General features: G+C 38.2%; 51 protein-coding genes and 1 other RNA gene (2 of these 52 running past the window's edge). 30 read left to right on the forward strand and 22 right to left on the reverse strand.

Annotation, left to right across the window (positions count from 1 at the left end):
- Together uvrA and ML462_RS08740 are read left to right on the forward strand one after the other, a co-directional pair.
- Nucleotides 1-5, forward strand: the 3' portion of a protein-coding gene (uvrA, locus tag ML462_RS08735; RefSeq protein ID WP_240713423.1) for an excinuclease ABC subunit UvrA. Its footprint begins 2,785 nt before the window's first position; 5 of the gene's 2,790 nt are visible here — the last part of the coding sequence; its start codon lies off the left edge, out of view; the stop codon is at nt 3-5.
- Nucleotides 6-143: 138 nt separating this feature from the next.
- Complete coding sequence (locus ML462_RS08740; protein ID WP_240713424.1) at nt 144-1,418, forward strand: dentin matrix protein 1 family protein; 1,275 nt, start codon at nt 144-146, stop codon at nt 1,416-1,418.
- Nucleotides 1,419-1,497: 79 nt separating this feature from the next.
- Here ML462_RS08740 and ML462_RS08745 read toward each other — a convergent pair whose 3' ends face one another.
- The 4 genes from ML462_RS08745 to ML462_RS08760 all read right to left on the reverse strand — a co-directional run bounded on the left by ML462_RS08745 (nt 1,498) and on the right by ML462_RS08760 (nt 7,031).
- Nucleotides 1,498-2,955 carry an MATE family efflux transporter gene (locus ML462_RS08745; RefSeq protein ID WP_240713425.1) on the reverse strand — a complete coding sequence of 486 codons (1,458 nt, stop codon included), beginning with the start codon at nt 2,953-2,955 and terminating at the stop codon, nt 1,498-1,500.
- Nucleotides 2,955-4,238: a glycosyltransferase family 4 protein gene (locus tag ML462_RS08750; protein ID WP_240713426.1), complete on the reverse strand. Its 1,284-nt coding sequence runs from the start codon at nt 4,236-4,238 to the stop codon at nt 2,955-2,957. The genes ML462_RS08745 and ML462_RS08750 overlap by 1 nt, the downstream gene beginning before the upstream one ends.
- Nucleotides 4,239-4,257: 19 nt before the next feature.
- Nucleotides 4,258-6,672 (reverse strand): YfhO family protein, encoded by a 2,415-nt coding sequence (locus ML462_RS08755; protein ID WP_240713427.1) that lies wholly within the window; start codon nt 6,670-6,672, stop codon nt 4,258-4,260.
- 77 nt (nt 6,673-6,749) lie between these two features.
- Nucleotides 6,750-7,031 carry a DUF4834 family protein gene (locus ML462_RS08760; protein ID WP_240713428.1) on the reverse strand — a complete coding sequence of 94 codons (282 nt, stop codon included), beginning with the start codon at nt 7,029-7,031 and terminating at the stop codon, nt 6,750-6,752.
- An 82-nt stretch (nt 7,032-7,113) separates the two neighbouring features.
- On the opposite strand from ML462_RS08760, the gene ML462_RS08765 reads away from it, so the two are divergent.
- Entirely contained in the window at nt 7,114-8,118 is a 1,005-nt protein-coding gene (locus ML462_RS08765) for a transporter (protein ID WP_240713429.1), read from the forward strand.
- Between the two features lie 72 nt (nt 8,119-8,190).
- On the opposite strand, the gene capB is transcribed toward ML462_RS08765, so the two are convergent.
- From capB to ML462_RS08780, 3 genes are all read right to left on the reverse strand, one after another.
- Nucleotides 8,191-9,453: a cysteate-C-fatty acyltransferase gene (capB, locus tag ML462_RS08770; RefSeq protein WP_240713430.1), complete on the reverse strand. Its 1,263-nt coding sequence runs from the start codon at nt 9,451-9,453 to the stop codon at nt 8,191-8,193.
- 140 nt (nt 9,454-9,593) lie between these two features.
- On the reverse strand, nt 9,594-10,634 hold the full coding sequence (gene capA / locus ML462_RS08775; protein ID WP_240713431.1) for a cysteate synthase: 1,041 nt from the start codon (nt 10,632-10,634) through the stop codon (nt 9,594-9,596).
- Nucleotides 10,635-10,710: 76 nt separating this feature from the next.
- Entirely contained in the window at nt 10,711-12,837 is a 2,127-nt protein-coding gene (locus tag ML462_RS08780; protein WP_240713432.1) for a S9 family peptidase, read from the reverse strand.
- A 62-nt stretch (nt 12,838-12,899) separates the two neighbouring features.
- Here ML462_RS08780 and ML462_RS08785 point away from each other — a divergent pair, with 62 nt between their 5' ends.
- Nucleotides 12,900-13,226 carry a YbaB/EbfC family nucleoid-associated protein gene (locus tag ML462_RS08785; protein ID WP_240713433.1) on the forward strand — a complete coding sequence of 109 codons (327 nt, stop codon included), beginning with the start codon at nt 12,900-12,902 and terminating at the stop codon, nt 13,224-13,226.
- Between the two features lie 70 nt (nt 13,227-13,296).
- On the opposite strand, the gene ML462_RS08790 is transcribed toward ML462_RS08785, so the two are convergent.
- Entirely contained in the window at nt 13,297-13,815 is a 519-nt protein-coding gene (locus ML462_RS08790) for a redoxin domain-containing protein (RefSeq protein ID WP_341481578.1), read from the reverse strand.
- 72 nt (nt 13,816-13,887) lie between these two features.
- Nucleotides 13,888-14,919, reverse strand: a complete 1,032-nt coding sequence (locus ML462_RS08795; protein ID WP_240713434.1) for a threonine aldolase family protein — start codon at nt 14,917-14,919, stop codon at nt 13,888-13,890.
- 201 nt (nt 14,920-15,120) lie between these two features.
- Here ML462_RS08795 and ML462_RS08800 point away from each other — a divergent pair, with 201 nt between their 5' ends.
- From ML462_RS08800 to ML462_RS08810, 3 genes are read left to right on the forward strand one after another with little or no spacing between them, the layout of a single operon-like run.
- Nucleotides 15,121-16,593, forward strand: coding sequence for a circularly permuted type 2 ATP-grasp protein (locus ML462_RS08800; RefSeq protein WP_240713435.1), 1,473 nt, complete (start codon nt 15,121-15,123; stop codon nt 16,591-16,593).
- A 3-nt stretch (nt 16,594-16,596) separates the two neighbouring features.
- A complete protein-coding gene (locus ML462_RS08805; RefSeq protein WP_240713436.1) occupies nt 16,597-17,541 on the forward strand; it encodes an alpha-E domain-containing protein in 945 nt (314 codons plus the stop codon).
- A 41-nt stretch (nt 17,542-17,582) separates the two neighbouring features.
- Nucleotides 17,583-18,440 (forward strand): transglutaminase-like domain-containing protein, encoded by an 858-nt coding sequence (locus ML462_RS08810; protein WP_240713437.1) that lies wholly within the window; start codon nt 17,583-17,585, stop codon nt 18,438-18,440.
- Here ML462_RS08810 and ML462_RS08815 read toward each other — a convergent pair whose 3' ends face one another.
- Nucleotides 18,441-20,813, reverse strand: coding sequence for a zinc-dependent metalloprotease (locus ML462_RS08815; protein ID WP_341481579.1), 2,373 nt, complete (start codon nt 20,811-20,813; stop codon nt 18,441-18,443).
- 116 nt (nt 20,814-20,929) lie between these two features.
- Between ML462_RS08815 and prfB the strand changes: the two genes are divergently transcribed.
- The 4 genes from prfB (at nt 20,930) to ML462_RS08835 (ending at nt 25,477) form a co-directional block, all read left to right on the forward strand.
- A protein-coding gene (prfB, locus tag ML462_RS08820) for a peptide chain release factor 2 (RefSeq protein WP_240713439.1) occupies nt 20,930-22,028 on the forward strand; the annotation gives its coding sequence in 2 pieces (ribosomal slippage) (nt 20,930-20,992 and nt 20,994-22,028; 1,098 coding nt in all).
- A 70-nt stretch (nt 22,029-22,098) separates the two neighbouring features.
- A complete protein-coding gene (arsC, locus tag ML462_RS08825; protein WP_240713440.1) occupies nt 22,099-22,440 on the forward strand; it encodes an arsenate reductase (glutaredoxin) in 342 nt (113 codons plus the stop codon).
- A 12-nt stretch (nt 22,441-22,452) separates the two neighbouring features.
- Complete coding sequence (locus tag ML462_RS08830; protein ID WP_240713441.1) at nt 22,453-22,821, forward strand: hypothetical protein; 369 nt, start codon at nt 22,453-22,455, stop codon at nt 22,819-22,821.
- A 115-nt stretch (nt 22,822-22,936) separates the two neighbouring features.
- Nucleotides 22,937-25,477 carry a TonB-dependent receptor gene (locus tag ML462_RS08835; protein WP_240713442.1) on the forward strand — a complete coding sequence of 847 codons (2,541 nt, stop codon included), beginning with the start codon at nt 22,937-22,939 and terminating at the stop codon, nt 25,475-25,477.
- Between the two features lie 55 nt (nt 25,478-25,532).
- On the opposite strand, the gene ML462_RS08840 is transcribed toward ML462_RS08835, so the two are convergent.
- Together ML462_RS08840 and ML462_RS08845 are read right to left on the reverse strand one after the other, a co-directional pair.
- A complete protein-coding gene (locus ML462_RS08840) occupies nt 25,533-25,709 on the reverse strand; it encodes a hypothetical protein (RefSeq protein WP_240713443.1) in 177 nt (58 codons plus the stop codon).
- Nucleotides 25,710-25,836: 127 nt separating this feature from the next.
- Nucleotides 25,837-26,349, reverse strand: coding sequence for a hypothetical protein (locus tag ML462_RS08845; protein WP_240713444.1), 513 nt, complete (start codon nt 26,347-26,349; stop codon nt 25,837-25,839).
- 287 nt (nt 26,350-26,636) lie between these two features.
- On the opposite strand from ML462_RS08845, the gene fumC reads away from it, so the two are divergent.
- On the forward strand, nt 26,637-28,034 hold the full coding sequence (gene fumC / locus ML462_RS08850; protein ID WP_240713445.1) for a class II fumarate hydratase: 1,398 nt from the start codon (nt 26,637-26,639) through the stop codon (nt 28,032-28,034).
- A gap of 65 nt (nt 28,035-28,099) precedes the next feature.
- Here the strand turns inward: fumC and ML462_RS08855 are convergent, their stop codons facing one another.
- Together ML462_RS08855 and ML462_RS08860 are read right to left on the reverse strand one after the other, a co-directional pair.
- Nucleotides 28,100-29,518 (reverse strand): serine hydrolase domain-containing protein, encoded by a 1,419-nt coding sequence (locus ML462_RS08855; protein WP_240713446.1) that lies wholly within the window; start codon nt 29,516-29,518, stop codon nt 28,100-28,102.
- A gap of 53 nt (nt 29,519-29,571) precedes the next feature.
- Nucleotides 29,572-32,736 carry a cytochrome c biogenesis protein CcsA gene (locus ML462_RS08860; RefSeq protein WP_240713447.1) on the reverse strand — a complete coding sequence of 1,055 codons (3,165 nt, stop codon included), beginning with the start codon at nt 32,734-32,736 and terminating at the stop codon, nt 29,572-29,574.
- 128 nt (nt 32,737-32,864) lie between these two features.
- Here ML462_RS08860 and ML462_RS08865 point away from each other — a divergent pair, with 128 nt between their 5' ends.
- The 9 genes from ML462_RS08865 to ML462_RS08905 all read left to right on the forward strand — a co-directional run bounded on the left by ML462_RS08865 (nt 32,865) and on the right by ML462_RS08905 (nt 42,429).
- Nucleotides 32,865-33,626, forward strand: a complete 762-nt coding sequence (locus ML462_RS08865; protein ID WP_240713448.1) for a Rossmann-like and DUF2520 domain-containing protein — start codon at nt 32,865-32,867, stop codon at nt 33,624-33,626.
- Nucleotides 33,610-34,125, forward strand: a complete 516-nt coding sequence (locus ML462_RS08870; protein ID WP_240713449.1) for a KdsC family phosphatase — start codon at nt 33,610-33,612, stop codon at nt 34,123-34,125. Before ML462_RS08865 ends, ML462_RS08870 begins: the two co-directional genes overlap by 17 nt.
- A gap of 7 nt (nt 34,126-34,132) precedes the next feature.
- Complete coding sequence (locus ML462_RS08875) at nt 34,133-35,047, forward strand: geranylgeranylglycerol-phosphate geranylgeranyltransferase (protein ID WP_240713450.1); 915 nt, start codon at nt 34,133-34,135, stop codon at nt 35,045-35,047.
- 3 nt (nt 35,048-35,050) lie between these two features.
- Nucleotides 35,051-35,638 (forward strand): Maf-like protein, encoded by a 588-nt coding sequence (locus tag ML462_RS08880; RefSeq protein WP_240713451.1) that lies wholly within the window; start codon nt 35,051-35,053, stop codon nt 35,636-35,638.
- Between the two features lie 22 nt (nt 35,639-35,660).
- Nucleotides 35,661-36,548 carry a septum formation inhibitor Maf gene (locus tag ML462_RS08885; RefSeq protein ID WP_240713452.1) on the forward strand — a complete coding sequence of 296 codons (888 nt, stop codon included), beginning with the start codon at nt 35,661-35,663 and terminating at the stop codon, nt 36,546-36,548.
- Entirely contained in the window at nt 36,548-37,087 is a 540-nt protein-coding gene (locus ML462_RS08890) for a mechanosensitive ion channel domain-containing protein (RefSeq protein ID WP_240713453.1), read from the forward strand. The genes ML462_RS08885 and ML462_RS08890 overlap by 1 nt, the downstream gene beginning before the upstream one ends.
- Nucleotides 37,088-37,159: 72 nt before the next feature.
- Nucleotides 37,160-39,649 (forward strand): PIG-L family deacetylase, encoded by a 2,490-nt coding sequence (locus ML462_RS08895; RefSeq protein ID WP_240713454.1) that lies wholly within the window; start codon nt 37,160-37,162, stop codon nt 39,647-39,649.
- 108 nt (nt 39,650-39,757) lie between these two features.
- On the forward strand, nt 39,758-41,461 hold the full coding sequence (locus tag ML462_RS08900) for a sodium:solute symporter family protein (protein WP_240713455.1): 1,704 nt from the start codon (nt 39,758-39,760) through the stop codon (nt 41,459-41,461).
- Complete coding sequence (locus tag ML462_RS08905; protein WP_240713456.1) at nt 41,458-42,429, forward strand: Gfo/Idh/MocA family protein; 972 nt, start codon at nt 41,458-41,460, stop codon at nt 42,427-42,429. The genes ML462_RS08900 and ML462_RS08905 overlap by 4 nt, the downstream gene beginning before the upstream one ends.
- A 128-nt stretch (nt 42,430-42,557) precedes the next feature.
- Here ML462_RS08905 and ML462_RS08910 read toward each other — a convergent pair whose 3' ends face one another.
- A complete protein-coding gene (locus ML462_RS08910) occupies nt 42,558-43,406 on the reverse strand; it encodes a DUF2911 domain-containing protein (protein WP_240713457.1) in 849 nt (282 codons plus the stop codon).
- A gap of 155 nt (nt 43,407-43,561) precedes the next feature.
- On the opposite strand from ML462_RS08910, the gene ML462_RS08915 reads away from it, so the two are divergent.
- From ML462_RS08915 to ML462_RS08925, 3 genes are read left to right on the forward strand one after another with little or no spacing between them, the layout of a single operon-like run.
- Nucleotides 43,562-44,074, forward strand: a complete 513-nt coding sequence (locus ML462_RS08915; RefSeq protein WP_240713458.1) for an SRPBCC family protein — start codon at nt 43,562-43,564, stop codon at nt 44,072-44,074.
- Nucleotides 44,075-44,079: 5 nt separating this feature from the next.
- Nucleotides 44,080-44,778: an SDR family NAD(P)-dependent oxidoreductase gene (locus ML462_RS08920; RefSeq protein ID WP_240713459.1), complete on the forward strand. Its 699-nt coding sequence runs from the start codon at nt 44,080-44,082 to the stop codon at nt 44,776-44,778.
- Entirely contained in the window at nt 44,778-46,088 is a 1,311-nt protein-coding gene (locus ML462_RS08925; RefSeq protein WP_240713460.1) for a cryptochrome/photolyase family protein, read from the forward strand. The genes ML462_RS08920 and ML462_RS08925 overlap by 1 nt, the downstream gene beginning before the upstream one ends.
- Here the strand turns inward: ML462_RS08925 and kdsB are convergent.
- The gene (gene kdsB, locus ML462_RS08930; RefSeq protein WP_240713461.1) at nt 46,081-46,827 is read right to left on the reverse strand and encodes a 3-deoxy-manno-octulosonate cytidylyltransferase; all 747 of its coding nucleotides are present in this window, start codon (nt 46,825-46,827) and stop codon (nt 46,081-46,083) included. The two genes, ML462_RS08925 and kdsB, sit on opposite strands and share 8 nt — an antisense overlap.
- Before the next feature lie 23 nt (nt 46,828-46,850).
- Nucleotides 46,851-48,287 carry an ATP-dependent DNA helicase gene (locus ML462_RS08935; RefSeq protein WP_240713545.1) on the reverse strand — a complete coding sequence of 479 codons (1,437 nt, stop codon included), beginning with the start codon at nt 48,285-48,287 and terminating at the stop codon, nt 46,851-46,853.
- 124 nt (nt 48,288-48,411) lie between these two features.
- On the opposite strand from ML462_RS08935, the gene ML462_RS08940 reads away from it, so the two are divergent.
- From ML462_RS08940 to ML462_RS08955, 4 genes are read left to right on the forward strand one after another with little or no spacing between them, the layout of a single operon-like run.
- Complete coding sequence (locus tag ML462_RS08940) at nt 48,412-49,065, forward strand: hypothetical protein (protein WP_240713462.1); 654 nt, start codon at nt 48,412-48,414, stop codon at nt 49,063-49,065.
- On the forward strand, nt 49,049-49,867 hold the full coding sequence (locus ML462_RS08945; protein WP_240713463.1) for a DUF3822 family protein: 819 nt from the start codon (nt 49,049-49,051) through the stop codon (nt 49,865-49,867). Before ML462_RS08940 ends, ML462_RS08945 begins: the two co-directional genes overlap by 17 nt.
- Nucleotides 49,867-50,400 carry an RsmD family RNA methyltransferase gene (locus ML462_RS08950; protein WP_240713464.1) on the forward strand — a complete coding sequence of 178 codons (534 nt, stop codon included), beginning with the start codon at nt 49,867-49,869 and terminating at the stop codon, nt 50,398-50,400. Before ML462_RS08945 ends, ML462_RS08950 begins: the two co-directional genes overlap by 1 nt.
- A 15-nt stretch (nt 50,401-50,415) precedes the next feature.
- Complete coding sequence (locus ML462_RS08955; protein ID WP_240713465.1) at nt 50,416-50,796, forward strand: hypothetical protein; 381 nt, start codon at nt 50,416-50,418, stop codon at nt 50,794-50,796.
- A gap of 77 nt (nt 50,797-50,873) precedes the next feature.
- Here the strand turns inward: ML462_RS08955 and rnpB are convergent.
- An RNA gene (rnpB, locus tag ML462_RS08960) (RNase P RNA component class A) lies at nt 50,874-51,188 on the reverse strand.
- A 114-nt stretch (nt 51,189-51,302) separates the two neighbouring features.
- Here rnpB and ML462_RS08965 point away from each other — a divergent pair.
- A complete protein-coding gene (locus ML462_RS08965; protein ID WP_240713466.1) occupies nt 51,303-53,312 on the forward strand; it encodes a DNA polymerase III subunit gamma/tau in 2,010 nt (669 codons plus the stop codon).
- A 2-nt stretch (nt 53,313-53,314) separates the two neighbouring features.
- The gene (locus ML462_RS08970) at nt 53,315-53,899 is read left to right on the forward strand and encodes a MiaE family protein (protein ID WP_240713467.1); all 585 of its coding nucleotides are present in this window, start codon (nt 53,315-53,317) and stop codon (nt 53,897-53,899) included.
- On the opposite strand, the gene ML462_RS08975 is transcribed toward ML462_RS08970, so the two are convergent.
- The 4 genes in view from ML462_RS08975 to pdxH are tightly spaced (at most 5 nt apart) and all read right to left on the reverse strand, a layout consistent with a single transcriptional unit that may run on beyond the window.
- A complete protein-coding gene (locus tag ML462_RS08975; protein ID WP_240713468.1) occupies nt 53,896-54,801 on the reverse strand; it encodes a Ppx/GppA phosphatase family protein in 906 nt (301 codons plus the stop codon). The two genes, ML462_RS08970 and ML462_RS08975, sit on opposite strands and share 4 nt — an antisense overlap.
- Complete coding sequence (gene ppk1, locus ML462_RS08980; protein WP_240713469.1) at nt 54,801-56,903, reverse strand: polyphosphate kinase 1; 2,103 nt, start codon at nt 56,901-56,903, stop codon at nt 54,801-54,803. Before ppk1 ends, ML462_RS08975 begins: the two co-directional genes overlap by 1 nt.
- A gap of 5 nt (nt 56,904-56,908) precedes the next feature.
- Entirely contained in the window at nt 56,909-57,394 is a 486-nt protein-coding gene (locus tag ML462_RS08985; protein WP_240713470.1) for a SixA phosphatase family protein, read from the reverse strand.
- Between the two features lie 3 nt (nt 57,395-57,397).
- Nucleotides 57,398-57,671: the 3' portion of a pyridoxamine 5'-phosphate oxidase gene (pdxH, locus tag ML462_RS08990; protein ID WP_240713471.1), read on the reverse strand. Its footprint extends 371 nt past the window's final position; the window shows 274 of its 645 coding nt (coding positions 372-645); the start codon falls outside the window, past its right edge — the gene reads right to left on this strand; it ends in the stop codon at nt 57,398-57,400.

Raw genomic sequence — 57,671 nt, forward strand, 5'->3', positions numbered from 1 at the left:
CCTGATCTTTATAACAAACTAAATAACAGTGAAGTACAGGATAAGAAAAGGTTTCTATAAAGCTGAATAGTCAATGTTTACGGACTTTGGCACGTGCTTTGTATTTATTAGGGAAAATGTTCCTAATTAAATACATTACTACCATGAGAAACCTGACGCTTATTTTCGCATTGCTATTTGTTGGCTGGTCAGTATCGGCTGCTTCAAAATCTAAATCAGCAATAACTAATTACAACTACAATTATAACGAATCATTCATTTTCGTTGAAGGAGGCGTTGAGTTTGCGGTTTATCCTAATGGTGAGTTCGATTTTTATTTTAATCCAGATTTCAGAAGAGGGAATTCATTCCAGCTTTCAACTCCGAATGTTAATATTAGTTACAATTCTGGATATAACTACGATCCTTACGTGCAATATGATGATTATGGTGCTGTGATCCAGATCGAGAACGTTCCAATTTACTATGATTACTATGGTAGAATTGTCCAGGCAGGTAACATTTTCCTTCGATACAATAATTTTGGCCGTCTTGCTCGGGTTGGAAACTTGCATATCCACTACAACAATTTGCATCGAATGACGCATTATTCAGGATATATTAACCATTACAACAGGCGCTATGTTCATAGACCATGGCACGATTATTACCGTCGCCCAGGTGTTAATGTGAGTATTGTTTTTGGAAGACCTTATAGAGCATTTTATGAACCAAGACGAGTGTCTTATAATAAATATGTTACGGTATACAACAATTATTATATCAATAAAAGAAAAAGGAATTTTTACAGACCATTCCAGACAGTTAGTTCATATAACCATGGAAGAAAAACAAATTCCAAACGTCGAGTTGCTTACAACCATCACAAATCAGATTTCAATCAACCTGCTACCAGGAAAAGTGTTGCAAGAGACAAAACCTATTCAGATAGAATAAAAGCTAATCGAAACGACAGGAGAAGTACAAGTAATACCAGGTCCAGAGTTTATAGTGACCGCAATGAGAGCAGCACTAATTCTAGAGGAAGGTCGCCTAAATTTGAAAATACCCAAAAAAGAAGACAGGTTTCAACCAGGCAGAGTAATATAGGTACGGAACAAAAGAGAAATTCGAGAAATAATTACGGAAGTGAATCCAGAGAAGTAAAAAGAACCGGAAATGTTTCAAATTCCAATCATCGCATGAAGGAATCAAGGAATAACAGAGTTCAACAAAAAAGACAGGTTTCTCGCAATAGAACTATAGAAAAAAGTAATAGATCTGCTGAAAGGAAGAGTTCGGTAGACCGTCCAACAAGGCAAAGAAGTTCCTCCGTGAAAACGGACTCAAATTCAAGAAATACAAGGTCTAACTCGGTTAGATCAAAAAATTCTTCGAAAACGAGAAGTTCGGCACGAAATATGAATAATAGATTATAGATGACAAGTTCATAATTTAATTTTTTGGTTGGTTAGTTGGAAAACCCCTGAAGCACCCACGCTGATGGGGTTTTCTCGTTTAGAACCTATCTGAGAACCTGGATATTATTCTGTTTATATCATCTGAATAGTTAAACCTATAAATGATCGTTAGATATAAAATTCCGGATAATATTCCTTTAATTCCAATTTCGAGAATGGGATTCAAGGGAAATGCAATCAAAAAGAAGCCGATACTAAATACAGTTATCAGGATAAGTGTCCAAAGCGACTTTAAAGTGAAGGGATGTATTTTGAATTTATTATAAACTATAAAAAGTTTCGAAGAATTATAGAGACCAAATGCAATAAAACTTGCTATAGCCGCCCCTTCTATCCCAAATTCGGGTATAAAAAAGATGTTCAGAAGGAAAGCGACTAGGGCCATTATCACCCCTACCCCGAGAACAATCCTGTAATAATCCGAGTTAAAGAGGATACTATTATTATTCCCTAAAAAATTATCAAATAATTTTACCAGAGAAATCAAAAGTACAATTAAAATGCTTATTTCATATTGTTCTGGAATTAGCTCATAAAGTGCATTCACATTAGTAATGATCCAAACAAAGATGAGCCCGCTTACAATTAGGAGATTCAAAGAACTTTTTTCGTAGAGATCCTTCAGAGCCGGTTTATCTTTATTATTTAACATTTCTGCCGTCAAAGGATTGGTAATTTGATGCATGGCTTTTTGAGGAACAGAAATTACAGTAGCTATGTATACCGCGATACCGTAAATCGCCACATTTTCAATAGGAAGATAATGCTCGATCATAACCTTATCAAGATCTAGCAATACGGTTGCTACTGAAGCCGCAAGTAGTATTAAAGATGAGTATTTAAGTACGGGTGAAAGGTTTTCAGGAAACTTTAAACTAAACTTAGGCCTGTGCAGTGAAAATGCATACATCGCCATTAGAATTGTCCTAAGCACGAATACTCCCGAAATACTGTATATAAAAGTTTCAACGGTGATCCATTTAAAATAGAAGGCGAATAATAGCACGCTTATACAAAAGCGATGAAATACTTCCTTCATTAAATTTCCGAAGGCACTTTTGTAATAGATCTTAGACCAGGAAAAGAAAACTTCGAAATAAGCAGTTGACAAAGAAATTACAAAGATGAGCCATACATAAGGCTGAACCAGGCTGTTCTCACCTTTAAAATAATCCAGAAGGTAGTTATAGAATAATAATCCTAACACTCCAAGGACCAAGCCTGCCACTGCCGGAATTATGAGAACGAAGTTTAGTAACCTATCCTGATCTCCCCTGGTTTTATAAGAGGAGAAAAATTTGATAAGCGTACTATGAACACCAAAAACCAGGAAAGGCCAGATTAGATTTGCTGCGGAAAGCAGGAAACTTACTAGTCCGTAATATTGCTGTTCAAGAAAATAAGTAAACAGGAAAAGGGTATTAACCGCCCCTATACCAAAACCAATATAGGTGGTCACCATATTTTTAATGGACTGATTAATGATTACCCCCATTACAGATTCTTGATAAGGTTAGCCAGTTTTTCGGTCAGGGCTTTTCGATGATACTGTTCAACACCAGAAGGACTGCTCATCTCCTCATTTCCCTGAAATTTCTCGAATAATTCAAGAATATGATTCTTAATATCTTCAATCTCCCCATAACAATAAACGCTCCCAGTTCCGGTTTCTGAAATGATCCTTTCGGCATCCCAATTTTCCGGGCCAATTGCCAGAATTGGTTTATTTGCAGCCATATATTCAAACAGCTTGCCGGGAATAATTCCCCTGGTCTCTTCAGAATCGATTTCGATTAATAATAATACCGAAGCATCTTTCTGCAATTCTATGGCCTTCTGATGATTTACATATCCCTGATTTTCTAAGTATTGTTCCAGTCCATAAGCACTTATGGATCTCAACACCTCTTCACTTACTTTCCCGGCTAGTTTTAATTGGAATGACTGGCGAAATTCATCATTTTCAGTCAGTAATTCCTGAATAGCTTTCCAGAGGCTTTCGGGGTTTCTACCGGATAATAAAGAACCAATATGAGCTATTTTAAATCGCTTACTTTCTGTTTCGGTTATCTGGTATTCTGAGTCGAAGCCGTTGGTGATAATCGTTACCGGCCTGGATGTTTTAGACTGAAACTCATTCTTGGTGCTATAGCTGGTCGTAATTATATGATCTGCAGAGTTCAACACCTCTTTTTCTAGCTCTTCGTGCTTTTTTCTGGATCTTTCAGTAAGTTTTAGTTTCTCGTGATAACCTATTTGAGTCCAGGGATCCCGAAAATCGGCAATCCAATTAATTTTCAGATCATTCTTCAGATGTAGTCCTATCAGATGAATACTGTGTGGTGGACCTGTAGTTATTATAGCATCGTAATCACCATTATCAAGTTCCTCCTTCAAATATTTAACTGAAGGATTAATCCAGAATTTTCGCGCATCTGGAATAAAATAATTACCCCTAATATATAGCATCGCCTTTTGCAAGGCAGATTGACTTTCTTCTTTTTGAATGATTCCAGAGCTGATAGTTTCAGTATCTTTTTTTGAGAATATTCCCGCAAGGGAATACGGTTCAAAGATCTTTTTCCTGATGATCTTTATCCCTTCCGGTACTTCTTTTTCAAAACTTTTATCAATTATTGGGTAACTCGGGTTTTCGGGTATATAAACCACTGGTTCTACATCAAAAGCCCTCAAATATTTTACAAATTTCAGCCAGCGCTGAACTCCTGGTCCACCGGCCGGAGGCCAATAATATGTAATGATGAGAACTTTTTTCATTCAAATAAAAGATCCGGGATTATCTGCGCTTTTTAATTTCGTAGCCAACCCCACCAATTAGGATCAAACCTAGTAAAATAGAACTGACAAGCGTAATTGTACTACCGGTTTTTACAACTTCCGGTTCAAATTTAAACACTATCTCGTGGTTTCCTGCAGGTACGTTCATACCTCTCAAAACATAATTTACCTGTACATGTTCTACAGCTTCTCCATCTAGGTATGCCTGCCAACCAGGTTGATAATAGTTTTCTGAAAATACTACAAACTGATCAGAATTTGCCGAAAACTGATACTTCAGTTCGTTAGGTTGATAACTTACCAATTCGATCTCGGCGTCCGGATCAAACTTAAAGCCTTCATTCACTATGTCTCTGAAATTTGAATTTATAACCGCAGTAGATCTTAAATCGGTTTCCTCAAGGGAAAGTATTTCCTGATCCTGATTTTCAACCCATTTGAGATCCTTTACAGTCCAAGCGTTACCGAAAACATTCGGGTTTTGCTGCGCCTGTGTACCTTCTTCTGTGGGAACAATGAAATATTTCACATTCAGCATGCTCAATATTTTCATGTTATTATTGGATATATAGAAATCATACAGATCCTGAATCCTTCCTGGTTTTGCCGCGTGGTAACCACCAAGAGCATTGTGGTAATATGATGTTCTACCGGTATTGAAAGGACTTCCGGAAACATCGAAAACCCTGTAATGAGAAGTATCTTCAAGGATCACTTCATCTGCCGCTAATTTCTGAAAAGGCTGTTCCATTTCTCTGGCCTGAACAAAATCTTCATTATTAACATATCTCTTGTCAACTCCAATAAGATCGAAAAGTAGAACGATCAACAAACCTCCAATTAGCAGGTTTCTGTTCACTTTTTCATTTAAATATGCCCAGATCAATCCAGCAGAAAGCAATACCAATACCAGTGAACGAATAACATCAGATGTAAAGATTGCCTTCCTATCCTCTTCAAGAGCATTCATGAATTCCATCCCGAACTGCTGGGAATACATCGCGTCATTAGCTCCTGAAAATTCAAATAAGATAGATTTGAAGATCAAAAAGATCAGCATTAGTCCACCAGTTATCTTGGTTGACCATTTTAAGGCATGTAATTTTTCTTCCCTTTTTATTTCAGCAAGAAAAAGTTTATAAAGCCCCATTACCGCCATTAATGGCAGGCATAGTTCCAGAATAACCTGAATGGATGAAACCGCCCTGAATTTGTCATAAAGAGGCACAAATTCAATAAAGAACCTGGTTGCTATTTCAAAATTCTTACCCCAGCTTAGAACGAGGGCTAAAATACTTCCACCTAAGATCCACCATTTCAATCGGCCGCGTATTAAGAATAGCGCAAAAACAAATAGAAAAATAACACTTGCACCGATATAAGCCGGAGCACCAACAAAAGGTTGGTCTCCCCAATAAGTTGGGGCACTCTCAGTGAAACCTTCAGCCTGCACAGGAGAAGCTCCAATCTCCCTTAAAGCTTTATAGAGATTTGAGTCTTTTCCAATGTTCTCTGAACTTCCTCCTCCCATAAAACGTGGCACCATCAGGTTAAAACTCTCTAGAATACCATAACTATATTCAGTAATATAATCGAAACTTAAACCAGTATTCTGTTTAGGTCTCCCATCTGCTTCAACAGTTAAATTTGATTCACCTCGTGTACTGAACTTCGTGTACTCACTCGTAGCCAGAAGATTAGTAGCATTGGCAGCTATAGCCAACACCACAGCCAAAACCATCACTCCTATAGACTTAAAATAATCGGGTAACAATTTTTTGCGGTAGGCATCAACCAGGTATGCAATACCTAAAACAATCACCAGAAGTAAAAGGTAATAGGTCATTTGAAAGTGATTGGCCTGAATTTCCAGAGCCATTGCCACAGCAAGCAGTAGGAAGCTCCAGACATTTCTATTTCTGAAAATGGCAATTATCCCGGCAAGAACCATAGGCATATAAGCGATCGCATGGGCTTTCGCATTATGCCCGACTCCTAATATTATTATGAGATAGGTTGAAAAGCCAAAAGCCACAGATCCCAGGAAGGCCAGTTTATAATCTACTTTCATGCAGAGAAGCAGGATATAAAACCCAAGGAAATATAGGAACAGATAATCTGCAGGCCGTGGTAGAAACCTCAAGGCTGTATCTAGTTTCTTAATGTAGTTATGGGGATAATATGCACCAAGCTGGTAAGTGGGCATACCACCAAAAGCTGAATCTGTCCAGTAAGGCTCCTCTCCGGTCTCCGCCCTGAAATCGTTTTGTTCTTTAGCCATCCCGATATATTGGATTATATCGCTCTGGTAGATCTCTTTGCCCTGAAGAACAGGATTAAAATAAAATAAGGATAATAAGACAAAACCTGCCAGGGCCAGCAGGTGAGGTAAGAATTTCTTCAATTTAGCCATTAATCGGACTTTTGATTTTAAACCACAAATTTGGTATGAAATGAAGCCCTTTTTAAGGGCTTTGCTAAAATCCGAAATTAATCAATTTCTTCGTAATCGATATATTCACCAACATTTTTATTAGACTGCCTCTCACTTTTAGGTTTTTTGTCTATGCTAACCTTTCCTTTTTTATGCTGATTCTGACCTGCTCCACCAAATTGCTGATTGAATTGCTTTTCAAATTTCTGTCCCATTTTCTTCATAAACCATTTCAGGATCAATGGCCCAAAAAACCGAAGTAATATTTTAAGACCGAAGTATACTAACAGCACAATAAGTACCGTTTTTAATACTCCGGATAATGATGCTTCTAACATTCTTAAATTTTTTGTAAAAATAAAAAGAAGCCTTCACAAAGCGGGATGCTTCCACCATAAAATTATAATAAATCTTATATCTTTGATAGAACCAACCCAGATGAATATGCGTAAAACAGCCATACTTAGCCTTTTCCTAAATATAGCTACCAACCTTCACGCCCAGTATACTGAAACCATAAATTCCAATAGACCCGGACAGTCACAAGGGGCCTATGCCGTAGGTACCAATGTTATACAATTAGAAACCGGTCCCTATTTTGGAAATGATGAACATAGCGGGCTTGGAACAGACACCGATCTTTGGGGAATAGATTATCAGTTGCGGTATGGATTGTTGTACGAAAGACTGGAACTCAATCTCACCGGATCTTTCGAATCTCAGAACATTTTCAGGGACTTTCTCGGGGTGGCTTCAGAATCAAGTATTAGGAATTTTAAAACTAATTCTATAGGTGCCAAGTACCTCATCTTTGATCCCGGCGTAAGTATCGAGCCAGACAAACCAAATTTGTATAGTTGGAAGGCTAACCAGAAGTTTAAATGGAAAACTCTAATACCGGCAGTTTCGATCTTTGCCGGTGCTAATTTCGCTTTTGGAGATAATCCTTATTTATATGAAGGTGAAGGAAAATTTAGCCCTAAAGCTGCAATTATAACCCAGAATAACTGGGGGCGCTGGGTTTTAGTGATGAATTTTATCGCCGATAAACTTACCGAAGATTTCAGATCCTATACCGGAATCATAACGGTTACTCACACATTAACTCCAAGCCTGGCCATATTTGGAGAATATCAGGCTATTAAAAGTGATATCTATGCTGATGATATTATACGTGCTGGTGGGGCATTTTTATATGGGAATGACCTGCAGGTAGATATATCTGGGCTGGTTAATTTTAAAGACACCCCATCGAAATGGCAGGTTGCAGCAGGTGTTTCCTATAGATTCGACCTGCATAAAGTTGATGAGTTCCTTGAAGAATCTAATGAAGGTAACAAAAGAAGACAGAGAAGTGAAGAACTCAACCAGGAGATGGAAGAAGGTGATGAAGGAGACGGTTACGAGGATGATGGCTCCAACTAGTTTAAAATTCAATCATTAAAAATAAAAAGCCTCGCAAACGCGAGGCTTTTCCATTAATTATATTTTATGAATTTACTTATTGGACATTGCAGCTTCAACGGAAGCAGAAAGTCTTTTATAAGTTCCATTTTCAAGTCTTTCACGAATTGCAGAGAAAGCTTCCAGTGTGTCCTCAACATCCTGTAATGTATGAGTTGCTGTAGGGATCATTCTAAGTAAAATCAATCCTTTTGGAATTACCGGGTAAACAACGATTGAACAGAATACACCGTGATTTTCACGAAGATCCTTTACCAAAGCCATTGCTTCAGGAATACTTCCTTTAAGATATACCGGAGTTACACAACTCTGCGTAGTCCCAATATCGAAGCCTTTGTCCTTAAGTCCATTTTGAAGTGCATTCACATTCTCCCAAAGCTTATTCTTTAGCTCAGGCATAGTTCTTAAAATTTCAAGACGCTTAAGAGCTCCAACCACTAATTGCATTTGTAGTGATTTGGCAAACATCTGTGACCTAAGGTTATACTTTAAATAATCTATGATCTCTTTATCTCCTGCAATAAAAGCTCCTGTACTCGCTAAAGACTTGGCGAAAGTAGCGAAGTAAACATCGATCTCGTCCTGTACCCCCTGTTCTTCTCCTGCTCCGGCTCCAGTTTTACCAAGAGTTCCAAAACCATGGGCATCGTCTACAAATAGTCTGAAGTTATATTTTTTCTTAAGCTCAACAATCTCTTTAAGTTTCCCCTGTTCTCCACGCATTCCAAATACACCTTCAGAGATCAAAAGAATTCCACCACCGGTTTGTTCAGCAATCTTGGTTGCACGTTTAAGATTTTTCTCGATACTTTCCATATCGTTATGCTTGTAGGTAAACCGTTGACCAAGGTGTAACCTAACACCATCTATGATACATGCATGCGCATCTACATCATAAACTATCACATCCTGCTTGGAAACCAAAGCATCGATGGTAGAAACCATTCCCTGGTATCCAAAATTAAGTAGATAGGCTGACTGCTTATGCACAAATGAAGCAAGTTCATCCTGTAATTTTTCATGAAGATCTGTATGACCACTCATCATTCTCGCACCCATAGGATATGCTGAACCATATTCGGCTGCTGCCTCAGCATCTACCTTACGAACTTCAGGATGATTGGCAAGTCCCAGGTAGTCATTAATACTCCAGGTGATCACTTCTTTACCGCGAAATTTCATGCGGTTAGAAATTGGTCCTTCCAGTTTAGGAAATACGAAATATCCTTCTGCCTGTTCTGCCCATTTACCCAGCGGTCCTTTGTCTTTGTAAATTTTATCAAATAAATCCTTCATCGGTCATTTTTTAGACGAGCCGCAAAAATACTGAAATTTGGCTCAATTCTACAAAGTAAATTATAAACATCGAAATCTAGCAAAAACAAAAGCATCCTACAAAGATTAGAATGCTTTTGTTAATAAGTGTTAATAAACTTTTACTTGATCACTTCAATTGATTCTGAAGTAGTTTCGTGTTGAGAATCGAAAAATCCCTGTTCGTTCATCCAGTCATCACTATAAATCTTACTCATATAACGAGAACCATGATCTGGGAAAATAACCACAACATTAGAGTTTTCATCAAATTCTCCTTCTTCCTCTAATTGCTTTAATCCCTGCATAGCCGCTCCACTGGTATAACCTACGAAAAGTCCCTCTGTTCTTGCAATTTCCCTTGCAGAATGGGCGGCTTCCTCATCACTCACTTTGGTAAACTTATCTATGACATCAAAATCTGTGGCAGTTGGGATCAGGTTTTTTCCTAAACCTTCAATTCTATACGGATAGATCTCATTTTTATCAAATTCACGAGTTTCGTGATATTTTTTTAGAACCGATCCAAATGCATCGATACCCAAAATCTTAATATCTGGATTCTGCTCCTTGAGATATCTTGCAGTTCCTGAAATGGTTCCACCGGTTCCACTGCAGGCAATCAAATGTGTGATTTTTCCTTCAGTTTGCTTCCAAATTTCCGGTCCGGTAGACTGAAAATGGGCATCCATATTCAATTCATTAAAATACTGATTGATATAAACAGAGCCTTTAATTTCACTATGAAGTCTTTTTGCCACCTCGTAATAAGACCTTGGGTCGTCTGCTGGTACGTTCGCCGGACACACATAAACCTTCGCTCCCATCGTCTTCAGCATATCGATTTTATCCTTAGAAGATTTTGAGCTAACAGCCAAAATACATTCATAACCTTTTATACAGCTAACCATAGCAATACTGAAACCGGTATTTCCGGAAGTGGTTTCTATAATCGTATCTCCAGGTTTAAGAATGCCTTTTCTTTCGGCCTCTTCTATAATGTGCAGGGCAATTCTATCTTTAGATGAGTGTCCCGGGTTAAAAGCTTCTATTTTAGCAAAATATTTACCCTTATATCCCTTGGTGATTTTGTTTAGGTGAATCAACGGTGTATTACCTACTAGTTGTAATACGTTGTCATAAACCTTCAAGTCCTCTCTCATAAATCGAAGTTCGTTTTACAAAAAGTCTTAAAAAATTAACTTTTAAAACCGGTCAAATTTAAGGCAATTTTTTTAATTATTCCGAAATACCCTCTAAATCCAGTAAAAACGCGTACTCTTCAGCTACTTCCTTCAAGGCTTCAAACCTACCGGAAGCCCCCCCATGGCCTGCATCCATATTCGTATGCAGAAGTAAAATATTATCGTCTGTCTTTAGTTCTCTAAGCTTGGCAACCCACTTTGCAGGTTCCCAATATTGCACCTGAGAATCGTGTAATCCGGTTGTCACCAGCATATTTGGATAATCCTGGGCAACCACATTATCATATGGTGAATAGGACTTCATGTATTCATAATAATTCTTGTTATTCGGATTTCCCCATTCATCATATTCTCCCGTGGTTAAAGGAATACTGTCATCCAGCATGGTAGTCACCACATCTACAAAAGGGACTGATGCAATAACACCATTATACAACTGCGGAGCCATATTTATAACCGCTCCCATCAATAATCCTCCTGCAGATCCACCCATGGCGTATAGATGTTTTGAATTTGTATAATTCTCATTGATCAGGAATTTTGAAACATCGATAAAATCTGTAAAAGTATTACGTTTAGTGAATAGTTTCCCATCTTCATACCATTCACGACCTAAATATTCACCACCTCTTATATGGGCAATAGCATATATAAACCCTCGATCTAAAAGACTTAATCTTACTGAAGAAAAATATGGATCTATAGTAGAACCATACGAGCCATATGCATATTGAAGTAAAGGATTACTACCGTCTTTTTTGATACCTTTTCTATAAACAAGCGATACGGGAACTTTGGTACCATCTTCTGCAGTAGCCCAAAGTCTCTCAGAAACATAATTGTTTTTATCAAATTTACCTCCAAGCACCTCCTGTTCCTTCAACACTTTTTTGTCTCCTGTCTTCATGTTGTATTCTATCACCGAAGTTGGAGTTGTAAGGCTGTTATAACTATACCGCAAGAGATCGGTCTCAAAATCTGGATTTATGGAAGTATAAGCAGTATAGGTCTCATTATCAAAAGGAATATAGAATTCTTCGTTATCATTCCATTTAATAATTCTTAGCTTGTTAAGACCGTTATTTCGCTCGCTAACTACAAGGTATTCCTTAAAAATATCGATGTCTTCAAGCAGATAATCTTTCCTATGCGGGATCACATCTACCCAGTTCTCCATTCCAGTATTGTTTACCGGAGTTTTCATCAATTTGAAATTGGTCGCATTGTCCTTATTGGTAACGACATAAAAATTATCCTCAAAATGAGAAATACTGTATTCTAGCTCTCTAACTCTTGGTTGAAATATACTGAACTCCTCACCTGGTGTATTTGCATTTAAAAAACGATATTCGGTTGTTAAGGTACTGTGAGAACCAATTATGATATAATCTCGGGATTTTGATTTATATACGTAGGTATTAAAAGTTTCATCCTTTTCCTCATAAACCAACTGGTCTTCTTTTGGATCTGTACCCAGAATATGCTTATAGATCCTGTAAGATCGTAAGGTTTGAGGATCTTTCTTTGTATAGTAAAGTGTTTTATTGTCGTTAGCCCAGGTAGAACCTCCAGTGGTATTCTTTATCTCCTCATCATAGATCTCACCTGTTTCCAGGTTCTTGATCCTAATGGTATACTTTCTTCTGCTTAAAGTATCTGTCCCAAAAGCTACCAGTTTATTATCTGGACTTACATTCAATCCTCCCAGGCTGTAATATTCAAATCCTTCAGCCATCTTATTCACATTGAACATGACCTCCTCAGGTGCATCCTGGCTTCCTTTTTTACGGGAATATACCGGATAATCATACCCCTTTTCAAAACGGGTAATATACCAGTAACCATTCAATTTATAAGGTACAGACTCATCATCTTCTTTAATTCGAGACTTCATCTCTTCAAATAATTCTGATTGAAAATCCTTAGTATGAGAAGTCATTTTATCATTATAATCGTTTTCAGCATTCAGATAATCAATAACCTCCTGGTCTTCACGCTGATTCATCCAGAAATAGTTATCAATACGCACATCACCATGCATCTCAAGTTCTGTTGCAACTTTCTTAGCTGTAGGGGCTTGTATATCTTTTTTCAAATCATTTTTGTTTTGAGCGGTTGCAAATGTAATGTATCCTAATAGAAATACTAATAGTCTTTTCATTTCGACTGGTTTAATGAGGTAATTTAGTAAATTTGAATTCATAAATTTTAAACCGAAAAAATATGTTTGGAGATATGATGGGCATGATGAATAAACTGAAGGAAGCCCAGGAAAAAGTAGAAGCTACAAAAAAAAGACTCGATACTGTTATGGTGGATGAACAATCTAGCGACGGACTTTTAAAGGTGACCATTACGGCCAACAGGGAGGTTAAGAATATTTCAGTTGCTGATGAACTTTTGGAAGACAAAGAACAACTAGAAGATTATTTAGTGCTTACCATAAACAAAGCAATTGAAAAAGCTACCAAAATAAATGAAGCCGAGATTGGCGCTGCTGCAAAAGATGGCATGCCAGATATTCCCGGGATGGACGGCTTTATGAAATAAGAGTTTTTAATAAAAAAGCCTGGATTAATTTCCCAGGCTTTTTTTATTATTAAATATTTAGAATGGTTTATTATGCTTCTCCCCTCGCTGGATAATCTTCTTTAATCACGAACGAAATAGATTTTAATAATTCGTCAAACTTCGGTCTTGCAAAAGGCATAGACTGGATACTTGCCGAATAAAGGGTATTATCTGGTCTTACCAGAAAAAGAGCAGGTTCAAGGAACATATCAGGCTCTGAATCTTTGATTGCTTCAGAAATATAAAGATCCCATTTTCGTCCCTCTTCGACGTCGAATCCGTAGGCGATATCAAGTTTATCAATCTTCCACTCTTCTACAGTTTTTAATGCAAGTTCCTTAGTATTAGAGCTTACACAAATCACATTGACTCCCTTATCTCGAAAATCTCCAATTTTATTATTTAGCTCCTCTAAATACTTTTTACAAACAGGGCAGTGAATCCCACGATAAACGATGATCATCGTGAAATTCTCAGGTTTATTATCACTAAGATTCCATTTTACACCTTTGGTTGTATTCAAATTAAGCTCGGGAACTTTCGCTCCAGGTTTTAAATTCTTCATCATTTTAATTTTTCAGAAAAATACCTGAATTTAAAAAGGTTCAATATTAAAGACCTGCCAATATTTAGTTAAGTTTTATGAAAGATCTACCTTTCTCAAAGTTTCAAGAAAGCGATTATGCATTTCTTCGGAATAGTCGAGATGAGTTACAATCCTCAATTTTCCCTGGCCCATGTTACTAATACGAATGTTATTTTCTGCAAGCTGTTTCATGAATTTAGTTTCAACTTCCACATTCTTAAGGTAAAATATCACAATGTTAGTTTCAACGGGTTCAACATTCCCAATATAATTCAAACTACTTAAAATCTGCGCTATTTCTGCAGCTCTTGTATTATCTTTCGCCAGTTGCTCTAAATGGTTATCTAAAGCATATATCCCGGCAGCTGCCATAAATCCAACCTGTCGCATTCCGCCTCCTAGAACTTTTCTCACCCTAATGGCATTTTTCATCAATTCTTTTTTACCAATTAGTACAGAACCCATTGGCGTTCCCAGTCCTTTAGAAAGGCAAACAGAGATAGTATCGAAAAGCTTTCCAAAATCCTTAGGTTCTTCACCTTTTTTGACAATCGCATTGAAAAGCCGGGCTCCATCAAGATGAAGACCTAAACCATGTTCATTGCATACTTTTCGAACTCTTTTGATCTCTTCTAGATCATAACAGGCTCCTCCCCCTTTATTGGTAGTATTTTCAAGACAAACCAAACTGGTTAGCGGACTATGATAAAAATCTGGAGGATTGATACTTTCCTCCACCTGACTGGCTGTAATCATCCCACGATCACCATCTACCAGTTTGCAGGACACCCCACTGTTAAAGGAAACCCCACCTCCTTCGTAATTATAAACATGGGCCCATTTATCACAGATCAATTGCTCACCGGGCTGGGTATGCAATTTAATGGCCGCCTGGTTGGCCATACTTCCAGTAGGAAAGAACAGGGCTTCATCCATGCCAAACATTCTGGCAAGTTTTTCCTCCAGGGCGTTAACAGTTGGGTCTTCCTTATAAACATCATCACCTACCTGTGCGGTCATTATTGCCTGAAGCATTTCTTTGGTAGGTCGGGTTACGGTATCACTTCTAAGATCTATTTCTTGCATATCCTTTTTTTCTGATTTGCTAAGGTAAAATTTATAAACTCATTTTTCGAAATGGTGCTACTCATAAAAACTTCAGTGAATTTTCGTTATTAATTCGAATATCGGTTACAATAATTGTGATAATCCCAAACATTCCATAAGGTTTTATATAATTCACTGAATAAGAGATAATTTATTTGTATTTTATGACAAACCTGATCTATGAAAAGCACAAACAACAATCCAACTTTCAAGTCTTATAACCGTGATCCACAGTTATACGACGAGATCTTTGATGAAAACGATAATGTAAGGGAAACTTATGAAACCCTTTTTGAATTATATAGCGAGCATTCGGCGAAGGATTTTGGAAGGTTGAATAATAAGGCCAAGGCTTCCTTTTTTAACCAGGGTATCACTTTCCAGGTTTATGGAGACCATGAAATAAAGGAAAAGATCTTTCCATTTGATCTTTTTCCAAGGATCATCGATGCCGAAGAATGGAAACATATCGAAAAAGGAGTATTGCAACGAAGCAAGGCCCTTAATGCATTTCTCAGAGATGTCTATCACGGAAAAAAAATAATCAAGGAAGGGATTGTTCCATTGGACCTCATCAGCTCTTCTGAGAATTACCTCGACCAGATGAATGGCTTCGACCCACCCGGAGGCATCTACAATCATATTTCGGGTACCGACCTGATCAAGCATTCAGACGGGAAATATTATGTTCTGGAAGACAACATCAGGTGTCCTTCTGGGGTGAGTTATGTGATCTGTAACCGTACCGCTTTAAAAAGGGCACTTTTCGGGGTGTTTAATCATTACCAGGCCTATTCGGTAACCAATTATGCTGAAAATCTTTTGGAGATACTGGAAACGGTGAAACCTAAAGGGGTTGATGTTGCTAATTGCGTTGTGATCACCCCTGGAATTTACAATTCTGCCTATTATGAACATTCCTATTTGGCAAAAGCCATGGGGGTTGAGCTTGTTGAAGGTCAGGATCTGTTTGTGGAAAATGATTTTGTCTATATGAAAACCATTAACGGACCAGAAAAAGTTGACGTTATTTACAGAAGAATAGATGATCAGTTTTTAGATCCGTTAGAATTCAAACCAGATTCTACCTTAGGAGTACCGGGTTTGATGGCTGCCTATAAAAAAGGAAATGTTTGCCTGGTTAATGCTCCTGGAACAGGCGTTGCCGATGATAAGGCAGTTTATACCTATATGCCGGAGATTATAAAATATTATCTCAATGAAGAGCCTATACTAAACAATGTACCTACCTATCACTGCAGCCGGCCCGATGAACTGAAATATGTACTGGATAATATTCAAAATTTGGTTATCAAACCTGTGGATGAAGCCGGAGGTTATGGAATTTCTATTGGAAACCGTTTAACAGAGGAAGAAATCGAAAAAGTTAGACAAACCGTAAAAGCCAGTCCCAGAAAATATATCGCTCAGCCCATAATGTCACTTTCTGTACACCCTACCTATATAGAAGATTCAAAGTGTTTTGAACCTCGCCATGTAGACCTGCGTACTTTCACTCTTTTGGGTGCCGATAAAAATTTCGTACTAAAAGGTGGTCTTACCAGGGTTGCCCTTAAGAAAGGAAATCTAATAGTTAATTCATCTCAAGGTGGTGGTTCTAAGGATACCTGGGTATTAAAAAACAATCATTAATTTATGTTAGCAAGAGTAGCCAATAACCTGTTCTGGATGGGAAGATATATCGAACGCGCAGAACATGTAGCCAGATATTTAAATGTTAATTATTTCGCATCACTGGACGCCCCCAATGAATTATCTCAATCGAGACAATTCGTTTTGCAATCCATGCTTTTTATGGCCGATGATTTTTCCAGAAATGGAAATGAGCTGAATGAAGAAGAGGTGCTTTATGATATTGCCCTGAATCCAGACAAGCACTTTTCGATCATCAATTATGTAAAGTTGGCCAGGGAAAATGCGAACAGTGCCAGGGATCTTATTTCAACGGAACTTTATGAAGCGATCAATAAATTTTACCATTTTGTACTGAATTACCCGGTAGAGAATTTCAAAAAAAATGGCCTCTACGACTTTAGTGTTCAGGTAACGGAAAACACTTCTATTCTAAGAGCAAAGATACGCGGTACTTTATTACATGATGAAGTTTATTCAATCATCATGCTGGGAGTAAATATCGAACGAGCCACCCAGATAATCAGAATAATTAATTCAAAATATAAGGATGCAGTAATTGCCCAGGGCAGTTATGGAGACACGCTCAAAAACAGTTATGAATGGACCACCTTATTAAAATGTGCAGAATCCTACGATATGATGAGAAGGTTCTACAGGCAGACTCCAACAAGTATTACCACCCTGGAATTTCTTATTCTGAATACAGATTGCCCAAGATCGGTGATGAATAGTCTAAATGAGGCATGGGAACATATAAATGATCTAAGCCATGAGAAGCATCCTTCCAAAAACTCTTCAGCCTTTTTAATTGGTAAGGTAAGGGCAAAATACCAGTTCAAAGTCATCGAGGAGATAGAAAGCGACCTTCAATCATTCATCAAAAACATCCTGGACGACCTCAATAGAATAGGGATTAAACTTGAAAAGGAATATTTTCACTATTAATTCCAGAAAATGACTTTATAATGAACGAATAATTTTTGGAGATGAATCTGGATTACAAAATACGTTATACTGCTAAAAATACTTATGAGAATAAAACTCATGGTGCCTTATGGCAGTTCCTTATTATTCCTGAAAACAGCGAATCACAACAACTTATCTTTGAAGATTTCAGTAATTCTTTAAACATCCCGGTAGAAAATTCTATCAATGGATATGATTTTAGAACCTATAGAATTAGACCCAGGCAATCTATAGAAGAAATAGTTTTTACTGCCGATTTCCAGGTAATTAAAAAAGTGGAAAATATTTTTGAAAGGGTTTCTCATGAATTTTCCGAAAGCGAATACTCAGATCTAAAATCTTTGCAATTCAGGGCTAAAAATGATATGTTCCTGAGATTTACAGATCTAACTACACTGCACCAAAAAGTAGATTTTGAATTTCATGAATCTATTAGTCTGTTCGAAAATCTTCAAAATCTCAATTCCTGGATCAAAAATGAGTTTACATTTAAGACGAATGTTACCGATATAGATACAGACCTAAATCATATCCTGGAGATCAAGCAGGGCGTTTGCCAGGATTTTACTCATTTATTCATTGCCATCGCCAAGCAATTCGGAATCCCTTCCCGTTATGTTTCAGGATATCTGCACCAGGGAAATGGATATTTCGGTGACTCACAAATGCACGCCTGGGTAGAATGCAGTATTCCCGGAAGCGGTTGGATAGGTTTCGATCCTACCAATAATCTCATTGCAGCTGAAAATCATATCAAAGTTGCCCACGGCAAGGATTATTCAGATTGCCCGCCATTGAAGGGGGTGGTATATTCTTCAGGAAAAAATGAAACAGAATATAGCGTTCAGGTTTCAGCCCAACAGCAGCAACAGCAATAATTAATAAGACCCGATTGGCGAACCATCCGGAATTTTTGGAACATTCAGTTCCAGCTTAAATTCTTCCGGTTTATCCCTGAACTCACCAATGTTTCGGTACATCTCCTGGGACACGGCATCCTTTCTTCCCCTTAGCCAATTGGCCAGCTCGTCGATCTTAGCGTTGGTGACCGCTTTCACCATAGGGGTCGCATCTTTGTTCACTGCCAGGTTTAAAAGATGTTTAAATACCACAAAATTGATGGTATTTTGAACTGCCTGCATATAACTGTCTTTTTGATCTTTTTTAATAGTCTTTTCGATCGATTCGTCCAGCACCTGAGATAATCCAGGTAGGTTCTTATTAAGCGAATGCTGCTGAATAAGTCTTTCGGCCCTTGCTGGATGAAACAACAGACTCATGCTCATATCGCTTGCGGTTGCGGCCGCTCCTAAAGCATCAAAGGCTACATCGGTATTGCTTTTAAATGATTCCCGATCTCTTCCGTACCCAAAAGCCCGTGGAGGAAAAAGTGCTAATTTTTCCTTTGGTATTGCCAGTTCTTCAGCGGTTAAGGTGTGCAGGATTTGCCTAAGCGCCTTCTCCTGGAGTTTTCCGTCGAGGTGTTCAACCACCTGCTCCGGACTACCCTTTACTGCGTAATTATATTCCAGGCCTCCTACTATTTTCACAGCAGCTTCGGTTTGATACCTGTGGAAAAAATACAGGGGTACAAAAACATCCTCAAGAACGGAATATGGCTCCCCTTTCCTTATATTGTCTTCTGAAAAATTGCTGATCGCTTTTTGTCGAATTTCAAGAACTCGCTCCAGTTCATCGGCCGCGTTATTTCCATTGTCCCATAAGTGAGCAAAAGCGTGAGCTCCTCCTGAAGAACGGGCATCAGAATCTGAAATGAATCTTATACCTTCCATATTTGCTTTTTCCAAAATGGAATTCAGGTATTCCCTTTCCTGCATTCCTTCAGGCACATCACTGTAACTATAATTTACAGTTACTTTATCCCACTCGCCTATTCCGGTATCATAGGCATTGGCAAATTCAATTTCACCATTATTTAGTTCAAATTGAGGATGAGGATAATCCATTACCGAAGCCCTATCATTAGTACTTGCCGCAAAATTATGAGCAAAACCAATGGTGTGCCCTACTTCATGAGCTGAAAGCTGACGTATCCGGGCCAGGGCAAGTTTCATCATAGGATCATGATTTGTATCACTATTAGCAAAAGGTTTGTTCATCATCGCCTGTGCGATCATAAAATCCTGGCGAATCCTTAAACTTCCAAGACTTACGTGCCCCTTGATTATCTCTCCTGTTCGGGGGTCCACTACACTGGCTCCGTAGCTCCAACCACGCGTGGAACGGTGTACCCATTGAATTACGTTATATCGCGCATCCAAAGGGTCGGCTTTATCTGGTAACATTTTCACCTGGAATGCATTCTTATAGCCTATGGCCTCGAATGCTTGATCCCACCATTTCGCTCCATCCAGTAAAGCCGATCTTACCGGTTCGGGAGTTCCCGGATCCAGGTAATAAATAATAGGTTCTACCGGTTCGCTCACTTCTGCCTCAGGGTTTTTCTTTTCCAAACGGTGTCTTACCGCATATCTTTTTTTAATGGGCTCATAAACCGGGGAAGCATAATCCATATAAGAAATAAAGATGGCTCCGCTCCTTGGATCAAATGGTCTTTTTTGATAATTATCATCAGGAAGTTTTACAAATGAATGATGCTGGATCACACTTATGTTTTTTGCATTTGGAACAACCGAGCTCACCGTTCGGCCTTTTGGCTCTCCTCCAAATGTAAGCAGAGCTTCAAATTCAGAATTTTCAGGAAAAGATTTGGTTCGTTCAAGAGCGAGGGCACTTTTGTCCTTATTGAGCTTATAAGTACCGTAGTTTCCAGATTTCAATCTACTGGCAACCCCATGAGCATCCTGCATCAAAAATGGCGTAAAATCAATGATATACTTCCCCTCCTTTTCTTCCTTGATTTCAAATCCGAATAAAACCGATTTTCCAAAAGCCTCGGCAACGCTTTGCTTTTCTGCTTTATTATCGGTAATAGCCCTGTAATCCTGGTTTGGCTGAATCAACAGAAGTTTATTTCCCGCCTTTTGAAATTTCACGACCGCAGTGCCTCCTAACTGCCCCCGGTCTAATCCAATATCATTTGAACCTACTCCGGTAGTTAAAAAATGATTGTAAAGAAATTCCTGATCCAGATTCTCTACCTCAAGGTAGATCTCGTCTTCTTTCTCATCGTAATGAAAATTGAAAAAGCCCTGATAATCCTTTAGGTCTTCTTTATCTTCTAAAAATTGAGCGTTTACTGGAAGCGAAATACTGAAAGTCAGAATTATAAATAAAAGATTGCGCGTTTAGTGGGTTTTTTATAGCCGTTTAAAACTAAAAAATATTCGTTAAATACTTTTCCGAAAGTCCCTTAAATTCTATTTTTACGACAAATCGACCAAGAATGATAACAACTGAAAATATTAAGGATCTTAAGGAGCGCCTGGTTGCGTTAAGGAGGTATCTTTGACATTGATGCCAAAAAGATCGAAATAACCAATATGGAGGAAAAGACCTTTGCTCCTGATTTCTGGGACGACCCTAAAAAGGCCGAACAGATCATGAAAGAGGTTAATGCCGAAAAAAGCTGGGTGGAGGATTATGAAAAAGCTGAAACCCTTGTTGATGATCTCGAGGTCATTTACGAATTCTATAAGGAAGAGGAAGCCACCGCTGAAGATGTTCAGCAAAGAAACGATAAGGCAGTTGACCTAATTGAAGATTTGGAGTTCAAGAACATGCTCTCAGAAGAGGGTGATAATATGAGCGCTGTTCTTCAAATTACTGCTGGTGCCGGTGGAACTGAAAGTTGCGACTGGGCAGAGATGCTAATGAGAATGTATCTTATGTGGGCTGAAAAACGAAAATATAAGATTAGAGAACTCAATTACCAGGCTGGCGACGTTGCGGGTATCAAGACCGTTACTTTAGAAATTGAAGGAGAATTTGCTTTCGGCTGGTTAAAGGGTGAGAATGGGGTTCACAGATTGGTGAGAATTTCTCCATTCGATTCCAATGCCAAAAGGCACACCTCCTTTGCTTCAGTTTATGTTTATCCCCTGGTAGATGACAGTATCGAAATTGAGATCAATCCGTCACATTTAAGATGGGAAACCATGCGATCTTCTGGGGCAGGTGGACAGAATGTAAATAAGGTGGAAACAGCGGTAAGATTACATCATGAGCCTACGGGAATTGTAATTGAAAATTCTGAAACCAGGTCTCAGCTGGAAAACAAGAACAAAGCCATGCAACTTTTGAAATCCCAGCTATTCGAGATCGAACTTCAGAAAAGACAGGAACAAAGACGTGAGATAGAAGATTCCAAAATGAAAATCGAATGGGGTTCACAGATCAGGAACTATGTAATGCATCCTTATAAACTGGTAAAAGACGTTCGAACTGGTGAGGAAACAGGTAATGTAGACAACGTAATGAACGGTGAGCTAGACCCTTTTTTAAAATCTTTTCTGATGATGATGGGACAACGGAACGAAGATTGATACCTATCCTGACAATTTAGATTTTTTATAATAAAATAATTGATTATTTTAAAGTTAGAAAAACAAAGAAATGCTGAAGATTTATCATAACTCAAGATGTAGAAAGTCCAGAGAAGGACTGGAAATATTAAAGAATTCTGATAAAGAATTTGAAATAATAGAATATCTTAAGGAACCACTAACCGAAAATGAACTGGAGAACCTGATTAATAAACTTGAGATCACTCCTATTCAATTGGTTCGGAAAAATGAGAAAATCTGGAAGGAAAAATATAAGGATAAAGACCTCAGCGATCGCGAATTGATTAGTGTAATGGTAAAAAACCCTAAATTGATTGAAAGACCGATTGTAGAGAGTGATAATAAAGCGGTTATTGGAAGACCTCCTTCAGATATTGAAAAACTGCTTTAAAATTACAGGAGCATGAAATTACAACACAGAATAGCATTGATAAGTGTGGCTGCAGCCGCTGTAGCAGGTTTTGTCTATTCCCAGATCTATATTCATGAGAAGAACAGAAAGGAGATCAAGGAAGTGGCCAACGAACTTGCGCTAACCTGGAAAAACCAGTTACATCTAAATGCAGAGCAAACCCAGTTACTGGAAGATGCTATAATTGAATTTACCATTAAGAAGAATGAGATCATTAATTCGAGTTTGGGAATCGAACAACAGGTTAACAAATTAAAGACCATTCAGAAGAGCGAATACAGATCCTTGAAAAAGTTTCTTGATGATGAGCAGTTCGAAAATTATATTTTTTTGAACAAGCAACTAACCCGAAAGTCCTAGAATACAGGTTTTTATTTAAAATGTTTAATTTTTATGAATTTTTGTTTAACAAAATATTAACCGCATTCGTTTAAACCATTCCCTTTCCTTTTGGTCATAAAGGAAAATACGCATAATGACCAATTCGAAAATCCTAACTCTTAGCCTGATATTGGGCTTTTTCAGTATACTCTTTTTTCCAACCTACGCTCAAGGACCTTCCAGTTTCAAGAAAAACACCATTAAAGGGAAGGTTATGGATGATGAGCTTAACGTACCTTTAGAATACGCTACCGTTACTGTAGAGAATGTTGAAAATTCTTCAGACGTTGAAGGCGGTATCACCGATGCTCAGGGTAATTTTTCTGTAGAGGTAAAAAATGGCACCTACAACATCAAGATCGAATTCATTTCCTATGAAACAAAAGTATTCCAGAATCGAACAGTGAAAAGCGATCTGGATCTAGGAACCATCAAGTTAGGCATGGGTTCAGAAAATCTTGACGAAGTTGTAGTTCAGGCTGAAACTACACAGGTAGACATTAGACTGGATAAAAAGATCTATAATATAGGAAAAGACCTGACTACTGCAGGTGGAACAGTTAGTGATGCGTTGAATAACGTACCCTCGATTTCGGTGGATATTGAAGGTGGGATTAGCCTGAGAGGTAATGAAAATGTTAGAATCCTGATTAACGGAAAACCATCAGCAATGGCTGGTTTTGGAAATACAGATGTATTGAGTCAGTTACCAGCTGAGGCCATCGAGCGTGTTGAGGTAATCACCTCTCCTTCTGCCCGATATGACGCTGAAGGTACCGCAGGTATCATTAATATCATTCTTAGAAAAAAAGAGACACTCGGTTTTAACGGGTCTATAACTGTAAATGGTGGAATCCCAGATAATGGTAATATTTCAGCGAATTTAAATTACCGTACAGACAAATTCAACCTGTTTACCACTACTGGATACAGATATTCTGAATCTCCGGGATATGCTTATTTCGATACCAGATATTTTGAACCAAGAGAAGACATTTTCTTAGGAAATATCGAGTATGATCGAAATATTGAAGACCGGGATTATGACAGGATCAACCGGGGATTTAACTCTAATCTTGGTTTAGAATATTATATTTCAGACATGTCTTCAATTACCGGTGCCGTTTTTTACAGACTTGGAGATGACCGGGATGTAACGCTAAACCGTAATGATTATATACTTAATGGCGAAAACCTGCTAGGCTCAAATCGTACTGAAACTGAAAATGAAGAGGATGAAAGTATACAGTTCTCTCTTAATTACATTAAAAGATTCGACAATAAAGGACATGAACTAACTGCCGATTTTCAATTCGAGAATGATAGTGAAACTGAAGATGCTTTTATTGATGAGCCTATCACCTACAACAATACCGATATTGATGCGGTGAGAGTTCCTTCAGAATCTACAATTACCGTGGAAGATCAAAAGGAATACCTGTTACAGGCAGATTACGTTAGACCTATTGGCGAAGATTCTCAATTTGAGGCTGGTTATCGTGGAAATATTGAAAATGAAGTTACCGACTATAAATTATTCCAGGAAGATGCAGATGGAAACTTTATTTTAAATGAAAACCAGACGAATGTTTTTGATTATACCGAAAACGTTCAGGCCTTATATACTCAATATGGAACTAAATTTGGTGAATTTAGTTTCTTATTAGGATTAAGACTAGAAAACACCAATCTAAAAGGTAAGATCGACTCTGAGCTAACGGAAGAGGAATTACAGGAAGAATTCTCTTTTGATATAGACACAGATTTTGACAATAATTACCTGGGCTTATTTCCTACGGTAAATATTATCTACGAATTGGGTGAGGAGGAAAATTTAACCCTTGGATATAACAGGAGGATCAACAGGCCAAGAGGCTGGTATATTAACCCCTTCCCATCCAGAAGTAGTCGTAATAATATTTTCCAGGGTAACCCAAACCTGAATCCTGCGTTCTCGAATGCTTTTGATCTGGGATACCTTAAGAGATGGGAGAAATTTACCCTGACTTCTTCGGTTTATTATCAAAGAGAAACTGACGCGTTTCAACGGGTACAAGAAGAAGTTCTCATAACGGGACCTTCAGGCCAGGAAATCGAAGTGATTAGAAGTATCCCATTTAACCTTGCTACGAATGATAGAATGGGAGGTGAACTTGGATTCTTGTATAATCCGGCAGATTGGCTGAGATTAAATGGTAGTGCCAATCTTTTCCGCTTCAAACTTGATGGTGAATTTAATGGTATAGATTACAGCCAGGATAACTTCAGCTGGTTTGGTAGATTTAGTTCCAAGGTCACTCTACCCTGGAAAATCGACTGGCAGACGAATTTATTTTACAGAGGACCTTCAGATGAGATCCAGGGAACCCAGGAAGGTATTCTGAATATCGACCTTGCTTTCAGTAAAGAGATCTTAAATGAGAAGGCTACAATTTCACTAAATGTAAGAGACATTTTTAACGGAAGGAAAAGAGCGAGTTTTACAACTACTGAATTCTTTGAACAGGACAGCGAATTCCAGTGGAGACAGGGACAGTCTGTTAACCTTTCTTTTATTTACAGGTTCAACCAGAAAAAACAGCGTCAGGACAGAAGAGGCAACGGAAATGATGACTTCGACGAAGGTGAATTTTAATTTGGAAACAATTTTGAAAAAGCATAAAAAAAGGGACTAATTAAAGTCCCTTTTTTTATGCTTTTTCCGCTTTAGCTTTTTTGCGTTCTTCGCGTTTTTCTTTGATCAACTCTCCAACAGAACCTCCAATCCAGTAAGGAAGGAAAGCCATTAGAAAGATCATAAGCCAGAAACCCATCGTTAATATCGCTAAAAATGCTAAGAAACCAAGGTATTGATCGAATTCGAACATAACATTCAGAGTTTGATTTGAATCTTGCCAAAGATAGGAAGTCTACAGCGCTTATCACAAAAAATAACTGTTTAATTTTTCTCGGCTGAATATAACTAACTTTAAATGTTCTGGTTGGGATCAAATTTTATTCAAAAAGGAAAAGTCTGAATTCACCGTCCATTTCTCCAAAATTATCGGGCAGGCCACTAATCAATTCTCTGCAACCTATTTTACCTTCCAGGAAATTATCTGTAATTGAACTGATTTCAATGAAGTTAGATTGTAGGTTCAGAGCCTCACCGGGATGTATTCTCCAGGCTTCTGTTCGTAAAGGGCTTTGATAACTCACCCAGCTCTGACTATAAATATCTTTACCAAAATAGTACTTTCCAGCCCCCACATAATTATCAATAAAAATTTCAATAATATTACCCTCAGCAGATATTGCCTTTGCTTGAAGATTAATCCTTCCCGAAGGGGTGAGAATTCTCTTAAATCCAAGCGGAGCCATATTTTCGTCTGATAAAAATTCTGAACCGTTAACGCTCGCATTTAAATATTGCTCTGAATTTATATTATTATCGTCATCAGAACTACAGCTTAAAGAAATCCCTATTACAATCGACATTAACAGATAAATGAAACTTTGCTTTTTCATAGTACTGATGTTTAAATAATTAAGGAATAAAATTAAGGTTTAAGAGTATATTCTGGAAGTGGAAAATTCCTGTAGTTTGCGTATAAATAACTGTTTTACAGGTTTTTACGTATAATCTAAAATTTACTTTATCAAATTATCATAAGCCTATTTTTTAAGATATAAGATTTTGTATTTTAAGGTAATCGTAAAAAGAGACGGTATTCTTTGAAATTTAATTTTAAAGATTTTTTAGTTTAAAGAAAATTGTGAAACCTTAACTTTGCGAAACAACCAATTTTTGCATTATGGATTACAGAATAGAGAAAGATACTATGGGGGAAGTTAAAGTTCCTTCAGATAAATTATGGGGTGCCCAAACCGAACGTTCGCGAAACAATTTCAAGATCGGTCCGGCTTCTTCCATGCCGCTGGACATTATTTATGGATTTGCTTATCTAAAGAAAGCAGCTGCATATACGAATTGTGAATTGGGAGCTTTAACCGTAGACAAAAGAGATCTTATCGCCAAAGTTTGTGATGAGATCCTTGAAGGAAATCATGACGATCAATTTCCACTGGTGATCTGGCAAACAGGAAGCGGTACTCAAAGTAATATGAATGTGAACGAGGTGGTAGCTAACCGGGCACATCAGTTAGCTGGAAAAACTATCGGCGAAGGAGAAAAAACACTTCAGCCTAATGATGATGTAAACAAATCTCAGTCTTCCAACGATACCTTTCCAACAGGAATGCATATTGCTGCTTATGCTAAAGTTACCAAGGTAACTTTGCCAGGCCTGAAGAAACTACGAAATACCCTTAAGCAAAAATCTGAAGATTTCAAAGAGACGGTAAAAATAGGGAGAACTCACTTCATGGATGCTACCCCCCTAACCCTTGGCCAGGAATTTAGCGGTTATGTTGCTCAACTGGATTACGGAATTAGGGCGCTGGAGAATACTCTTCCTCACCTGGCTGAACTTGCCTTAGGAGGAACTGCAGTTGGAACAGGCTTAAATACGCCTAAAGGATATTCAAAAAGAGTTGCTGAATTCATAGCGAAATTTACTGATATGCCATTTGTTTCTGCCGGTAATAAATTTGAAGCCCTGGCTGCCCATGATGCTTTTGTAGAAACCCACGGAGCATTAAAGCAATTGGCCGTTTCCTTAAATAAAATAGGAAACGATATTAGAATGCTGGCTTCCGGACCAAGGAGCGGAATTGGGGAGATCAATATCCCGGCAAACGAGCCAGGTTCCTCAATTATGCCCGGAAAAGTAAATCCTACCCAGTGTGAGGCATTAACCATGGTTTGTGCACAGGTAATAGGAAATGATACTACCATGAGTGTTGGAGGTATGCAGGGGCAGTTTGAACTGAATGTTTTCAAACCAGTGATGGCAAACGCGCTATTGCAAAGTGCTCAGCTTCTGGGAGATGCCTGTACTTCCTTCGAAGAGCACTGTGCAAAAGGTATTGAGGCGAATACTCCTAGAATTAAAGAACATCTAGAGAACTCTTTAATGCTGGTAACTGCATTGAATACAAAAATTGGATATTATAAGGCGGCAGAAATTGCCAATACAGCACATAAAAATGGTACGACCCTGAAAGAGGAAGCCGCAAATCTTGGTTACGTAACCGAGGAGCAGTTCGACAAATGGGTAGACCCAAAAGATATGGTTGGAAATTTGAAATAGAACCCTAAATATCTTGAAGTAAATATAAAGCCCCTGAAATTTTCAGGGGCTTTATATTTCAATATTCAATTATTTGCTTTCCTTCGGTTTCGTTCAATTTTTAATTTCAGTGTTCGTTTTTTTGGATTTAGCTCGAGGGCCTTTTGATAAGCTTCTTCCGCTTTTTCATACATCGTCAGGCTCTCGTAATTCTGACCTTTGATATCCCAAACCTCCCAGTCTTCGGGTAATTCCTCCACCATAATATCACTTAACTGATCGCTTACCTGCCAATTTTCATTGCCAAAATTAAGTCTTTCCAGCCAGTAAATATTCACGATATTAATTGGAAAACCTTCCGCCTTCAGAGAAACATATGCATCAACAAGATTTTCAGTTTTTCCAGATTCAATAAGATCGGCCAATTCATAAGCGATAGTTCTCTCGGGCTTCTTTAAAGGGAATCCAGGAAGCATCAATTTTAGCCCAATATCATCGTTTAGCTTACCTGAATTAGAGAGAATAACTACTCCGGTTTGGTTATTCTTATTATAGCCAATGAAAGAAGTAAAGCCTCCGGTTCCACCATTATGAATTAAGATTTCAGAATTTCGACCTGGTTTCATAACAAACCAGCCGTCTTTAAAATTCAATTCGCTATTACCTAAATTTTTAATCCCGGTAGGTATCGTATTGTGAATGGTCCCAGGTTTAAAGATGTCATTGTTCTCTTTCCGAAATTTCAGGTAATTCAAAAGATCATGTGTGTTGCTAATAAGAGCTCCGGCATACCTGCTGGGGCCGTTAAAATGCCAGAACTTATTTCGTAAACCTAAATTGGTGGGTTGAGCAATATTTTCTTCACCAACGGAATGATCTAAATAGGTGTTTTTTAGTCCGGCCTTTTTCAATAATTCTCCCATCAACCTTTCGAAATCCTTACCCGTTTTTTTCTCCATAGCCCTTCCTAAAATTCCATATCCAAAATTTGAATAACTCCAGGTTTTTAAACTATCTGGTATGAATTCAAGAGTTTGTAATTCGCTTAAGAGTTTTTCTTTGGAATAATCATTATAGGGATCTGACCAGTCTTGAGGCGAAAACTCATTCGATAATCTTGGAACTCCCGAAGTATGATTTCTTAGTTCAGAAATTTTAATATTTTCCAGCGCATGGTTTTCAACCTCAGGAAAGAAATGAGAAAGTGAGGTATCCAGGTACTCTACTAAATGTTGCCTTACAAGAAACGCAGTAAAAGTCTTAGTAATCGATCCTATTTCATATAAAGTAAGACTATCTGGCTTTTTACCGGAATCATTGATTTCCCCAAAATTGTAATACATGGTCTCGCCTGATGGAAGCAAAATACCTAAAGAAATACCCGGATTTATTTCGAGTTCTGTTCTCCTGATAATTTCCTGTTGAATTTCTTCTGGTAGATCCTGAGCTGAAACCAGTAAACCACAGAAGATAAAGAGAAGGTTTACTATATTTTTAAATTTCATTTCAGTTTAATTTATCTATAAAACCTTCCCAGGATTAATTGACTTTAAAATGCCTAATTTTTGGCGAAATGCTTTTTGAATTTCCAGTAAGACAATCCTCCCAGAAGAGCCACAACTGCGATTGAGTAATAAACAAAACTTGGAGTGATCACCTTATCTCCACTTGCATAAGAATGTAAACCACTTAAATAGAAGTTTACACCAAAATAGGTCATCATAATACTTGCAAATGCAACAATGGCCATCAGGTTAAAGAACCAGCGACTTCTCAAGCCAGGCACCAGTCTCATATGAATCACAAATGCATAAACAAAAATACTAATTAGCGCCCAGGTCTCTTTTGGATCCCAGCCCCAGTATCTTCCCCAGCTTTCATTAGCCCATTGCCCGCCTAAAAAGTTACCTATTGTAAGCATAACAAGGCCAACGGTGAGAGCCATTTCAGTGATCACAGTGATTTCATGAATATTGATCTCCATTTTCTTCTTGTTCTCCTCATTTGTAAGTATCATGAGTATAAGCGCTACCGCACCCAGGATCATTCCCAGGGTGAACGGGCCGTAACTACCAACGATTACGGAAACGTGTATCATTAACCAGTAGGAATCCAGTACAGGCTGTAGGTTTGCAATGGCGGGATCCATCCAGTTCCAGTGCGCGATCATAAGTATCATTGAAGTAACAAAGGCAGTTGATGCTATGGTTAAATTCGATTTTCTACCGAAGGCAAGTCCGAAGAACATCGTAGCCCAGGCCACATAGATCATAGACTCATACGCATCACTCCATGGTGCATGACCAGAAATATACCATCTGGCAGCAAGGCCGGCTGTATGCACCACAAATAAAACGATAATTGCTCCAGCACTTATATTAATAAGCCCTCGTATGAATTCATTGTCTTTAAATATCTGAACAATCACAAATACCAGCATTAATAATCCGGCCGACATATACATCCAGAATAGATTTCTGAAAACATCATATTTATTATAAAGAATTTCGGCGTTCACCTTTTCTTCTGAAGGCATCACTTCACTACCAAATTTGGTTTGGTAACTTTTTATGCTTTCCAGATATTGATCAGCTTTCGAATAATCACCAGTTTCTCTTGCAGTCCTCAGGGCGTTCATATATAATGGAAGGATCTGCTTGGTATAAACCGAATCCATACCGGTTAAATTAGCCTCTTCAACCTCTGGATAAGAAACCCATTTATTATTATCATCTTCCGGAATTGGGAAGATCTTCAATACTTTTCCCTGTACTGCCTGGTAAAGCAGGTTGACTTTCTTATCTGTTTCGATGAAATCTTTTTGAAACTGATTTGGAACGGCCGCTTTATAAGCTCCTTCTAAAACAGGAGATAATTTATAATTACCTCTTTGGTCGAAGAAATCGGTTAAAGCTAAATATTTCTTCCCTTCCTCAACTCCGAGCATATTATGAAGACTGTCATTATGCTTTTTTACATATATAAGCGGAGCCTGGTACCAGAATACCGGATTTTCAGTGATCGATACAAGCACCTGATCTGAGGTTAAACCGGCATATTCATCACTTTTACTCAGTTTTCTTAGCAACTCTGAAGAATAGGTATTCGCAGGTTTCATTCTCCCTCCTGCATCCTGAATAATGAGCCTTCCGAATTTTGCGGCGTGTTCTTTACTTACCGCGTTTTTGGTAATAATGCTGTCTATCTGGGAAATTTCAGCATCTATATGATCGTGATCTTCATCTTGGGCATTCATTCCGAAAGAAGCCACAAATAGCAACAATATAGTCGCCAGAGATTTTTTACGTTTTTTAATCTTCTTCAATGTCTTTTCAAGATGTCCGAATCTTGAATTCTTGTCAAATAATATCCACATTAATCCAAAATATAACAGGAAGTAACCTATATAGGTAATCCAGGTTCCCCAGAAATCACGATTTACTGAAAGTACGGTTCCCTTCTCATCAGGTTGAAAACTGGACTGGAAAAACCTGTAGCCCTGCTCGTCTAGCACATGATTCATATAGATATCGTAAGGCTCGGGTTCTTCTCCCTCTTTAATGATTTCAACTTTACTTTTAAAGGATGCATAACCAGGAGTTGGTCTGTCTGCTGTTCCGGGATATTTTTCCGCAATAAAATCGTTCAATTTTAAAGCGAATGGAAGTTCTCTTTCAATGCTACCGTAATTCAGGAAAATCTCAAGTCCAGCAAGATTAACCTGCACTGGATCTGCTACAATTCCCTGGCCTCCCAGTAAGGTCAAAGTTTCAGACTCACCTTCTGAAGTCACCTTTACCGTCACGGCGTCCATGTCTTCCTTGGTCTTCGGATTTGTAGGAACTATATCATACTCCCCTTTAATGACAGGTTCTGGAATTACAAATTGCATTGCTCCCAGGTTATAAAGAGATCGCAACATCAGGGTTTGTGTAGAATCTTTTACCAATTCCCCCTGTTTTTGATCGGCCATTCTCATATAGGTACCATCAAATGGTGAATCGATAAGGTATTCGCCTTCTTCAGTTAACTGAATATTAATCGCTCCATCCTGCGGACTATTCAGTGTAAAAAGAACATTATGAATATTACTAACCTCTCCTTGTTTCAGGTAGTGATCATGACGATTACCGTCACCAGCTTCTACGATCTTAAGATAATTCTCACCATCTTCAGTTGGTACCAGAGCTTCTTCAGCACCGTGAATGAAATTGGTTACCTCGAACTTAACCGGCTGACCGTTAAAATCTGTATTCAGTTTATAATCATTTTCAACCTCAGGCCCGAACAGAACGTCTTCCTGTAAAACCCGCCTTCTGGCATTTCCATCAATCTCACCATCGATAAAAAATGTGAGGTAAGATTCCTGGCTCATAAAAGTATTCGTGGTTTCCCCTTCCCTAATCGGCATTATTCCTTCATAACTAATGTATCGGGTTACAAAGGCACCAATTAAGATCAAGATAAAAGCAAGGTGAAGCAACAGGGTGCTCCATTTCTCTTTTTTATAAAGCTGGTAACGCTTAATATTACCAATAAAATTGATCAAAAGGAAAAGCATGATCCCCTCAAACCACCAGGTATTATAAATCAGGATTCTTGCGGTCTCAATACTATACCAACTTTCTATAAATGTACCCATGGCCATGGCTACTGCGAAAATTATAAATAAAACGGCCATAATGCGGGTAGAAAAAAGGATAGAGGCTATTTTTTTCTGCATGGAAGAAGTGTCATTTTAACGGCTGCAAATTTAACGATTTATTATCAGTTTTCAGGGCTTATCCCTGTTCAATCTCCAGTGCACAAATGTTAATTTCACTCGCATGAAATTTTTGGTATTTTAGCCGCATGATTAAAGTGGTAATTATTGGTGCGGGAAATGTGGCATTTCACTTATACCAAAGCTTTTCCCAGAATGAGCAATTCGATGTGATCCAGGTTTTTAACCGAAATAAAGCTCACTTGGATTTTGTTAATGACCCAAAACGGAGAATATCACATCTCGAAGAGGTAAAAGATGCAGACCTTTATCTGGTAGCCATAAAAGACGAAGCTATAGAGGAGGTTGCGAAAGAACTCGAGCTTAAAACTGGTATTATCGCACATACATCCGGTAGTCAGCCCATGGAAGTACTGACGAAATACGAAAACCATGGAGTTTTCTATCCTTTACAGACTTTCTCCAAGAATAAACCTGTGAATTTTAAGGATATTCCTGTTTGTCTGGAGGCAAATTCCCAGGAAAACTTAAAATCCTTGAAAAAAATAGCTGCACAAATAAGCGACAAGGTTTTTGAGGTAGATTCAGAACAACGAAAAGCACTGCATGTTTCTGCGGTTTTTGTGAATAATTTCAGCAATCATCTTTTCGCTTTAGCCGATGATTATTGCAAAAAAAATGATCTTCCTTTCGAGATCCTAAAACCGCTCATCAAAGAAACCTTCTCTAAGATTGAGACCCTGGATCCATTTTCAGCCCAAACAGGACCTGCTTTAAGAAATGATCAAAAAACTATTTCTGCTCATCTGGAATTGCTGGATGATGACAAAAAAAAGATATATACTATATTAACCGAATCTATTCAAAAACTACATGGAAAAGAGTTATAAAGAGCATCTAAACCAGATAAAAACATTTGTATTTGATGTTGACGGCGTACTTACCGACGGGAATATTCAAATTTCAACCAAAGGCGAATTACTAAGAACCATGAATACCAAAGATGGTTATGCCATGAAAATGGCGCATAATGCCGGTTATACCGTTTGCATTATTAGCGGTGGAAAAAACGAAGGTGTTCGTGCCCGCTTACGTGATCTAGGCATCACCGATATTTACCTGGGAGTAAGTGATAAGGTAGAACAAATGGATGAATTCTTTGATATCTACGGAATAAGACCCGAGGAGGTTCTTTATATGGGTGATGATATACCAGATTACTATCCTATGAAACTTGTAGGATTACCTTGTTGTCCCCAGGATGCTGTTCCTGAAGTAAAAGAAGTATCGCTTTATGTTTCTCATCAAAAAGGTGGAGAAGGATGCGTAAGAGACGTTATAGAGCAGGTGATGAAAGTTCAGGGTAAATGGATCGATAAAAATTCTTAATTACAACATGTTGAACTACCTCAAACTGGTAAGGGCTGGAAACCTCGTATTCATTGCTCTTACGATGTTTCTTATCAAATACGGACTTTTCGAACCATTTGGGGTTTCCATCACCTTAAACCTGTTTGGTTTTTCAATGCTGGTACTCGCTGTGGTCTTGGTTGCTGCCGGAGGTTACGTCATCAACGACATTTTTGATGTTCAGGCCGATCTAAAAAACAAACCCGATCGTACCTTCATAAAGAATAAGATCTCAGAAAAGTCGGCCTACCGACTTTTCTTTGTTCTAACGATTATTGGAGTCGGGCTTGGTTTTTATCTTTCGAATATGATAGGCAAGCCGGGATTCACGGCCTTTTTTATATTCGGTTCTGCTATTCTATACTTATATAATTCGCAGTTCCAGCAGACTATCCTGGTAGGCAATATTTTGGTTAGCCTAATTGTAGGTCTTATTCCTATTGGTGTAGGCTTATACGATCTTCTTCCGGCTATCAATTCTGAAAATCAACAAACCCAGTCTACCATCTTTTCTATTCTGATAGACTATTCCATTTTTGCTTTTCTGATCAATTTCTTAAGAGAGATCGTTAAGGATCAGCAGGATATTAATGGAGATTACAATGCAGGCTATAAAACCCTGCCTATTGTTTTCGGAAAGAGCCGAACCAATAAAATCTTATTTGTAATTGGCCTTATCCCACTAGGATTTTTGATCTACTACATTTATCAATACCTTTTTGAAAATACCAGAGCCGTAGTTTATACACTATTTTTGCTGGTAGCCCCACTACTCTATTTTCAGATTAATATCTGGACTGCGGAAAAGAAAACCGAATTTGCTTTGCTAAGTAAGATATTAAAAGCCGTCCTTTTCTTCGGGTTAATTTCTATAGGTTTATTGCAATTCATATTATTATAAATTATGCTGAAAGAATTCATTAAAAATCACGAGATCATACTGGCCTCAGGTTCCCCGAGAAGACATAAGTTCTTTCAGGAACTGGAAATTCCGGTTACGATAGACGTTAGGCCAATTGATGAAGTTTATCCTGAAAATCTGAAAAAAGAGGATATCACCAATTATCTAGCTGTTTTAAAAGCCAAGGCTTTTAAAAACCTGGAAACAAATCAAATTTTGATCACCAGTGATACCATTGTGTATAATGATGGGAAAGCTCTTGGAAAACCTTCAGATCATGCCCAGGCGGTAAGTATGATCAAATCTTTATCTGGGAAAGAACATGATGTGATCACCTCAGTTTGCTTTACAACTTCAAATTCTCAAAAGGTTTTGAATTATACTACAAAAGTGTTTTTTACAGAATTGAGCGATGAGGAAATAGATTATTATGTAACCAACTACAAGCCGTTCGATAAGGCCGGTGGTTATGCCATTCAGGAATGGATAGGTTTGATAGGCATCGAAAAGATTGAAGGCAGTTACTTTAATGTTGTAGGTTTACCTACACAAATGGTATATAAAACCCTCAGGGAATTATTGGAAATCTGATTTTTGTATTTTTAAAAGAAAAATGAGAATTACCGCATTCTTCCTTGGCTCTATATTGATCCTGGCATCCTGTGCCCGGTCTTCCCAGGAAAAAAAATCACTTAATTTATCCCAGGAATTCAAAGATTACTGGTATTCCGGAACTGCGGAGATCACTTCCTATGAACTGGAACAGGCCAGGTATGGTGAAATTAGAACCGGAGAAGCCGTACTCATTTATGTAACAGAAGATTTTCTTCCCGAGGAACAGGTGAAGGCAAATTCTTCAGAATCTGAGAATATTTCGGTTTTAAAACTGAATGCTACGAAAAAATTCCTGACCGGGATTTACCCCTACAGTATCATGCAAAGCAGTTTTTATCCACTTGACGGAACAGAGCATGCACTAAAAGTTTCAGCCTCTATTCAGGAATGGTGCGGACAGGTTTATACACAACTAAACAATAGAAATAATTTTGAGGTTACTAGCCACTCCTACTTTCAAGGGGAAGCAGATCTGGATTTCAGTCTTGAAAAGACTTACCTGGAAAATGAGATTTGGAATGTTTTAAGAATAGACCCGGATAGTGTACCTGTGGGAAATTTTAAAATGATCCCATCCTTAGAATATTTGAGACTTAGCCACAAAGAAATAAAGGCTTATGCTGCTACCGGAGAGTTCTACACTATAGAAAATTTCAACATCTATACCCTGGAATACCCGGAACTTGAAAGAGTATTGAAGATTTATTTCAGTAGGGGCTTTCCATATTCCATAGAAAAATGGGAGGAATCCTATCCTTCAGGCTTTGGTGAAAATGTGGAAATATTAACTTCAAAGGCGGTTAAAAAAGCACAAATTAAGACGGATTACTGGAATAAAAATTCGAATAAAAATCTACCTTTACGGCAAAAACTGGAGTTAAATTAATGTACGACCTACTTTTAACTTATCGCGAACAACTGGTATACTCACTGGCAGTAGTGATCCTCTTATTAGTTATCCAATTTGTTTTGAAAAAAGCTGCGAACAAGGTTGGAAAACGAAGCGAGATCAACATCACCCGAACCAGGCTTATGTTCAAATACATAAATATACTCATATTTTTGATCGCGGCATTTTTACTTTCTTTTGCCTGGGGTGTAGGAATCGCTGAACTGTCGCTAATCTTCTCCTCGGTATTTGCCATTATTGGAGTTGCCCTTTTTGCCATTTGGTCTATTCTAAGTAATATCACTTCGGGAATCATCATGTTCTTTTCTTTCCCTTATAAGATTGGCGATACGATAAAGATACACGATAAGGATATGCCTATTGAAGCTGAAATTGAAGATATTAAGGCCTTTCATCTTCATTTGAGAACTTCAGATGGAGAACTTATAACCTATCCTAACAACCTGATCCTCCAAAAAGCGGTTTCTTTAATAGAAGTTCACGGCAGGTATGATGAAGGGAAAGATGCTCTCTGAATTTTTAAAACTAGCCTAAAATTACCCAGAGAAGAACTGAAAGTTTTTATATTTGGTAAAACCCTTTATTCCATGCGAAAATTAGTTTTTGCTCTACTTCTTCTTAATTTCTCATTTAGCCAGGCCCAGGCTCCGGAAAAATGGAGTTCCCTTGAAATATATAACAATATTAAAAAACTGAACTTTTTAGGTTCAGTGCTTTACATTGCTGCACATCCAGATGATGAAAACACCAGGCTCATCTCCTATTTTTCGAACGAAAAGAATGCCAGGACCGCCTATTTATCACTAACAAGAGGTGACGGCGGGCAGAATTTAATAGGACCTGAACTTAGAGAACAACTAGGTCTAATTCGCACCCAGGAATTACTTGCTGCAAGAAAAGTAGATGGTGGTGAACAATTCTTTACGAGGGCCAATGACTTTGGGTATTCCAAGGCGCCTTCCGAAACCCTGGAGATCTGGAATAAGGATGAAGTTTTAAGTGATGTGGTTTGGATCATAAGAAAATTCAGACCAGATGTTATCATCAATCGCTTCGACCACCGCACGCCGGGAAGCACTCACGGGCATCACACCTCTTCAGCAATTCTAAGCGTTGAAGCTTTCGACCTTGCAGGATCTAAACAGGCTTATGAGGATCAGTTGAAATTTGTTAAGCCTTATCAACCAAAAAGACTATTCTTTAACACCTCGCCATGGTTCTACGGTGGAGACGAAACATTCAGGGAAGCTGATAAATCTAATTTTGTAAGTTTTGACACCGGAACCTACTTTCCGTTAAGAGGAAAATCTAATACCGAAATAGCCTCAATTAGCCGTAGCCAACATAGATCCCAGGGATTCGGAAGCACAGGTACACGTGGTGAGCAATTCGAATATTTGGAATTATTGAAGGGTGACCTTCCATCTAAAGATTCAGATATTTTCGATGGGATAGACACAAGCTGGAATCGTGTTGAAAATGCTGACGAGATTGGGAAAATCCTTGCTGAAGTTGAAGAAAAATTCAGTTTTGAGGATCCTTCCAAAAGTCTGCCACAACTTCTTAAAGCCTATAATCTTATTCAGAACCTTGAAGATGGACACTGGAAAGAAGTAAAAACAGAACAGATAAAAAATATCATTTATGCCTGTTCCGGTTTGTACCTGGAGGCTGTTGCTGAAAAACCAGCAATAACCCCTTCTGAAGAATTACAGGTTAGCCTGGAAGCGATCAATAGGAGTGATAAGAAAATCCTCCTTAAAAGAGTTGAATTAACTCCTAACAACTCTGTTTTGGAGCCTGGGATTAATTTAACGAATAACAAGAACTGGAGTAGCGAAATGACCTTTAGAATTCCGGCAGCTGCTAATTTCACAACTCCATACTGGTTGGAAGAAGAAGGTAGCATGGGAATGTATACTGTTAAAGATCAAAAATTAAGAGGACTTGCGGAAACACCTTTAAATACGAAAGCTTCTTTTATCGTCGAATTTAACGGGACTTCAATCACTTTTGAAAAGCCGGTGGTTTACAAGTACAATGACAACGTGTTTGGTGAAACCTATAAGAACTTTGAGATCGTACCCCCTGTGGACCTGAAATTTGAAGAGGATGTTTTAATTTTCAATAATACCGAAGCGAAAGAAATTACAATACAGGTGACTTCAAAGCGACCTGATATTGTCGGGGAACTAAACCTGAAGGCAGGAAAAGACTGGAAGATCGAACCAATAAAAACTGAATTTTCCATAACTCAGTCAGGCGGGACCGAAAACCTGAAATTTAAGATCACTCCTCCTGAAGGGCAAAGTGAAAGCAGGCTTAATCCTGAAGCAACTATCGCAGGAAAAGTATATAACCAAAGCCTGATCGAGATCAATTACGAACATATTCCAGATCAAAATCTGGTAAAAACGGCAAGCCTGAAACTGGTGAAATTGGATATCAGTAAAAAAGGTGAGCAAATTGCTTACATCGAAGGAGCCGGTGATGTGGTTCCTGAAAGTCTTGAGCAAATTGGATATACCGTCACTAAAATCACACCTTCTGAAATCTCAGTATCTGCACTTGAAAAATTTGATGCCGTAGTTCTTGGAATAAGAGCCTTCAATATACTGGATGACTTAAAATTCAAACAAGATCAACTTCATAAATATGTAAAAAATGGCGGTACCATGATTGTTCAGTATAATACCAACCGTGGATTGGTCGTAGATAATTTATCACCTTTTGCATTAAACTTATCACGAGATCGGGTTACCAACGAAAACGCAGAGGTGACTTTCCTTGCTCCGGAGCATCCTGTTCTGAATACTCCGAATAAACTTTCTAAAGCCGATTTTGAAAATTGGGTTCAGGAAAGAGGATTATATTTTCCGGGGAGCTGGGATGAAAACTTCACTCCTGTTCTAAGCATGCATGATAAAGGGGAAACACCTAAACAGGGAAGTTTACTGGTAGCAAAATATGGAGAAGGATATTATATATATACCGGAATTAGCTTTTTCAGGCAATTCCCGGAAGCGGTTCCTGGTGCTTTCAGACTTTTCGCTAACCTAATTTCAATTGGTAAATAATGGAAAAACCCGAATCTTACCATTGGAAAAAAACGTATACCCTTGTCTTAATCGCAAACGCAATCTATATCCTGGCGTTTTATTTAATAATGAATTATTTCGCCTGATATGCAATTAATAGACTGGATTGTTCTTACCGGAACCATTGCTTTTATCGTTTGGTATGGAGTTTATAAATCCCGAGGAAGTGTAAGCGTTGAAGATTATATAGGCGGAGGAAAAAATGCCAAATGGTGGACCATTGGGCTTTCTGTAATGGCCACCCAGGCCAGCGCCATAACTTTCCTTTCCACACCGGGACAGGCCTATCATGACGGAATGGGATTCGTTCAATTCTATTTTGGACTGCCTATCGCCATGGTGATCATTTGTATGGTTTTTATACCCATTTATCACCGTTTGAAGGTTTATACCGCTTATGAATACCTGGAATCCAGGTTCGACAGAAAAACCAGGACTTTAACCGCAATTTTATTTCTCGTGCAAAGAGGCCTTGCAGCAGGAATTACCATATTTGCACCGGCGATCGTACTTTCTGCCGTTCTTGGCTGGAACTTAACTTATTTAACTGTAATAATCGGAGTTCTGGTGATAATCTACACTGTATCTGGAGGAACTAAAGCGGTAAGCCTTACTCACAAACAACAAATGGCAGTGATTTTTACCGGGATGGTTGTCGCATTTTTTATAATTCTAAGCTACCTGCCAGAATCTGTTGGATTTACTGATGCTTTACAAATAGCCGGTACTGGTGGGAAAATGGATATTCTCGATTATTCCTTCGATTTTGAAAATCGCTATACTCTTTGGAGCGGACTTATTGGAGGAAGTTTTCTGGCCCTCTCCTATTTTGGAACAGACCAAAGTCAGGTGCAAAGATATCTTTCCGGCGGTTCGGTAAGGGAAAGTCAATTGGGTATGATATTCAACGGCTTGTTGAAAGTACCACTTCAATTTTTCATTTTATTGGTTGGGGTAATGGTGTTCGTATTTTATCAATTCAATACGGCTCCTTTAAATTTCAATCCGGCAGCGACCGAAACTGTTCTAAGTTCAAACTATGCCGAACAATACAAGGATCTGATCTTAGTCAATGAGGATATTCAGGAGAAAAAACAAAAATTAACCCTTAACTATGCTGAAAACAAGGATAATTTATCTGAGCAGCAGGTTGCTGATTTTAAAAAGAAATATGTTCAATTAGAAGAACAGCAAAAAGAGGTTCGGGAAGAGGCAAAACTTTTTATAGATGCTTCAGATGAAGAAGCTGAAAGCAACGACAAGGATTATGTATTTATTCATTTCATTTTGAACAATCTTCCAAGAGGTTTTATTGGTTTGTTACTTGCCGTGATCCTCTCCGCCGCAATGTCCTCGACGGCTTCAGAACTTAATGCTCTGGCATCAACAACTGTTATTGACCTCTATCGTAGGAACCACAAAGAGGCAAAAAGCGAAGAGCATTACCTGGCGGCGTCTAAGTGGTTCACTTTAATGTGGGGAGTTATAGCGATAGCTTTCGCCAGCCTGGCAGATCTTTTCGACAATCTTATACAACTTGTAAATATTATTGGAAGCTTATTCTATGGGAATGTACTTGGAATCTTTTTACTGGCATTCTTCATGAAATATGTGAAAAGCAACGCGGTTTTTATCGCAGCGATCATTACCCAGGCGATCATATTCTTGGTTTTTGAGCTGAACTTAATGCCCTATTTATGGCTGAATGTGCTTGGATGCGCCCTGGTAATTCTTATTGCTTTTATAATTCAATCGTTCACCTCAAATAATACGGAAATAGAGACAACATGAAGAAGAAGATAAAATGGGGAATAATAGGTCTTGGTAAGATCGCGAACAAATTTGCAAAGGGACTCAGTTCGGTTCACAACTCAGAACTATACGCGGTGGCCAGTCGGGATATAGATAAGGCTCATGCTTTCTCTAAAGAGTTTAAGGCAGAGAAAGCCTGTGGTTCTTATGCTGAACTTATGAGAGATAGTGAGGTTGATGCTATTTATATTGCCACTCCACATGCATTTCACCACGAGCTGACCATGGAGTGCATAAAACACGGGAAAGCAGTTCTATGTGAAAAACCTTTTGCCATTAATTCAGTTCAGGCGAATGAAATGATAGAACTGGCTAGAAAACATAAGGTTTTTCTTATGGAGGCTTTATGGACAAGGTTCTTACCTCATTTTCAATTTGTAACCGAAAAGCTGCGATCAGGCGATTTGGGTATGATCAAATCTTTAAAAGCAGACTTCGGTTTTAAGGCTAAATATGATGAAAGCGGAAGATTATTTAATAAGTCTCTAGGAGGTGGAAGCCTTCTTGATATTGGAATTTATCCTGTTTTTATGGCCTACAGCCTGCTGGGTATGCCAAATGATCTTGAAGCGAAAGCTAAATTTACTGAGACGGAGGTCGATATCAACTGTGATATAAAATTCAATTATAAGCAAGGAATTCAGGCAAAGCTTTATTCCACCTTAGAGGAAAAAACTCCAACCACTGCTGAAATTGAATTAGAAAAAGGAAAGATCGTTCTAAATCCAAGATTTCATGAACCTACCTCAGTAACCATTTTTTCTGAAGGAAAGGAAGAAAATATAGATTTTGGGATAGAAACCAACGGCTATAATTTCGAAGCGGAACATGTTGCAAAAATGATCTTACAGGGAAAGACAGAAAGTGATATCTGGAGCCTGGATCACACAAGAGACCTAATGAATCTTTTAGATCAGATCCGGGAAAAGATCGGTTTAGAATATTAAGGAAAAAAGGTTTTCTGTTCAATTTTGACGTCATCCTGAACTTGTTCCAGTATCTTTTGAGAAGCTGAAATAAATTCAGCCTGACGAAATTAAACGAACAGAAAACCTTTAGAATTTATAGTCGGGAATTATTTACTTCCCTCCCATTCTGCGATAGATTCTTTATTCATCTTTACATAGTCTGCATTATTTGCTTTTTCAGCTGAAGCTAAAGATCTTTTAGCTGTTGCAATCGCATCCTCCTTTTTACCCATATCTGCTTCTATAAGTGATTTTCTTCTTAACATCCAGAATGCCTGATCACCGGCCATTTCTGTAGCCTTATTCACCCACTGATAGGCCTTATCAAGATCCTTACCGGTTTCATGATAATAGGATGCTGCTGCAAAATAGTCGTTTGCAGATGGTCCGGTCATAACTCTTTCTATACTTGCAGAAGCCTTCTCATCTGTAGGAACCACAAATTCCAACATGGCAATTGTGTTCTCCCAGATGAAGTTAAGATCGGCTGAGCTGTGGTCAATATTGTCTACGAGAATAGTAAAAGATTCCATTTCCATTGGCATTTCCATGGTTTTAGCGGTAGCGGTTAAGGCAACCTTACTTTCATCCCATTCTTGCGGAACACCCCAGTTATCTGTTGAAGAGTAAAAGATTACCTCCCAGGATTCCTTCCCTGGTTTGGTATAAATTGCATAAGAGCCTTTCTTAAGTTCTTTACCATTTATCTTGACGTTATCACTAAAACTGATCTTAGTGTTTGCGTTTGCCCCGGTTCTCCATACTTCTCCATAAGGAACAAGATCTCCAAAAATAGTTCTTCCTCTCATGGCCGGTCTGGAATACTCTACACTTACATCTGTAAGTCCAACCTTCTGTTCTATCTTTCCGAACGGACTGGGTTGAGGTGTTTGAATTTGTGCACCTACAGAGAATGTAAGGCAAAAGATAAATGCAATTGCTAGTAGTTTTTTCATGCTATAGAATTATTTAGTTTAAGGTAAATATAGTAAGAAGGCCTATTATCTGCAGATTATTTCAAACTTTTTGTCTCTAGCTCTTTAATTTTTGTTTAACTTTTAATATTTCTTTTTAAACAAAATGAATTCTACCTTTACTTAAAATCAAATAAATGAAGATCTATACCCTTCGTAGTGTTCAAAAACTACCTATTGGTCCAGAGGAGGCCTGGAATTTTCTTTCAGTTCCAGCCAATTTGAAAACCATCACCCCAGATTATATGGGTTTTGAGATCTTATCTGGAGCTGACAGGCCGATGTATTCAGGGCAGATCATACAATATATTGTAACTCCTGTTGCAGGAATAAAAACTAAATGGGTAACCGAGATCACTCACGTAAAAGAAGGTGAATACTTTGTTGATGAACAAAGATTTGGTCCTTATGCCTTATGGCATCACAAACATTTCATCAAACCTATAAAAGGTGGTGTTGAGATGGAGGATATCATAGATTACAAACTTCCCTTTGGTATTATCGGGCAGATGGCTCATCCATTTCTGGTAAAGCCAAAACTGAAGGAAATATTTGATTATCGCAAAAAAAAACTCACGGACCTGTTTGGTGAATTTAAAGAACAGAATGAGCAGGACAAAAGAGTTCTCAAAAAGGATATTTTAAACTAAACATTATGAGTAAAAACATATTATTAATTGGAGGTTCAACTGGGATTGGATTTCAAATCTCAGAACTTTTAAAAAGCAATCATAACATTATTGTTGCCTCAAGGAATACAGGTGACCTCGATACTGAAAAAGTTAAACATCTTGATTTTGATGTACTTAAAGACGATATTGAGGACCTTGATCTTCCAGACCAGCTCGATGGACTTGTATATTGTCCAGGAAGTATAGACCTGAAACCATTTAAAATGATTAAGCCAGAGAATTTTGAAAAAGAGATGCAGCTTAACTTTTTTGGATTGGTAAGATCTGTAAAAGGTGTTCTGGATAAACTTAAAAATTCATCACAGGCGAGCCTGGTCTTTTTTAGCACCGTGGCCGTAAAGGTGGGAATGCCATTTCATACAAATGTGGCCGCAGCCAAGGGAGCAATTGAAGGTTTTGCAAAATCACTTGCTGCTGAATATGCACCAAATTTCAGGGTAAATGTCATTGCACCTTCACTTACTGATACTCCCCTGGCCGAAAAACTCCTTTCCAGCGATGAGAAAAGAAAGAAAATGGATCAACGCCATCCGCTTAAACGAGTTGGAGAAGCAAAAGATATCGCAAACTTGGCTGCCTTTTTACTAAGCGAGAACAGCGGCTGGATTACCGGACAGGTCCTTGGAGTTGACGGCGGATTATCTACTATAAACAGTATTTAATGAGTAAAAAAGTGAATATTTTCTGGTTCAGAAGAGATCTAAGATTAGATGATAACGCCGGTTTAAAAGCAGCACTTAGAGATGATTCCCCGGTTCTCCCTATTTTTATATTTGATAAAGAAATACTTGATAAACTGCCTGAAGACGATGCCAGGGTAACTTTTATTTTCGAAACCCTTCAGGAAATGCGTAACAAGCTTCAGGATGAAAATGGTAGTTCCATCGCCATGTTTCATGGTACTCCGGAAAAAGTATTCAAAGAGATTATTTCAGATTATGAGATAAATAAAGTCTACGCCAACCGGGATTATGAACCCTATGCTAAAGAAAGAGATGAAAAGATAAAAGATCTTTTAAAGGAAAAGGATATTGAATTTCTCGACTTTAAAGATCAGGTGATTTTTGAAAAGGATGAAGTAGTAAAACAGGATGGTGATCCTTATGTTGTTTACACTCCATATAAAAATACCTGGAGAGATAAATTCAGTAATACAGAATTAGATTTCCATTATACTTCCAGGTATATGGACAACTTTATTCAAAATAGCAGGCTTCCTAATTTAAGTCTGGGTGATATGGGGTTCAAAAAATCATCCTTGAAAGTACCAGATTACCAGGTCACTCCCGGACTCATTAAGGATTATGAAAAAAAGCGAGATTATCCTGCGGTTGAAGGGACTTCAAGACTGGGTCCACACTTAAGGTTTGGCACAGTGAGCGTCCGTCAAATGGTTAGAGAAGCAGATAAACAGCGAAATAAAACATTTCTGGATGAACTAGTATGGAGGGAATTCTTTATGCAGATATTGTTTCATTATCCTAACACAGTTACCGATGCTTTTAAAAAGAAATATGACCGGATAAACTGGAGAAACAACAAGGAAGAATTCGAATTATGGAAACAGGGAAAAACGGGTTACCCACTAGTTGATGCCGGAATGAGACAATTAAATGAATCTGGTTATATGCATAATCGAATAAGGATGCTGGTTGGATCTTTTCTATGTAAACATCTATTGATCGATTGGCGCTGGGGCGAAGCCTATTTTGCTGAAAAACTGCTTGATTATGAAATGTCTTCAAACGTGGGTAACTGGCAATGGATTGCCGGAAGCGGAGTTGATGCCGCACCTTATTTCCGTATTTTTAACCCAAGTACCCAAATTGATAAATTCGATAAAAACCATAAATACATAAAGGAGTGGGTTCCTGAATTCGGTACAGATGATTACCCGGAAAAAATGGTTGACCACAAGGAAGCCCGGGAGCGAGCACTAAAGACTTACAAAGAGGCCGTTAGTTCTAACTAAAGATCTTTCTGGCCTTTTCAAGATCCTCGGGGGTATCTATCCCAATACTTTTCACGCTGGTTTCCACCATTTTGATCTTTTTGCCATATTCCAGGTACCTGATACATTCGATTTTTTCAGCCGCTTCAAGAGGCAGCATGGGAAGTCGGTAAAAATCCATTAAAGCAGATTTTCTAAAAGCATATATCCCAATATGTTTGTAGTAGGTTACCTCGGCATTAGTATCCCTGGGATATGGAATAGGAAATCTGGAAAAATAAAGTGCGAACCCTTCCTTACCAGTTATTACTTTAACGCTGTTAGGATTGGTGATCTCATCACTTTCTAGCAAAGGAGTCTTTAAAGATGCGAGATCTATCTCCTCTGCTCCTTCCTGATCGAAAACCTCCAGAAGTTTTGCCAGGCTATTTTTATCTATAAATGGTTCATCACCCTGTACATTTACTACTATATCCACATCCATATGCTCTACAGCTTCAGCAATACGATCGCTACCGCATTCATGTTCCTTTTGGCTGCGAAGTACCTGCCCACCTTCGTTTACTATTTCGTCAAAGATGATCTCACTGTCTGTTACGACGTAAACATCATTAAACAAGCCTGTATTCACGGCAGCCTCATAAGTTCTGGTGATCACCGTTTTACCGTTAAGGTCTTTCATTAATTTACCCGGAAATCTTGAGGCATCATATCTGGCAGGGATCATCGCAATGATCTTATTTCTGGCTGGTCCTTTCATAGATTTTTTTGTAAAAATAAGAATTAGTTAGATGCAAAGAAGTCATCATTGAATCCAATGAGATATAATTTATCCTGGGCTCTTGTTACTGCAGTATATAGCCATCTCAGGTATTCCTTACCCACCCCGTTTGGCAGGTATGGCTGCTCGATAAATACATTTTTCCACTGGCCACCCTGTGATTTATGACAGGTGATCGCATAGGAAAACTTTATCTGTAAGGCATTAAAGTATTTGTTATTCTTGATCTTCATAAACTGTTTATACTTAGACCTTTCATCAGCATAATCCTTTTTCACCTCTTCATACAGTTTATTGGATTCTTCGTAACTCAGGGAAGGTGTATTACTGGTTAAGGTATCCAGCATTATCACAGTTTCAAAAGGCCTCATTTTCGGGTAATCCACCATTTGCACTTTTACCTCGGCAAATCGGAATCCATATAATTCTTTAAATCCGAAGATTTCAAGTACCTTGATAATGTCACCATTTGCAATAAAACCGGCTTCACTGGTAGGTTTAACCCAGAAATAATTATTTTTTACAACCATTAGATAGTCACCCGCAGAAAGTTCTTCTTCCTGAAAAAGAATACGTGATCTAATCTGCTGATTATACATGTTTGCCCTTTTATTAGACCTTACGATGATACTGGTATCCTCATACCCATCATTTCCATAAGAATCCTGGATAGCGTCCATTATTTCATATCCATCCACCAATCGAACTACATCTGCATTTGAAGAAAGTTCAAACTGAAAGCTTTCGTAAAATTCTTCCTGCAGACTTTCCCTTATCAAAGTCGCGTTGTGAAGAATATCGCTCTCTTCACTCTGTCTAACCACCTCATCTAGCTCTATAAAAGAAACCTGTTTATTATAGTTCATTTCCAGCTTCTGTTCCTCCAGCGCCGGACTAAGGTCCATTTTTACCGGTGGCAGCTGGGCAGTATCCCCAATAAGAATTAACTGACAATTATGACCCTGGTAGACATATTGAATTAGGTCGTCTAGGAGAGAGCCATTTTCAAACAATTTGGAATTTCCTCCATCGTCAGAGATCATCGAAGCTTCATCTACTATAAACAGGGAGTTTTTATGCTTGTTTGGCTGTAAGGTGAATTGAACTCCGCCTCCACCCGATTTCTTAGGGAAATAGATCTTCTTATGAATAGTGAAGGCTTCCTTTTTTGAATAATTTGAGATCACTTTGGCGGCCCTACCTGTGGGCGCAAGCAACACCCCAGATTTTCGTATTTTCCAAAGATTCTTTACCAGCGTACTAATTATGGTCGTTTTACCCGTTCCGGCGAATCCTCTCAATAGAAAAAGCCTGTCTTTTCCGCCTTTTACCACAAATTCAGACAACATCTGAAGAGCGATATTCTGCTTATCTGTAGCGGTAAATCCAAGATCTTCAATCAGTAATTTATAAAAGGAATCCGGAGTGGTTTTTTCCATAGAAAGTGCATAAAATCTCAAAGATAAGAAGGGATTTTTATGACAGAAACTTTTCCGAATAAAAAAAAGTTGTAGATTTGCGTGTAACCAATAACCTTCAAATTAAAACCTAAACTATTAAAGCATGAGATTTGTAATACAGATACTTCTTTGGTTGGTGATTATCTTCCTGGCATATCTTACTTTCAACGCGGTTTATGAACCGATCCAATTCAACAAGATTAAAGAAAAAAGATACGCTAAGGTTATCGAAAACCTTAAGGATATCAGAGCTTCAGAATTGGCACACAAAGAGGTAACTGGAAAATTTCAGGGGAACTGGGATAGCCTGGTTAGATTCCTGGACACAGCAGAGTTTGCAATTACTCAACGTCGTGATACTACTTACCTTGATGAGGAATACAAGAAAACTTACGGTGTAGACCAGTATATAGAGAGTGTGGTTGTAGATACTCTAGGATTTGTACCGGTTAAGGATTCTTTATTTAAAGGAAATGAAGAGCGATACCGTAACATGATGAATATTCCTATTGAAGGTGTAGACGGACAATTCGATCTTGAAGCAGGAACAATTGCTAAAGGTGAATCTCAAATCCCGGTATTTGAAGTAAAAGTGGCCAAGGCCAAGATTTTAAATGATCAGGATAGAACATTGGTTCTTCAGGAAAACGAGATCCAGAGTGTAGATGACGTTAATGGTAGATATATTAGCGTAGGATCTATGAGTGAGGTCAATACCAGCGGTAACTGGCCAAAAACATATGGAGACAGCGAATAAAGAAAAAAACATCAATAAGAAACTGTCCATTCAGGTTAGCCTGAATGGACTTTCTTTTTGTATCCTGGACAAGGAAACTAACGAGATCTGCTATTTCAAAAAAATTAATTTTGAAAAGCAGCTAGACCCCATTAAGGTTCTAGCTAAGATAGAGGTTACCTACGAACAGGAGGATGAACTAAATCAACAGGTAGATGAAGTTGTTGTTATTTACACTAACCCCCTTTTCAGTCTTGTACCTGAAAAACTATTCGATGAAGATAATGCCGCGAGTTATTTAAAATTCAACACGAGGATCTTAAAAACCGATTTCATTGCTTTTGACAATATCAATGAAGAAATAGTGAACGTATATATTCCATATACGAACATCACCAACTATTTCTTTGATCGTTATGGTGAATTTGAGTATATGCACGGCATGAGTATTCTTATAGAATCCCTTCTTTCTTTACCCAAAGAAGTTTCAGGACCTAAAGCATATTTGCACGTACATGATAAATTCTACGAGTTAGTTATTATCGAAAATGGCAAGCTAATCTTTGCCAATAGTTTTGAATACGATACTAAAGAGGATTTCCTTTACTATCTTTTATTTACTGCTGAACAGCTAAAACTGGATCCTGAGAAATTTGATCTGATTATGATGGGTGAGATCAAAAAAGAATCTGAAGAGTACAAAATGGCCTGGGATTACGTTAAGAACATTTCATTCATGGGGCCTTTCCACCCCTACAGTTTTAAGAAAATGGCCAAACCGGAGGAAGATCTTTCGGAATACCTGCTAATAAAATCATTATAATGCGCATTATTTCAGGAACACATAAAGGAAAAAGAATTACAGCTCCGGCGAAACTTCCTGTTAGACCAACAACCGATGTTGCCAAGGAAGCTCTGTTTAATATCCTGAATAATTATTACCACATCTCCAGCCTAAGCGTTCTGGACCTGTTCTCTGGAACTGGAAATATTTCTTACGAATTTGCCGCCAGGGGTGCTGAAAACATCACTGCTGTAGACGCAAATTATGACTGCGTTAAGTTTATAAAAAAAACAGCCGCAGAATTAGACTTTCCAATTAATACTGTAAAAAGTGATGTTTTTAAATATCTGGAAAGAAGCCCTGTAAAAGCAGATATTATTTTCGCAGATCCTCCTTATAACCTGGAAAAAGAAGAGTTTGCTAAAATCGTTGAGTTAGTATTTGAAAACAAATTCCTGCTGGAAGACGGGCAATTAATCCTAGAACATTCAAAGCATACAGATCTTTCAGATCTAACACATTTCCGGGAGAGCCGTAAGTACGGCAGTTCCGTTTTTAGTTTCTTCGAATAATTATTAACTTTCCGTATGACCAAATCTAAAAGGAAGCTTAATTTAAGTTTTACAGATCTTGAATTCTACGATTCAGTAGTGATTTCAACCATAAAGAATGATATTATCATTGGACAGGAACACGTGGAAGAGTTGCGTAAGATCTGTAATGAACACTTCCAAGATAAAGACTTCGTTTATATTACTCACAGGAAATACGATTACAATGTAAATCCGGTAGTTTATATTAATCTAATTCAGAAAAATACTTTAAAAGGGATTGCTGTTTTAAGTGATAATATTGACAGGCTTAGAACTGCAAATTTCGAAAAGAATTTCTCGCCGGTCCCTTTTGAACTTTTTCAGAATAAGGAAGAAGCTATCATCTGGGCTCAAAGCCTAATTCACGAGAATTAAGAACCCAAAAAAGGACATTGGATTTAACAAAAAACAGTCAATTTTTAGAGTAAATTAATCTATTACTAAGAATTTTATAAAAAAGCAGGCCTATAAGCCGGATTCTGTCACCCGATAATTGACCGGGCTCCTTATCATTTATCTGAAAATAGTATTACTACTACTCTTTAGCTGCCTACCCTCCGGCAACGGACGGGTAATCCTTAAATACCGGTATACATGGCATTGCACCGCATAGAGTTTACCTGATTTCACTACAGCTTAACCTGTACATTCTTTCTGTTGCACTGGTCCTGATCTCACGACCGGTGGGCGTTACCCACTATGCTAACCCTGTGGTGTCCGGACTTTCCTCCCCGAAATTATGTCGGGACGATAAGGCGGCCTGCTTCGGCGCAAATGTAAGTTAAATTATGTTGATTTCTTCCGGTATTTGTTCATAAATAAGCCCGTACAAACTGGACTTTAGGACTGTGATTTTTATATTTGTAGTTCAATTCTTTTTGATGGAGCATTTCGTAGTATCGGCAAGAAAATACAGGCCGCAAACTTTTAAAGATGTAGTTGGCCAGCAGGCTATAACCAATACCCTGGCTAATGCCATAAACAACAATCACCTGGCTCAGGCATTGTTGTTTACAGGTCCGCGTGGTGTTGGAAAAACCACCTGTGCACGTATTCTTGCTAAAATGATAAATCAGGAAGAAGCTCAGGATCCGGACGAAGATTTTGCATTCAATATTTTCGAGCTTGATGCTGCTTCAAACAACTCGGTAGACGACATTAGAAATCTGATAGACCAGGTAAGAATTCCTCCACAGGTAGGAAATTACAAGGTGTATATCATCGATGAGGTTCACATGTTATCCCAGAGTGCTTTTAACGCTTTTCTGAAAACCCTTGAGGAGCCCCCAAAACATGCAATCTTTATTCTGGCTACCACTGAGAAACATAAGATAATACCTACCATTCTTTCCCGTTGTCAGATCTTTGATTTTAAAAGGATTACCGTTACCGATGCTAAAAATTATCTAGGATATATAGCTCAGCAGGAAGGAGTAAATGCAGAAGACGATGCCTTGCATATTATTGCTCAGAAAGCCGATGGTGCGATGAGAGATGCACTATCTATCTATGACCGGGTGGTAAGTTTCAGCGGAAATGATCTAACCAGGCAGGCGGTAACAGAAAACCTGAATGTACTGGATTATGATACTTATATGCAGGTTACAGATCTTATCCTGGATAACAATATCCCTCAATTGCTGGTAAGTTTTAATGATATTTTATCCAGCGGATTTGATGGGCATCATTTTATTGCCGGACTGGCTTCCCACTTCCGAGATCTTATGGTCTGCAAAGACCAAAAGACAATTAATCTCCTGGAAGTTGGAGATCATACCAAGGCCAAATATTTTGAACAGTCTCAAAAAACTTCCTATCAGTTCTTACTGGAGGCAATTGAACTTGCCAACTCATGTGACCTGAAATATAAGACCAGTCACAATCAACGACTTTTAGTTGAGTTGTGCTTAATGCAACTGGCTTCAGTCACCTTCGATTCTCAAAAAAAAAAGGTTGATCAAAAAATAATTCCGGCTTCTAATTTTGAACAGGAAGCGGTTAGTATTTCAAAAGAGAAAAAGGAACTTGTTCAGGAAAATGAACATGATACCTCCTCTCCTGCCGAAGAAAGCAATCTCCCTGAAGAAAAGGTCGTTACAGAATCCTGTGCAAAGGAAGAAGAGAAACCTTATTATTCTGAAGAAAGCCCTGCGAATATTGTTTCTGAGCAAGTTGAGAAGCCTGAACCGGTTATTGAAAATATCGTTTCGGAAAAGGCTCCAGAAAAAGTTGAAACAAAACCAGAGTCAGAGCCTGCAGGAAATAGTTTTTTCCCTTCAGAAAATTCAGATGAAAAAGCAGAAACTGAAAAGGACCCGATTGAAACTATTGCACAGGAAAAAGAGGAAATTGAGATAAAGTCTGATGAACAGGTTGGACAGGTTTCAGAAAATGAACCTGAACCTCAAAAGAACAGACTTCCGGAGATCAAACGTGAAAAAGTTTCAGGCCTTTCTTTAAAAAGTATTGGTAAAAAGAAAGAGCTTGCTGAAAAGCAGAAGGCCATGATGCCGACTGAAAAGGTAATGGACGAAAAGTTCACCGAGGAAGAACTTGTAACCGAATGGAAGAATTACACCGAACGACTGAAAAAGAAAGGTGAAAAGATCCTCGCTTCTATTTTCGAATCTCAAACTCCTAGCCTGGAGAACAAAGAGATCATCCTTACTTTTCCAAATGAGACCATGAAGATCGATCTTGAAAGAGAGGAAAACAGGCTCATGTCTTATTTAAAGGCTAAACTTAGAAATACACATATCACATTAAAGATTAATGTGAATGAAGCTACTTCCAGGAAATATGCTTTTACTCCACAGGAGAAATATGAAAAGCTTAAGGAAGCAAATCCATTACTGGATAAATTAAGAGCAACTTTTGATCTAGACGTATAATTATGTTAGGACTAAAATTACCCACAGATCCAAGATGGGCCGATATCGCCGAAAAGAATATTGAAGAAATTCTGATAGATCACGCCTATTGCGAACAGAAAGCCGCATCTACAGCTATTTCACTTATCGTTACCTATCCTGAATATTCAGAGCTGGTTACGGCGATGACAGCTTTAGCTCGCGAAGAGATGGGGCATTTTAAAATGGTACATGAAAAACTTCTGGAAAGAGGTTTTAAAATGGGGTGGGATCGAAAGGACGAATACGTTATAAAATTAAGAGAGTTCTTCCCTAAAGGAGGTAGCAGGGCAACTCAGCTCGTACACAGATTGCTCATCGCCGGATTGATCGAGGCAAGAAGCTGCGAGAGGTTTAGATTATTATCTGAGCAACTCGAAGACCAGGAACTTGCTAAATTTTACAGAGATCTAATGGTAAGCGAAGCTAACCACTATACGATGTTCCTGAAATTTGCCAGGAAATTTGGTGAAGACAGGAAAGTTGTAGACCAGAAATGGCAGGAACTATTGGATTATGAAGCCGAGATCATGAAAGATCTGGGCAACAAGGAAAGCATTCACGGTTAAACCTTTTTCTTTCTCTTAGATTCGTTGTAAAGTGACTTGATGATCCCATCGGCAAGACCAATTTTGGGAACATGTATCCAGTGTGCTTTTGCCCATTTCATTGAATTCACATAGATCTTGGAAGCAGGGATAATCACATCTGCCCTATCATTTTTCAGGTCCAGATCTGTGATCCTTTCCTCATAGGTGTACGAATTCAGCTTTTCATCGTAATCTTTTAAGTATTTCAAACTTAAAGGTTTTCCCTCTTTCTTACCGCTAGTCTTGAATATGTTATTGATATTCCCTCCGGAACCAATTAGATCGATATCCTCAAAATCTTTAGTGGTTTCTTTTACCCACTGCTGCATTTCTTCCCAGGTCCTATGCTCAACTAGATCTTCCATCATCCTAACTGTACCAACCTTAAAAGACCTTGAAGCAACTGTTTTACCATTGCTGTACATGGTATATTCTGTACTACCACCACCAACATCCACATACAAATAATTACAATCATTTTGTATTAAAGCGTGAAGATCTGTAGCAGCGATAATCGCAGCCTCGTGGCTACCGTCAATAACTTCAATCTCTATCCCGCTGTTTTCCCAAACCGTTCTGGCAATTTCTACAGCGTTGGTTGCCTCCCTCATGGCAGAGGTAGCGTAAGCTTTATATTTTTCTACTCCATGAGATTTCATCAATAGACTAAAGGCATGCATGGTATCTATGACTCTGGCCCTGTTCTTTTCAGAAACTTTCTGTTTCAGGAACACGTCGGCACCAAGCCTGATGGGAACCCTTACCAGGGAAGTTTTTCTGAAATTGGTTTCCATACCCTCCTTTTCGGTTATGGTAGATATTAAAAGTCTAACGGCATTCGAACCTATATCTATTGCGGCAAATGTTCTTTGCTTTATCATTATTCCTGAATATCTGTTTTTCTTAAATAGTAATCATACAAGGCGAACTGAGATCTAATTTTAGGCCCTTTGCTTTCCCGGTAAGGATTTTCCATCCCACGACAATGGTTCCTCGCCTTCACATTATCATTCCAGCTTATATCGAAAGTTTCAATTAGCTCCTGTTTAATATCTTCATCATATATAGGACAGGAAATCTCTACGCGCTGATCAAGGTTTCGGGTCATGAAATCTGCAGATGAAATATAAACTTTGGTGTTCTCATTATTTTCAAAAATGAAAACACGGGGATGTTCCAGAAATTTATCCACGATACTAATAGCTTCAATATTTTCACTCAATCCCTGCACTCCTGGCACCAGACAACAGATTCCTCTCACCAGTAATTTGATCTTCACCCCTGCTTTGCTAGCCGTATAAAGTTTTTCAATTATACCGTAATCTGAAAGGCTGTTTAATTTTAAACGTATACCTGAAGGTTTACCATTCTTAGCATTATCTATTTCATTCTGAATAAGATTATAAATTACATTCCTGGTATAATGAGGAGAAACAATAAGATGCTTGTATTTATTTACCTTATAATTAGTTTCAAAGAAGTCGAATACCATATTCACTTCCTTTAGAATTTCAGGATCTGCAGTAAAGAGTGTATAATCTGTATAGACCCTAGAGGTGTTTTCATTAAAGTTACCAGTACTTATAAACCCATATCTTTTGAGCTTTCCTTCCTCTTCCCTTTCGATCACACAGGTTTTACAATGCACTTTAAGGCCGGGTACCCCAAAAATTAGGTTCACACCTTCTTCCTGCATCTGTTCTGCATACCTGATATTCGCCACCTCATCGAATCTCGCTCTTAGTTCAATTTGTACGGTAACTTTTTTACCATTCTTTACAGCATTGATCAATGAACTGGCGATATGTGAGATCTTTGCCAGCCTGTAAATTGTAATTTTTATGGTCTTAACTTTTGGATCCAGTGCAGCTTCCCTCAAAAACTTCACCACATAAGCAAAGCTTTGATAAGGGGTATATAGAAGATAATCCTTATTCGCTATACCTTTCAATACACTTGTTTGAAGTATAAGTCCAGGAATTGGTAAAGGTTCCCTTACTTCATACTGAAGTTCTTCCTTTCCAAGACTTGGAAAATCCATATAATCCCTTCTATTATGGTAACGACCACCGGGAATGATACTATCTGTAGAATCAATTCCCATTTTATTCATTAAATAGGTAAGGGTATCGCTATCGATATTTTTATCGTAAACAAATCTCACCGGGTCTCCTTTAATTCTATCTTTAACGCTATCTGAAATCTTTTCAATAAAACTCTTACTAAGGTCACTGTCCAGGTCCAGCTCAGCATCACGGGTGATCTTAATCATATGTGCTGAAAGACTTTCGTATTTAAAAATATTGAAAATTGTACTGAGGTTATATCGAATAAGGTCATCGAGCAGAATGATATATTGCCTTCCATTTTCTTCCGGAAGGATCACAAAGCGTTCAATATTCCTGGGAATTTCAATAAGAACGAATCTCTTCTCCTTTTCTTCACGATTCATGATCTTTTTAATTCCCTGAGAAGGTTTCTTTTCTTCAGCCATTACCATTTTCACTGCAAGATAGGCTGCGCTATCCTTAAGTGAAGGCATTTCAGGTAGGTCGTTCAGAATAATGGTAACCAGCGCAGGACTTACCTTGCTTAGGAAAAAATTCTTAATGAACTCTTTCTGATTCTGAGTTACCTGATTCTCATCAATGATATGAATGTTTTGAACTTTCAGCTTGGTTTGAATATCATCGAGAATTTTCAAACTTTCAGACTGCTGATCGATCACGATTTTAGTGATCTCTTCCAGTAACTTATTTGCCTTTATCCCGCCAAGAACTTTTCTTCCCGCTTTTCCCGCTAGATCAATTCTCTTCACGGTAGCATAACGGACTTTGAAAAATTCATCCAGGTTATTGGAAAAAATCCCTAAAAATCTAAGTCTTTCTATTAAAGGAACGGTTTCATCTGCAGCCTCTTGTAAAACCCTGGCATTAAAAGACAGCCAGCTCAATTCTCTGTTTATATAACGTTTTTCGGCCATAGGCTTTATCGGAGATTTTTTGGCAATAGGGTTAGAATTGTTTTGCCTTTACGGATATCTTGCCAGGAATCTACATCAAAATCTATAACGCATAAACCTGTAGTTGGTAGATTGTCCATTTTCTTATCTCCTAATGAATTCACCAATATGGTCATGGCTGGATTATGCCCGAATACAACAAGCTGGTCTTTATCCCCAGAATATGACTGGATGATGGAAAGTAATTCATTCTGATTAAAAGTATAAAGCTCTTCCTTTACCTCAAAATCCTGATCTGCTACCTTGAGCCTTTCCTTGAATAACCTGGCAGTTTCGTTTGCTCTAACGGCATAGCTACTCCAAAATTGTGCGCCTCCCTCGTAAAAATGATCAAGAGCATTTAAAACTACCTCGGCATCATTATAAGCTCTTTTCTTTAATGGTCTTTTATGATCTGGTAGATCATTGTCCCAGGATGATTTTCCGTGTCTAACTAAGATTAATCTTTTCATAAATTAAGGTGCTAGTCTTTCTATTTTCCAGTTTTCTTCTTTTCTGGAAAATTGTATTCTGTCGTGTAATCTGCTTTTTCGTCCCTGCCAGAATTCAAAACTTATTGGTTTTATCAGGTAGCCTCCCCAGTGATCTGGCTTAGGAACTTCACCATCTTTGTACTTCTTCTCCATTTCAGCTAAACGCTTTTCAAGATAATTACGGGAAGGAATCACAGAGCTTTGATCTGATGCATTAGCTCCTAGCTGGCTTCCGCGGGGACGGGATTGAAAATAT

The sequence above is a fragment of the Christiangramia lutea genome, from assembly GCF_022489035.1.
Classification (GTDB): domain Bacteria; phylum Bacteroidota; class Bacteroidia; order Flavobacteriales; family Flavobacteriaceae; genus Christiangramia; species Christiangramia lutea.

What these genes read in the sequence shown, in the direction of transcription:
- ML462_RS08740 (WP_240713424.1), top strand. Translation starts at nt 144, where the DNA reads ATGAGAAACCTGACGCTTATTTTCGCATTGCTATTTGTTGGCTGGTCA.
- ML462_RS08745 (WP_240713425.1), bottom strand. Translation starts at nt 2,955, where the DNA reads ATGGGGGTAATCATTAATCAGTCCATTAAAAATATGGTGACCACCTAT.
- ML462_RS08750 (WP_240713426.1), bottom strand. Translation starts at nt 4,238, where the DNA reads ATGAAAAAAGTTCTCATCATTACATATTATTGGCCTCCGGCCGGTGGA.
- ML462_RS08755 (WP_240713427.1), bottom strand. Translation starts at nt 6,672, where the DNA reads ATGGCTAAATTGAAGAAATTCTTACCTCACCTGCTGGCCCTGGCAGGT.
- ML462_RS08760 (WP_240713428.1), bottom strand. Translation starts at nt 7,031, where the DNA reads ATGTTAGAAGCATCATTATCCGGAGTATTAAAAACGGTACTTATTGTG.
- capB (WP_240713430.1), bottom strand. Translation starts at nt 9,453, where the DNA reads ATGAAGGATTTATTTGATAAAATTTACAAAGACAAAGGACCGCTGGGT.
- capA (WP_240713431.1), bottom strand. Translation starts at nt 10,634, where the DNA reads ATGAGAGAGGACTTGAAGGTTTATGACAACGTATTACAACTAGTAGGT.
- ML462_RS08780 (WP_240713432.1), bottom strand. Translation starts at nt 12,837, where the DNA reads ATGAAAAGACTATTAGTATTTCTATTAGGATACATTACATTTGCAACC.
- ML462_RS08785 (WP_240713433.1), top strand. Translation starts at nt 12,900, where the DNA reads ATGTTTGGAGATATGATGGGCATGATGAATAAACTGAAGGAAGCCCAG.
- ML462_RS08790 (WP_341481578.1), bottom strand. Translation starts at nt 13,815, where the DNA reads ATGATGAAGAATTTAAAACCTGGAGCGAAAGTTCCCGAGCTTAATTTG.
- ML462_RS08795 (WP_240713434.1), bottom strand. Translation starts at nt 14,919, where the DNA reads ATGCAAGAAATAGATCTTAGAAGTGATACCGTAACCCGACCTACCAAA.
- ML462_RS08800 (WP_240713435.1), top strand. Translation starts at nt 15,121, where the DNA reads ATGAAAAGCACAAACAACAATCCAACTTTCAAGTCTTATAACCGTGAT.
- ML462_RS08805 (WP_240713436.1), top strand. Translation starts at nt 16,597, where the DNA reads ATGTTAGCAAGAGTAGCCAATAACCTGTTCTGGATGGGAAGATATATC.
- ML462_RS08810 (WP_240713437.1), top strand. Translation starts at nt 17,583, where the DNA reads ATGAATCTGGATTACAAAATACGTTATACTGCTAAAAATACTTATGAG.
- arsC (WP_240713440.1), top strand. Translation starts at nt 22,099, where the DNA reads ATGCTGAAGATTTATCATAACTCAAGATGTAGAAAGTCCAGAGAAGGA.
- ML462_RS08830 (WP_240713441.1), top strand. Translation starts at nt 22,453, where the DNA reads ATGAAATTACAACACAGAATAGCATTGATAAGTGTGGCTGCAGCCGCT.
- ML462_RS08835 (WP_240713442.1), top strand. Translation starts at nt 22,937, where the DNA reads ATGACCAATTCGAAAATCCTAACTCTTAGCCTGATATTGGGCTTTTTC.
- ML462_RS08840 (WP_240713443.1), bottom strand. Translation starts at nt 25,709, where the DNA reads ATGTTCGAATTCGATCAATACCTTGGTTTCTTAGCATTTTTAGCGATA.
- ML462_RS08845 (WP_240713444.1), bottom strand. Translation starts at nt 26,349, where the DNA reads ATGAAAAAGCAAAGTTTCATTTATCTGTTAATGTCGATTGTAATAGGG.
- fumC (WP_240713445.1), top strand. Translation starts at nt 26,637, where the DNA reads ATGGATTACAGAATAGAGAAAGATACTATGGGGGAAGTTAAAGTTCCT.
- ML462_RS08855 (WP_240713446.1), bottom strand. Translation starts at nt 29,518, where the DNA reads ATGAAATTTAAAAATATAGTAAACCTTCTCTTTATCTTCTGTGGTTTA.
- ML462_RS08860 (WP_240713447.1), bottom strand. Translation starts at nt 32,736, where the DNA reads ATGCAGAAAAAAATAGCCTCTATCCTTTTTTCTACCCGCATTATGGCC.
- ML462_RS08865 (WP_240713448.1), top strand. Translation starts at nt 32,865, where the DNA reads ATGATTAAAGTGGTAATTATTGGTGCGGGAAATGTGGCATTTCACTTA.
- ML462_RS08870 (WP_240713449.1), top strand. Translation starts at nt 33,610, where the DNA reads ATGGAAAAGAGTTATAAAGAGCATCTAAACCAGATAAAAACATTTGTA.
- ML462_RS08875 (WP_240713450.1), top strand. Translation starts at nt 34,133, where the DNA reads ATGTTGAACTACCTCAAACTGGTAAGGGCTGGAAACCTCGTATTCATT.
- ML462_RS08880 (WP_240713451.1), top strand. Translation starts at nt 35,051, where the DNA reads ATGCTGAAAGAATTCATTAAAAATCACGAGATCATACTGGCCTCAGGT.
- ML462_RS08885 (WP_240713452.1), top strand. Translation starts at nt 35,661, where the DNA reads ATGAGAATTACCGCATTCTTCCTTGGCTCTATATTGATCCTGGCATCC.
- ML462_RS08890 (WP_240713453.1), top strand. Translation starts at nt 36,548, where the DNA reads ATGTACGACCTACTTTTAACTTATCGCGAACAACTGGTATACTCACTG.
- ML462_RS08895 (WP_240713454.1), top strand. Translation starts at nt 37,160, where the DNA reads ATGCGAAAATTAGTTTTTGCTCTACTTCTTCTTAATTTCTCATTTAGC.
- ML462_RS08900 (WP_240713455.1), top strand. Translation starts at nt 39,758, where the DNA reads ATGCAATTAATAGACTGGATTGTTCTTACCGGAACCATTGCTTTTATC.
- ML462_RS08905 (WP_240713456.1), top strand. Translation starts at nt 41,458, where the DNA reads ATGAAGAAGAAGATAAAATGGGGAATAATAGGTCTTGGTAAGATCGCG.
- ML462_RS08910 (WP_240713457.1), bottom strand. Translation starts at nt 43,406, where the DNA reads ATGAAAAAACTACTAGCAATTGCATTTATCTTTTGCCTTACATTCTCT.
- ML462_RS08915 (WP_240713458.1), top strand. Translation starts at nt 43,562, where the DNA reads ATGAAGATCTATACCCTTCGTAGTGTTCAAAAACTACCTATTGGTCCA.
- ML462_RS08920 (WP_240713459.1), top strand. Translation starts at nt 44,080, where the DNA reads ATGAGTAAAAACATATTATTAATTGGAGGTTCAACTGGGATTGGATTT.
- ML462_RS08925 (WP_240713460.1), top strand. Translation starts at nt 44,778, where the DNA reads ATGAGTAAAAAAGTGAATATTTTCTGGTTCAGAAGAGATCTAAGATTA.
- kdsB (WP_240713461.1), bottom strand. Translation starts at nt 46,827, where the DNA reads ATGAAAGGACCAGCCAGAAATAAGATCATTGCGATGATCCCTGCCAGA.
- ML462_RS08935 (WP_240713545.1), bottom strand. Translation starts at nt 48,287, where the DNA reads ATGGAAAAAACCACTCCGGATTCCTTTTATAAATTACTGATTGAAGAT.
- ML462_RS08940 (WP_240713462.1), top strand. Translation starts at nt 48,412, where the DNA reads ATGAGATTTGTAATACAGATACTTCTTTGGTTGGTGATTATCTTCCTG.
- ML462_RS08945 (WP_240713463.1), top strand. Translation starts at nt 49,049, where the DNA reads ATGGAGACAGCGAATAAAGAAAAAAACATCAATAAGAAACTGTCCATT.
- ML462_RS08950 (WP_240713464.1), top strand. Translation starts at nt 49,867, where the DNA reads ATGCGCATTATTTCAGGAACACATAAAGGAAAAAGAATTACAGCTCCG.
- ML462_RS08955 (WP_240713465.1), top strand. Translation starts at nt 50,416, where the DNA reads ATGACCAAATCTAAAAGGAAGCTTAATTTAAGTTTTACAGATCTTGAA.
- ML462_RS08965 (WP_240713466.1), top strand. Translation starts at nt 51,303, where the DNA reads ATGGAGCATTTCGTAGTATCGGCAAGAAAATACAGGCCGCAAACTTTT.
- ML462_RS08970 (WP_240713467.1), top strand. Translation starts at nt 53,315, where the DNA reads ATGTTAGGACTAAAATTACCCACAGATCCAAGATGGGCCGATATCGCC.
- ML462_RS08975 (WP_240713468.1), bottom strand. Translation starts at nt 54,801, where the DNA reads ATGATAAAGCAAAGAACATTTGCCGCAATAGATATAGGTTCGAATGCC.
- ppk1 (WP_240713469.1), bottom strand. Translation starts at nt 56,903, where the DNA reads ATGGCCGAAAAACGTTATATAAACAGAGAATTGAGCTGGCTGTCTTTT.
- ML462_RS08985 (WP_240713470.1), bottom strand. Translation starts at nt 57,394, where the DNA reads ATGAAAAGATTAATCTTAGTTAGACACGGAAAATCATCCTGGGACAAT.